Below are 57671 nucleotides of genomic sequence, written 5' to 3' on the forward strand. Positions count from 1 at the left end.
CCCAACATCTGGATCCACAGTCCAGTACTCTAACCAATTGAGCTATACCCACCATATCGGACTGGCGAGCCCAGCAGGATTTGAACCTGCGACCGACGGATTAGAAATCCGTTGCTCTATCCAGCTGAGCTATGGGCCCATGGTCGGGGCGAGTGGATTTGAACCACCGATCTCATGGTCCCAAACCATGCGCGTTACCAAGCTACGCCACACCCCGAATAGAAAGAGAATACACGCAATCAGCCAAAAATCAAGGTCTCAGCGGCAGGGCCTCTTGAAGAGAACACCACAGAGCCCTGGCGGCCTGTGCACGGTGGCTGATACGGTCTTTGAGACCGGCATCCATCTCGCCAAAGGTGAGCGAGTACCCGTCCGGGGTGAACAGTGGATCATATCCAAAACCCTGAGACCCACGCGATTCCGCAGTCACGGTCCCGGCGACAGCGCCGGAGCAGACAAGACACCGGCATGACCGAGGAAGAAACGCGACGATCCAGCACACGAACCGTGCAGGCGTTGACAATACGTGGTGCTCTGTGAGAAACGCTCCGAGCGCAGCCCTTTCCGAGAGATTCGCATACCGAAAGCGCGCAGAATGGGCTCCAGGCATATTGTCAAACAGGGGTAGCTCAAGGCCGGAGTCGTCCCCGAGGACAACACAGTCATCGAGTCCCGAGGTCAGGACACTCAGGAGGCCCGACCGAGCTTTCCTGTACGCGTTCTGGTAGTAGGTGACGCCACACTCGACGACGCTCTCCACGTCCAGTTCTTCCAAGGGAAGCCGGCAGTCCAGACCTCTGAGAATACTGCCATATTCCTCCAGTTTGTGGGCGTTGCCGGTGACAAGTCGCAGCCTCAAACGTCTGCAACCTCGACTGCGCTGACATAGTCACCAAGGAAGAGACGGGCCTTTTCGAGAAAGTCGCCAGGGTCGCCTGTCGTGAAGAACCTGTCCTGCTGTCCTGCCCCAGTGGTCAACCGACACTTCTCGAGCACCAGCCCTACCTCGTATGCAAGTTCCTTGCTTGGGTCGACAATCTTAACGCCCGGCCCAAGGATGCCTTCCATGAGGCTGTTGAGGAAGGGGAAGTGGGTGCAACCCAGAACAAGGGTATCTGCTCCGAACTCCCGCACCGGCTTCAGAACGTCCGCGGCATAGTCAGCCACATCCTGACCCTCGATGCTCCCAGCTTCCACAAGATTCACGAGCTCCTGCGACTGGAGTTCTATCATTTCTACCGTCGGATCCAGCAGGCCCATTGCCCTGAGATAGCCGTGGCTCCGTGCTGTCCCGGGGGTCGAAAGCACCGCGACTCTGCTGTTGCGGGTCGCCAGCTGTGCACTCTTGACGCCAGCAGAAATCATCCCCAGGACGGGGACGCTCACACGTTGCTGGATATCCGGAAAAACGGCGCTGGACGCCGTGTTGCAGGCCACAACGACCATTCGGGCTCCGTGAGCCTCGAGGAACTCGACGAGGGCCGTGGCCCTGCTGATCACCTGCTCCCTTGGCTTCGTTCCATACGGAAAAAAGCGGGAGTCGGCAATGTACATGATAGCCTCTCGTGGCAATCGGTTCTTCAGCTCCCGAACGACCGCCAGTCCTCCGACTCCTGAGTCGAACACGCCTACGTAGGATTCCACTCGACCTCTCTACCTGCTGAAGTACTCGACTATCGCGTCCACAATACCTTGAGCCACCTTCTGCTGGAACGAGTCCTCCCGCAGAAGTCGTTCCTCTTCTCTGTTGCTGATGAACGCGCACTCCACCAGGGCAGAAGGCATGGTATCGATGTGGGACACGAGGTACAGCGACGTCTTCTGCGTCCCTCGATCCGTTCTTCCCAGGGCCGAAACGAGATGCTTCTGGACAAGCGCAGAAAAAACTTTCGACTGGTCAAACCAGTAGTGTACTTCGGTGCCTCCAATTGATGTCTCCCCATCCGTGGCGTTCTGGTGAATTGCAAGAAACAGATCCGCCCCTGAACTGTTGGCTATCTGCACCCGCCTGGCGAGGTCAGGGTTGTCCTTTGAGGTATCATCCGACCGCGTCATGACGACGCGGACGCCATCCGCCTCGAGCAACGTCTTCACCTTTAGCGCGATTGACAGGTTGACTGACGATTCCCTCGTCCCGGAAGGACCTACGGCCCCGAAGTCGAAGGAGCCCGTCGATGACATGTAGCCGTGACCGGGGTCAAGGACGACTTTCTTCCCTTCAATCGTTCCTTCGACAGCGCCGGAAAGACTGATGACATAGATACCCGTTGCGGGGTTCTGCACCTCGGCTGTGGAAGCAGGAGCATGTATGCGCATCTCCACGATGGGAGGGATATCGTTCAGACGCTGCTTCGCCGACACGGTGGCCCAAGCCGACAGCGCCTGCTGGCCAGCGATAGACGCGGCCGAAACCCCCTCCAGCTGGAAGACGCAGTAGTTACCGTCCACCGTCTTCGTCACGTTCAGGTCACAGGCAGACGTGATCGTGATGCTCCCCGACGCACTTGCGGAAGCACCTGTAAGGGCAATTGACGAGATGATCGGGTCAAGATAGACCCTCAGAGCGTCTCCGGCCGCCTGGAGTCCAAACACGTGTGCCACTGTCGCCACCGGAACGTAGAGCAGACCACTCAGGATCTTTGGCGCGACAAGCATCTCTTCGCTCCAGTGGTTGCTGTCCTGTGCAATCTTGAGAGTCCGCAGCCCGTCCTTCAGGACGTACTGTCGATTGCCGAGTGTCAGGCTCGTTTGCTGATTGGCCGCGTCCCAGGACAGCAGCATACCATAGGCATTGGCCACGTCTACGAGCGGTACGAAGGTGGCCCCCTCTGCGAAAAATGTCTCTTCGCTGCCGGACAGAAGCTCGCCACACAGAAACACAGCCTTCGACGGCGCGGTCGATCCAGGCGCGCTCACCACCAGCTGCACCGTCGACGTGCTGGTTGATTGCTTCAAGCCAGTATCGGATCCGACAAGATAGATGACAATGCTGGATACGAAGCCGGCTGAGGTCGCCCCTACCTTCACCGCTGACACTTGTTTCGTCGGCACACCCACAATGCCGGCCTGTGCAGACTGCACCAGCCTTGGCAGTGAGACTTCGATGCGTTCAGGATTGTGTCCCGGGACAATCGACAGCCCACTCTTGTCCCCGTCGATGTGCATCGTGACGCCAGTCCAGCCGTTCGACGATACCAACTCGATACCGGTCAGACTGCAGACGGTACCGCCAGGACCAGTACCACCAACCACTGTCCCGTCAGTCATCGCTACCCAGTCCTCGGAGGAGGCATCAGACAGTTCAAGGGACACTTGCGCGCCATCTGTAGCGATGCCGACAATGACCTTGCCCGTGGCGGCAAGCGCCCCGTCGTTCCTTGCGACGAACGGCGACGCGACCAGATATGCTGACGGACCCACGGAAGTAAGGCTCTTCCCTATGGTTGCAGCAACAAGGCTGCTTGGCAACCTCTCCCACGAGCTAAGCAACGGCGCGAAGACCCAACCCGTCTTCTCGGCAGCAGTCACACGGCACCAGGTCTCCTTCTGTTCGTTCATGGAGTAGCCGGTGATGAGAAGGCTCGTCCCAGAAGGCAGCACGCCAAGGCGGTCGTACATGACTGAAGGTCCACTGCGAAGGTTCGCCGCATCCACCGTCTTCGTCGGAAGTGGAAGCTTCGGCCTCCAGAGGGCCAGAAGGGATGATGCCGTGAACGTCGTTGGCGCGGAGGGAGGAGCCTGGACTATCTGGACTCTCACGACCCACGACGCGACATAGCCGCTGGTCTGTCTGATCTTGAGGGATGAACAGTCCACCTTGTACCAGATTTTGCCGCCGGCATCTTTGGATTCTGAGAGAATGCGCAAGGAGGTACGTGACTTCATCGTCGTCAGGCGCACGAAGGCTGTCCCCGCGCCACTTCGCAGGGCCGTGCCATCTTCCACGACGACGGCGTAGCGAGTCGACGATGACACGGCAGATGCAGTCGGTTCCACCTTTGCGGGTACTGGCGTCAAGACGGCTGGACTGGCCGGCGACGTGATGGCTGGAGCATAGGTCACAAGCCAGCCCGCTACAAATCCGAACGACGTGCCCACTCGTATCTTGTACCATGTCCGTCCCGACCCGTCTTTGGAAGAGCCGACGGCCTCGTACTTCTCTCCCTTGTGTGCGACCCCAATCACACTGAACGTCGTACCCGCTCCCGACCGGATGTTGGCCTCGTCCGGGATTGTCACGGTCGCTGTCGTGTCACCCCGGACCGTCCCGACAATGGCACCAAGGAAAAGAGCGAGGACGAGGAACATGGCAATCATCCTTCTGTTCAACGCACATACCCCCTTATCTCACGGTCCACTCGTCGTCGCTCAGAGGTCTCACGAGACCCCTTGGTTGCCAGAAACTTGCCGACAGCCAGGTCGACCTTGATGAACCCTCCCTCCGAAAAGGAAAGTGAGGCCGGCACGACCGTCAGACCCTGCTGACTGATGAGAGATGCAATCCTGATAAGCTCGCGTCGGTGGAGAAGGAGCCTTCTGCGACGTTTCAACTCCTCGTCGGTTGTGTGCGCAAAAGCGTAGGGCCCCATGGACATCTGCACGACGTAGAGCTCACGACCGTAGAACCGGCAATACGAGTCTCCAAAAGCGAATGTTCGCGAACGCACGGCCTTCACTTCCCAACCGCGCAGTTCTATGCCAGCCTCAAGGCGCTCAAGCGTCTTGAAGTTGTGCTGGATCCGCTTATTGGCGACGATCACTCCGGGTTTGATGTCCATGTCTACCGCGCAAGCACTCCAAGTACAGAGATGAAGTCCTGAGGAAGTGCCGCCATGACCCGCACCTCAACTCCCGAACGCGGCGCAACAAACGAGAGCGCAAATGCATGAAGCATCTGCCGCTCTATGACCACATTGCGCTGCGCCCTGTATCCGTAAGTATAGTCTCCGAGAACCGGATGTCCAATGTAGGAGCAGTGAACGCGTATCTGATGCGTCCTCCCCGTCTCGATGCGTATCCGAAGGAGAGACGCCTGGTTGCCGAAATGCTGGATGACCTCGAAGTCTGTCGTGGAAGGTCGACCCGAACTATCGGCCTGTCGAAGAAGCAGCCCTCGGGAATGAACTGCCCCAATGGGTACGTCGATGCGGCCACTCTTCTCCGCGAACGTCCCCCAAACCAAGGCAAGATACTGTTTCTGCGCATCATGGTTGCCCAGCTGTCGCTTGAAGCAGCTCCACCCGGCTTGAGAACGGGCGAGAACCATCACGCCGCTGGTGTCCTTGTCGAGCCGATGTACGACTCCTGGCAACTCGACACCCTCTCCCTCATACAGCGTGACTCCACTTGCCAAGGCCACTTCGGTCAGCGTCCCGGCCACCTTCCCCGGCGCAGTGAAGACAGGCAATCCGGCCGGCTTGTTCACCGCAATGATATCGTCATCGACATACAGAACCGGCACCACAACCGACCCCAGCCTCAACTCATGCATGAAAACCCCACTGGTTGGGAAAGAGAAGTGCAAGACCACACAGTATTGCTCCCGTGGTCACGAGGCAGTCGGCCACGTTAAACACGGACCAGCCACGTACCCACAGAAAGTCGGTTACCTGCCCGGTCATGACGCGATCGATGAAATTGCCTGCAAATCCGGCGAAAATGAGAAGGAGACCATGAGCCAGTCCTCGGTCTCCGCGATGCAATGCGGCGATGGCCGCAACGCAGACGCCAATGCCAAGCACTGCATTCAGGGGCACGACCCACGCCTGCCCTCCAAAGAGTCCGAACGCGACCCCCTTGTTCATCGTCAGGACGAACCCCACCGGACCTGCCGTAAAGCTATGCTGGAAAAGAAACCGCCGTGCCAGCCATTTGGTGCCCTGATCTGCCAGGATCATCAGGGCAACAAGAACCGACCAGCGGAAAGGAGCACTCAGCCTGTTCATCGTGTTCCTTCAACCATCGCAGTGCCTTCCAGACCGATTTCCACGGTCTTGCTCCTCGAAGCGTGTCCATTGAGGATACGGACCGCAGAGCGAGCTACGCCAAAGTGATGACTGAGAATCTGCAGGAGCTCCTCATTTGCCTTGCCCTCTGCAGGCCTGGCGTGCACATGGACGCGCCAGGGGTCCCCTGGTTCCACGTCCGATCTGCTGCTGCCTGGAACTACGCGAACGTTGATCCGTATCATTTCTCCTCTTCAACGCAACTGGGCCGTCCATCCCAACAACCGGGGACAGGCGGCCCAGCACGTCTGCGCGTCTGTCGCCCTTACTTCTGAGTCAGTAGGTGACAAGCCACTGTATGCCCCGGAACAGCCTCAATGACCAGAGGCTCCTGCTCTTTGCAGATGGGCATCGCATAGGGACACCGCGTGCGGAAGTGGCAGCCGGACGGAGGGTTCACCGGTGACGGGACGTCACCTTGGAGAATGATGCGTTCGCGCTTCACTTCGGGGTCAGGCACCGGCACTGCCGAGAGAAGCGCCTGCGTATATGGGTGAAGCGGGTGGTCGAACAGTTCGTCGTTGTCGGCGGTCTCTACGATCTTGCCAAGATACATGACTGCCACACGGTCAGACATGTGGCGCACAACAGCAAGGTCGTGAGCAATGAAGAGGTACGTGAGGCTCAGCCTCTGCTGCAGCTCCTGGAGCAAGTTGATGATCTGCGACTGAATTGACACATCCAAGGCCGAGATCGGCTCATCCAGAACCAGCAGTTCTGGATTGATGATAAGCGCGCGGGCAACCCCAATACGCTGACGCTGACCACCGGAGAACTCATGAGGATAGCGCTTCTCGTATTCGGGGCGCAAGCCCACAGTCTCCATCATAGTGGCGACAGCTTGTTTTCGCTCCTTGCGGGTGCCGATGCCATGCACATCCAGAGGTTCCTGAATGATGTCGCCCACAGGCATGCGTGGGTTGAGTGAACCATACGGGTCCTGGAACATGATCTGCATGTTCCGACGAAGGGGCCGCATCTGGTTCGGAGTAAGGTGGGTGATGTCCTTCCCTTTGTAGATGATCTTCCCGCCGGTGGGCTGCAACAGCTTCAACATGGTGCGTCCGGCGGTCGTCTTGCCCGATCCGGATTCTCCGACCAAGCTCAGGGTCTCGCCCTGATCGATGAAGAAACTCACCTCGTCCACTGCCTTGACTGAAGCGACGGTCTTAGCGAAGACTCCTCCCTTGATGGGGAACCACTTCTTGAGTTGCTGGACTTCTACGAGTCTGGTTGCCATGGTCATTTCTCCTCTCTGCCTACGACTCGATGGGATGGAAGCAGCGCACGAGATGACCGGGAGTAAGCTCAAGAATCTCCGGCTCTTCCTCTCTGCACTTCTCCGTGGCGAATGGGCAGCGCGGGTTGAAACGGCAACCCTTGGGCATATGGTATGGGGAGGGCACCATGCCCTCGATGGCGGGCAACGGTTCGTTGGTCTTCTTCTCCGTGAATTTCGGTATGGACTGCAGCAGGCCGTACGTGTACGGATGACGCGGAGACTTGAAGATCTCTCTAGCAGACGCGCTCTCGACAATCTTGCCGGCATAGGCAATGGAGATGGTCTCTGCCATTTCCGCGACGACTGCAAGGTTGTGGGTGATGATAAGAATGGCCATACCCAGCTTCTTCTGAAGTCCGCGCATCAGGTCCAGAATCTGTGCCTGGATCGTGACATCAAGTGCCGTCGTGGCTTCGTCAGAGATCAGCAGGTCAGGGTTCGAGGACAGTGCCATGGCGATCATGACCCTCTGACGCATGCCGCCGCTCATCTCATGAGGGTACTGGCTGAAGCGCCGTTCGGGCTCGGGAATGCCGACCAGATGAAGCATCTCGATGGTACGCTTCTTCGCCTCGGCGTCATCGATCTTCTGATGCAGGGTAATAGCTTCACTGATCTGATTACCAATCGTGTAGACGGGATTGAGCGACGTCATGGGTTCCTGGAAGATCATGGAGATCTTGTCACCGCGTATCATGCGCATCTCTTCTTCATTCTTCTTGAGAAGATCTTCCCCATGGAAGAAGATCTCGCCTCCGATAATCTTGCCGGGAGGATTAGGAATGAGGCGCAAGATCGACAGAGCTGTAACGGATTTTCCGCAACCAGACTCGCCCACCAGGCCTACAACCTCTCCCCGGTGGATGGTCAGGTCAATACCATCCACGGCCGGAACAACACCATCCTCCGTGTAGAAGAACGTGCGTAGATTCTTGATGTCGACAAGTATTTCTCGGTTGTCCACGGAACCCCCCTACAGTTTCAGTTTCGGATCGATGGCATCGCGAAGTCCATCTCCGAAGAAGTTGAATCCAAGAACAGTCATGAAGATAGCCAGACCGGGGTAGATGATCAGTCGGGGCGAATTCCAGATGAATTGCTGAGCGTTCTGCAGCATGTTTCCCCAACTCGCAAAGGGCGCCTGAACACCAAATCCCAGGAAGCTGATGGAGGCTTCATAGATGATGGCCCCGCCGATTCCGATTGTCGTGGATACGATGAGGACTGCCAGTGTATTGGGAAACAGGTGCCGCCACATGATCCTGTTGGCGCTGGCGCCAATCGCATGGGCCGCCTCAATGTACTCCTGCTCCTTGAGCGAGAGAACGAGACCGCGCACGAGCCGTGCATCTACCATCCAGCCAAAGACGACGATGACCAGGATGATTTGCCCGATGCCCTTCCCCATGACACTCGCCAGTGCAATGAGCAGCGGGAACGTCGGGATCGACAGCATCGCGTCGGTGAACCTCATAAGGACGTCGTCCGCCCATCCACCATAGTAGCCCGCAACAAGCCCAACAAGGGCTCCGACGAGTGCCGCGGTGAGCGCAGAAACGAAGCCGATGAACAGCGAGATGCGCCCTCCGAAAAACATGCGAGCCAGCACATCGCGGCCATAGTCATCAGTGCCCAGCGGATGGGCACGCGATGGCACGTTGAACATGCCTTCGAGACCCTCGATCTGCTCGTTGGGATCAGCACGCCACACCAGCGGCCCCACGAACACGAACAACAGCATCACGATCAGCATGAATGCGCCGACCATGGCCAGCTTGTGGCGTGTCAGGCGGTGGAGTACCATGCCAACGTACGTGTAGTCGTCAGACGACTTGCTCTGTCCTTTCTTCTTTGCTTCTATAGCCTTCTCAGTCATAGTCGCACCCTCCCAGCTAGCTGTACTTGATGCGTGGATCTACCCACGCATACACGATATCTGCCACCAGGTTGAAGACGATGACAAGGATGCTGATGAGCATAAGGCCAATCATGGCCGTAGGATAGTCGCTCTTGATTTCTGCTGCAATGATGAGCCTTCCCATCCCTGGGATATTGAAGATGGTCTCGGTGATGGCGGCTCCACCGACAATGCCCGGAAGTGACAGGGCAACCAGTGTCACAATGGGGATCATGGCGTTGCGCAGCGCATGCTTGTTGATCACTGAATGCTCAGGCGCACCCTTGGCACGGGCGGTCCTGATGTAGTCCTGACGGATGACCTCGAGCATGGAGGACCGCATATAGCGCGCCCAGCCACCCACCGAAGAGAACGCCAGAACAAAGACGGGCATCAAGAGATACTGCGCCCGGTCCCCAAGCTTTGCCCAGAATGGAGCCTCTTCCAGTCCCGGCGTGATGATCCCGCCCGCAGGCAGCAGGGGCATCCCGTTCGGTCGTTTCAGGACGACGCTGAACAGCATCATCATCAGCAGTCCAAACCAGAACGTCGGCATGGACATGCCCAGGAAGCTGATGACTGTGACGATGTAGTCCGTCATGGAGTACTGCTTGACAGCAGACATGATGCCGATTGGAAGAGCAATGGCAAGAGACACCAGGAATGTGATCCCCATGACCCGCACGGTCACGGGTAACGCTCTGGCGATGATGTCACGTGCCAGGGAGCCAGGGTACAGGAGAGAGGGGCCCCAGTCCCCGCGGACGACGCCGCTGAACCACTTGAAGAACCTCAGGTACCACGGAAGGTCGAACCCCCAGGCTTTGATGAGACGCTGGATGTCGGACTTCTTGATTCGCGGGTTCTCGATCAGAGCCGCGAATGGGTTTGGCACGAGGGAAAAGATGCCAAACGACACGATCATCACGATCAGGATGAGCGGGATCATGCCAAGAACACGCCGGATTATGTAATCTCTCATGTTGGCGAAGACTCCTTTCGGCAGTCTCCCACGCTTCTCTGTGAAGGTGTGGGAGCCGATGAATCGAATCTACAGGTCCTCAGACTCCGTAGTCGCGGTGTCGAGCAGCTATGTGGGCAACTGCAAGAAACAAGGGCATAACTCTCTTCATCGCATACTCCTTCCTGGAATAAATGCAGAACATGCAAAACTCCATTCGCGTACTTTTCGGTAAGACGCACCTCCTCCGATATGACCGTCTATCTGCAGGCTGCAGCTCTGTATCCAGAGCCAGCATCAGACAAACCCAGGCAGGACAGCCGCCCAACTTCGCTGTCCGCCGAGCCGACCAGGTACTTACCCATCGCGACGTTATACCACGGTCGGCTGAGAGTGTCAATTGAACGACCTTCGTGATCTGCGGGCATGGGCTCCAGGAACAACGCAGCGCAGAATGCCGCCGCAGCCAATCCAGCTTCAAGAATTGGGCTCATGAACCGCGACCAAGCCGCTACGGCTTTTCTGGGACCAGGATCGTGGTCAGGCGTCAGACGCTGGACTTCCCTGGCTGTCACAAGACACATGCGTTGCTCGAATTCCTTCCCTTCGGCGACCTCCAACGGCATGACGAACGTGGCCAAATCGATGACCGCCATTGTGTCATGGGAAAGCCATCTCGCATGCACGCCCTCGAACAGGTCGCGGTCGCCCCGAATGATGTTCTCGACGACCTTGTCCAGCTGATCAGCCTGTTTCAGTTCTGTCTCATCATATGTCATCTGGCTCACCCATCTTCCTCGCAATCATCGTCTTGACCTCGGTCAGCGCCCGGAACAGCAGCACCTTCACATTGCTCTCGCTGAGATCAAGCAGGAACGAGACCTCTCTCACGGACCTGTGTTCAAGGAGTCTCATCCGAACAACCGACCTCCTGGGTTCCTCCAGACGGTCGATTGCCTCGTCTACAAGGGCCTTCGTGTCGGCCGCCTCTGCCAGCTCATATGGATCCTTGAGCAGACCCGTAGAGTGAACGTCCATGAACTCCTGGAACGGAAGCATGGAGTAGCCGGTCTGCTGTCTGTAGTAGTCTGAGAGAGCATTTCGTTCGATCTTGTATACCCAGACATCAAGCGGAATACCTTGATACGTGAAACTCTTGATAGACGAGACTACTCTGCTTATCGTGTCTTCGGCAATGTCCTCGGCAGTAGCCCTGCTCTTGACATGCCTCAGGGCATACGCCAGCATGCGAGGAACAAAGCGCTCGACAAACCGGCGCCATGTCTCTTCATCCGCCTGCTGCAATCCTCGTACGAACTCCTCTTCATCCACGTCGATTGCCGCGCTTCCTCACTCGCATAATCGTGACTGCAAGCAATTGGTTACACCTGGAAAGGTGAACGGGGTCCAAAAATGCCCGTACCAACACGTATCATGTTCGAACCATGTTCGATTGCCAGTTCGAAGTCGTCAGAAGTCCCCATGGACAGCAACCTGACACGTGATGAACCAAGGTCGCTGGCAAGATCGTGAAACAGCACACTGACAGACTCATATAGTATCGCCCGTACCTGCATTGTTGCTTGAACAGGGACGACTGCCATCAGCCCAGAGACCTCGTGCAGCCAGGGAGTGCCGGCGGCGGCAAGCTCACGGATCTGGGGCACGGTCAACCCGCCCTTTTGCGTTTCATCACCGGCATTCACCTCCAGCAGGAACGTGCACGCCCTCTGTACACCACGATCCTGGATACCGTGCAGACGCTCGAGGATGTCTGGGTTTGCCGAATCGACCGTATCGAATACGCGGAGGATGGCGTTGTACTTGTTCGACTGGAGTCGACCGATGTACCGGACAGTCACCCTGTGACTCTCGCGCAGGGCGAAGACGTCCTTGCGCATGGCTTCCTGAAGGTAGTTCTCACCGATTTCGGTCGCCCCTGCATCAATGGCTTCCAGGATCCGGGGAAGAGGCTGCGTCTTCGTCACGCAGACAATATGCGGTTCGCCGGGCTGACCAGCCGCCCGGCGATACGACAAACAGGCTCGCTCGCGGACGTCCGCGAGACAGTCAGCTATCGAGCCCACATTCGGCGCTAGAAGCCGCGAGGCGGCCCCTTGCGCAGTATGGCGGGGAGCTCGACTTCCTCGACCTTGAATTCCTTGAGAATCTTCTTCTCCTGTTCAACTTCGGCCTTCTGAGGATGCATCCCGGACGCCACCACCGTGATACGAATCTCATCGTTGGCCTCGCCAGACTCACCCAGTACTTCGTCGAAAGGATCGGCCAGACCGAAGATGATCTTGGAATCCTTTGATGCGCTCGACTGGATGGCCGTCGAGATGATATCCATCTCTTCCATGGAAATCTCGTGGCCAATGACGTTGTAGATGAGTCCGGTGGCACCCTGCATCGAATACTCGAGAAGCTCGTAGTTGGTGGCGGCTCTGATGGCCTTTGCCGCACGTTCGTCGCCCTTGCCGGTTCCCATGCCTATCCAGATGCTGCCGTCTGTTCCGCTGGGAACCTCTCCAGAAGGAGTCGATGCCAGGACGTTCTTGAGATCGGCAAAATCGAGGTTGATGATGCCGGGTGTCCGGATGAGCTCGGTAATGCCCTGGACCGCCTTCTTCAGGACCTCGTCCGCTTTGCGGAATGCATTGTTGATGGTAATCTTCCCTTCCTCCAGCTTGAACAGTCGCTGGTTTGGGATGACGACCAATCCATCAACACTGTCACGAAGCTCCTTGATGCCATCCGATGCGACCTTGGATCGCTGTGGGCCCTCAAAGTTAAACGGCTTGGTGACAATTGCAATGGTGAGGATGCCCAGTTCGCGAGCCACTTTCGCCAGGACGGGAGAACCGCCCGTACCCGTGCCTCCACCCATGCCAGCAGTTATAAACAGGAGAGAAGAGCCGGTAATTGCTTCTTTGAGCATCTCTCTGCTCTCTTCTGCTGCTTTTCTCCCGACCTCAGGGTCAGCGCCCGCACCCATCCCTCGAGCAACTTTTGCCCCAATCTGAATCTTGCTTTCTGCCCGACTGTATCGCAGAACCTGCGTGTCGGTGTTGACGCTCACGAAATCGACGCCGGAAGGAAAATCCCCCACCATCCGGTTGACGGCATTGCCACCTCCACCGCCCACGCCGATGACCCTGATGCTTACATTTGAGCTTCCCCAGGGATCCAGTCGATCATCCATAGTGGATTTCCCTCCCCGTCAGTATGTCTTAGTCGAACAGGTCAAGGCCCTTGAACAGGCCACTCAAGCCCTTGAACGCGCGCTTCTTCTTCTGGATTGCGGCACCATCGCTGTGGATGCCGAGTTCGAGCAACCCGATTGATGTCGAGAAGCTGGGATTCTTAAACGAGCTGAACACAACGTCATCAACTGTCGGCTGTCCCATGCGGGCTCGCAGTCCGCTGATCTCAGAGAACTTGTCCGTGATGTGAGACACCATGGCCGTCCCTCCAGTCAAGACGAGGCCGGCCGGAAGCATGTTGTTGTAGCCGGAGTGCACCAGTTCCAGCTTCACAGCCTCAGCTATTTCCTCAATGCGAGATGTCACGACATCACTGATATATGACTTCGTTGTTGCAAGAACACCATCACCCGATGCTGTCGAGTAGCTCACCTGGCTGTCCTGAAAGTCCTTTCCTCTGCCCGCATCCACCGAACCGTAGGCCACCTTGAGCTCTTCAGCAACGTTCAAGCTTGTCTTCAGCATCATGGCAAGATCCATCGTCACATGGCGGCCACCTATGGGCAGAACGGCAACATAGCTGAGACTGCCTCCTGTGAAGACGGCCAAATCCGTCGTGTCTCCTCCGATGTCCACACAGGCGACGCCGATTTCCTTCTCTTCTGATGAGAGGACGGCATTAGCTGACGCCAGGCCTTCGAGCACAAGTCTGTCCACTTTGAGGCCAGATTCTGTCACACAACGACGAAGATTGTCCAGAATCGTCGACTGTCCGGTGACGATGAACGCCTCGAACTCAAGACGAATCCCTGACATTCTCAACGGGTCTTTGATGCCTTCCTGACCATCCACGAGGTACTGCCGGGGGATCACGTGGATGATCTCCTGATTTGGCCCCAGCAGGACAGCTTTAGCAGACTCCCACACGCGATCCACATCGTCCTTCTGTATTTCGCGTCCCGGCCGGGATATTGCAACAAGGCCGCGGTTCACCAATCCAGTGATATGAGTACCGCCGACGTTCACGATGACCGACGAGACGGAGTAGCTGCTCATCCGTTCAGCCTCGTTGCGCGCGGTCTGGATGGCCTGGGTCACGCCTTCCATGTCGACGACCACGCCACGCTTCAGGCTGCTGCAGGGAGCCGTACCGACCCCGAGAATGGCGTCGAGGCTATCTCCTGTCGCCGAAGCTATCAACATCTTCACACGGGTGCTTCCAATATCGAGTACGCTGACGATTCTTTCCTGGCCAGCCATCATGCCTCCTTCTTCAAGAGAACGCGCCGGATGATTGCGATATTCTGGTACATTCTGCTTCCAAACACAACGACTGCGGCGAGGTAAAGATCGATGCCCAGCTGGTCACCAAGATACCCCAGGAGCGCTGCAACAAGACTGTTGATCAAGAAACCCGAAAAGAATACTGTCGCGTCGAAGGTGTCCTTCAGATAGCCTTTGATGCCGCCGAGGATGGAATCCATGCCAGCCAGAAGGGCCAACCCTACGTATTTGGAATAAACGGCGGGGATGTGCACGGGGCGAAAGATCCCGACAATGATACCGAGTACGAGTCCGCACACTGTTACGAAGCCAACCATAGATATCCGTTTTCCTCCCCTAGTCGCTGATTCTAAGCGGGTTGACTTTTTGAACTATAGCACCAATGCGCCTCAGGTTCAACAAGTCGAGTACGCCTCCGGGAATCTGCAGTCCCTTGAACATGTTCTCTGTGTCGCCGATCGCGTCGACGACCAGCGGCATCTGCGTCACCTTTCTGTCCACGCGAACGTTGAGGCCCGCCCTGTATACGGAACTCGAGTCGGTCAGGCGTATCCCATTCAGCGATATCACTTCGGCTCCCGATGCCCAGAGATCATTCAGAAGAAGGAGCAGGTCCTCATCGGCCAGCATGGATGGCGAAGCTCCTGATGATTGCTCTCGTATCGTGATCCGGATGCCAGGACCCGCGAGCGGGATGGCCCCGGTTCTCTGTTTCAACACGGTGGCCTCCTGCTGCAACTGGCGCACTTGCGCGGCCGTGTCATCAGAAGAACGAAGGTACTGCATGACTTTCTGCGACACGTCCGTCTCCTCGACGAGGAGGTCCTGTTTGCGCTGCTGGAGATCCCTGATGACACGAATTAGGTCCTTCGGGTCCTGGCTCTGATAGGTCTGCTTCATCTCACGGACGACGCGTGCCTGTCCGGGGAGGAAGAACCCGACGAAGAAACTGATAAGAGAGAAGATCAGCATGGTCGACTGCCAAGGCACCCGCCCAGTCCTCTTCATTTCGCACCCACTGCATACTTGAACGCAGCATTGTTCAGCGACGCCGGGACAGTCACAGACGTTTTCTTCTCAAGTGAGCACGTGATCTTGAACTGGTCGCGGTACATCTCCAGCACCCGGAAAAAGACGTCTTGAGAAATGCTGTCGGCGAGCATCTCGGGGTTCCCCAGTGCAGTGATAACGTAGGGCGGCGACATCCTGCTCGAATTCACGAGAATAATGGGTCCAGCACAAACGATAGGGCTGTTTCCAAGAACGCGCTGGTCGTTGACGGCAATGGCCGTGGCGCCGTATCTCCGCATAAGATTCACGATGCTGCGGAGGTAACCGTCGTGGATGACGAAGTAGTTCGGATCATCGGAGAGTGTCGGGGTACGGGAACTATCACTCAATGTCACGACGACACCGGGACCCGTCGCCTCGGCAAGTCCCGCTTTTCCTCTCAGCTCTCGCAGCTGCTGCGTTAGAACGCGCACCTCGTCGCTCGTGGCAGCACCCTTGCTCTCAAGCTCTCCCAGCTGTCCCCGAAGATCGACAATCCGCCGAGCGGCACCCTCATTCTCCTTTTCGAGTCCCTTCATGATTTCGACCAGCTCAACATTCTGGGCAGGAACGACGTAGGCCTTGTTCACGGTGGGCTCGAACTGGACAGCCAGAAGGTATCCGAATCCGGCAACCATGACAAACAGCGCGGCGAGGAAAACGCCCCCGCTTCTTCCACGCGTGATCATGGGGACCCCAAGATGACGGCCTGACCGTCGAACCGGAGGTCGATGGTTGCTTTCTCCCCCTTGAACGCAGGCATGTCAAGGACCGCAATCCCTCGTTCGATCTTTGAGGCACCGTTCGCGCTGTCACCAAGAATCAGCGTCTTCCCGTCTTTCAAGCGTACGGCAAGTCCCGTCGATGAGGACAGCGACATGCCAAGGATGGCCAGCTCGTCCCGATGCTGCATCAACTGGCAGCACAGCGGCGCATACTCGAGTGAGGTCAAAAGAAAAGCCGGAGACACAGATGGGAAACCGCTTACGTCAACCACATTCCAGGACTTCGATGCCTCCGTAACGGCGTAGGCTGTCCCGGTCTGCAGGAACACGGCAGCCAACTTGCTCCCTTGTCTGATCACCACGTCGGGGTCAGCTATGTCCACACCGATAGTGACATTCCAAGGTCGCTGCCGCTGGATCGTCACGTCAGAAACGGGGAGTCCCTTTAGCCTGTCAACGACCGAAGCCCTGTTGAGGAGCATGAGAAGACCCTGAGACCGACTATGCCAGACCTGGTCCACGACAGGAGCTTCCCAAGAGTCCGCCTGGACGCTTACACGAGCGGCTGGTACGGTGAACCAGTAGACCAGCACTACCACCAAAGCGACCAGACCCATGCGCCACAGTAGCTTCATGTACGGAGGAACTTCTCCTTGATACCCACGCACTGCCTCCTAGGAGAAGTCACCGAGCAGCCTGATCTCGGGCGACAGGCGCACGTTGAAGCGAGCGTAGACTCTCTGTACGACAATGTCCATAAGGCCCGCGACATCAAGCGCGGTCGCCCCTCCCAAATTGACGATGAAGTTTGCATGCTTGGCCGAAACCTGCGCCTGCCCTACCTGGAGACCCTTGCACCCGGCTTCCTCTATCAACTTGCCGGCATAGGTCGTCGGAGGATTCGTGAAGATACTGCCAGCATTCGGATGTTCCCACGATTGCTTGGCATGCTTCTCGGATCGGATACGTGCAGCTGTCGACCGGATTGTTGCTCCGTCACCAGCCTCGAGGTCAAATGCAGCGCCCAGGATGATGGCTCCGCTCTCCTGAAACTCGCTATAACGGTAGTCAAAATCGACCTCTTCATGCTTCTTCACGACATACTCGAGGTTGCGATCAAGAACTTCTACATAGGCCAGATGAGTGCTTATGGCCTGAGAGAACGAACCTGCATTCATGTAGACGGCCCCTCCAACAGTACCGGGTATACTCGTAAGATACTCCAGTCCGGACAGATCCTGATGCATGGCAAAATCCAGCAGGGAGGAAAGTGGCATCGGGGCACGAGCAAGCACCAGTCCTTTCTCCATCACTGGCTGAAGCGAGGTCTCCATGAGCCTTACGACCAGACCCTCAACACCACGATCGGAGACAAGAACATTCGTTCCATTGCCGAGAACCGTCGTCGGCACCTTGAGAGCTCTGGCGGCACGCAGTGCACAGATCAGGTCCTCCTCACCACATGGCGTGTAGAGGTACTCGGCCGGACCGCCGATGTGAAACGACGTGTAGAGCGAGAGAGACTCCTTCGTCAGGACCCGTTGCTCGACGCGACGTCTGAACCTGTCTATGACCGAATCCACCATCAGTCGTTCTCCTGCTTGATGCATCCCTCGAGGGACGCAACAATTTGACATTGTACCGGATTGGCGCTCGTCAGCAAGCCACAAAACCTCAGACCGAGCTTATTCACATCCCCGGGACCCATGAATAGTATCACGTCGCCCGGGGTGGCCGACACTCGCAAGACGTCGAGCATCTGGTCCACGGGCATCCGGGGCGCCAATGAGTCACCGACTGCTGACTTTACACTCTCTCGAAGCCGCACGTTCAGGTCTTCCGGACACTCTACCGTCTCTCCAGCCGGGAAGATGTCGAGCAGCACGGTCCGCGAGACTCCAGCCAGTGCCGGTCCATACTCCCCGAGGCACATGCTCACACGGGAGAAACGGTGCGGCTGGAGCACGAGGGTAAGTGGGCTTCCGGGATACCGTACCGAGAGGGCCTGCAGGGTCGCTCTGATCTCCGTGGGGTGATCGGCATGGTCTGTGAGGACGACCATTCCGTCGTGCTCTGCCAGGAGCTGCATTCGCCGCTCCATTCCGGGGAAACCTTCCAGAGCACGGAGTGTGTCTGCAAGTGTGGCCCCGACTTCCTCGCACGCCAGGCAAGCGGCAACCGCGTTGAGGTAACTCTTCTCGTCTCCTCGTTCCATTGCAAATGGTTGTTCCAGGCCTTCTCTCGCAACCGTTGCAGTGTTGGTGCGGAAATTGTAGCCGACCTGCACCTGATTTGACGCCTCCTGACCGTACAGGACACGCCGTGGCAGAGCCTGCACGATCCTGGCTACTTCTCTGTCGTCGCCACAGCCAACAATCAGCCCGCCTCGCTCAGTGCACTGCTGGGCAAACCTGGTGAATGCACCAACAAGGTTGCAGAACTTGCCTCCATAAGCCCCCAGGTGGTCGTTGTCGATGTTCGTTATGACAGCTACGTCTGGATGGAACTTCAGGAACGAACCGTCCGATTCATCAGTCTCCAGGACCATGATCGGGCGTCCCTGAATCTGCTTTCGCTCGGCACCTTCAGAGGGAAAGGCTCCATCAAATCCTGCAATATGGCCTCCCACACAAATGGTCGGAGCAAAGCCCTGTCTTGCCAATGCGTATCCAATCATTCCTGACGTCGTGGTTTTGCCGTGCGTGCCTGAAACAGCTATCAGGAAATAGCGTGATGCGACGGTGGACAAGACGTCTGTTCGATGGAGGATGCTCGTTCCGACCCCCGTTGCCGCCAGGAGCACGGCGTTGTCCGGAAGAATTGCGGACGACCGTACAACAACTTCATCATGACGAAGTGCGCCGGCTGCCTCGGCTTCGGACATCACCCGTATACCCAGCGAGACCAACCGTCCGGCCTCGGGGCCGCCAGTCAAAATGTCCGAACCCCGCACATCCATTCCGATACTGCGCAGCAACACGGCCAGTGAGCTCATCCCTGCACCACAGATGCCGACAAGAAAAAACGGTGTTCCAGGTTGCAGGATCTCAGGCATGTGAGCACTCCTCCTCGATGGTGCGCACGATGGCCTCTGCAGCGTCACTCCCAAAAACGCTGGAAGCAGGAAGCGCCGGGCCTGTTTTGTCGCCAAGCGCTTTCTCCAGGATGGACAGGTACACGTCGAACTGCAGTGATTGCTGCTCAATGCGAATGCCGAGGCCGAGGTTCTCGAGATACGTCGCGTTCTTGGACTGATGCCGGCCAACCGCGAACGGATAGGGAATGACGATGGCATAAATGCCTCCGACAGCAAGCTCCGTAAGCGCGAGTGCCCCGCCTCTCGTCACCGCTACACGAGTCTGCTCATAGAGCCGCTCCATATGCTCCTCATAGGAGACGACGACAGGATTGACGTGCCGCAGAGACAACCCCTCCACAACGTCACGAATTCTCGCATAGTCTTCAGGTCCAGTCACCACGGTGACTGGAACTTCGCGGCCCCTGGTGTCCAGTTCCTGGATTGTCCGCAGGAACAGTTCGTTGACAAAACTGGCTCCGCCACTACCCCCGACAAACAGCAGCCCGCGGCGAAGGGATCTCCTGGACCGGCTCTCCGTCAGTGCGGCGTAGACCTTGCGTCGCAGAGGGTTTCCCGTAACGGTGAACCGTGGACCGGAGACTCCTTCGACCGGAAACCCTAGGAACACGTGACGCGCACGGCGCGAGAACAGTCGATTCGCCCTCCCCATGACAGTATTCTGTTCCAGAAGGTACACGGGAATCCCGCTCAGCTGCGCGGCGACGATTCCTGGCACCGATACGTATCCGCCGGTACCGATGAAGGCATCCGCATGGGCGTCCTTCATGACACGGCGGGCAGCATTCACTCCGCCTCGCGTCGCACGTGCAAGGCGCCAAAGCGATCTGGGGGTATACAGAAGGGGGGCAGAACAGACGGTTCTGACGTCAAGTCCCTGAGAAAGGAAAACGCGTTGTTCCATACTGTCGGATCGCGCCAGCATGGTGACGGTTCCCCTGTCCGACAAACGCTCAGCAATTGCGACTGCGGGGTAGATATGCCCCCCTGTTCCTCCTCCAGCGATGATGAAGTGCATCAGACAGCCTCCGGACTTCGGGAAATGGCTCCCGCGATGCCAAGCGCGGCCATCTCGAAGACGATGTGATTACCTCCCTGGCTGAAGAAAGGCAGTGGTACTCCTGTCGTAGGAAGCAGTCCAACAACGACACCGATGTTGACGAACGCCTGCACGGCGAGGAATACTCCGAGCCCCATGACATAGACTCGGGCAAACGGCTCAGAGGACCTCGAGGCAATTTTGAACAGGTCGAAGACGATCCAGAGAAAAATGCCGAGCACAATGGTCACGCCGACAAGCCCGAACTCCTCCGAGAATATGGCGAAGACAAAATCGTTCTCCTGGGCCGGGAAGTGGACGAATTTCTGGACGCTCCGCATGAAACCCCTTCCCGTCACTCCACCCCTCGCGACCGCAAACATGGAGTTCACCAGTTGATAAGCGACGTCTTTGGCCTTGTCGGCCGACAGTGGGTTGATGAACGAGGTCATTCTGACTTTCCATGAGTCTTTCACGTTCACTGCAATCAGGGCCACCACGCCCAAGGCAGCTGTTTGGCTGATCCAGTAGCCGAACGGAGCACCAACGCCCAGCAGGATAGCGATGGAGGACCCGGCGATAACAAAGGCGGTTCCGAAATCGGGTTCCAAGGCCACCAGGACCGTGAACCCCAGCGCGAACAGCAGAAATGTGCGGTAGAATCGACGGTCATACTGGTTCAGGTACTTGCCGCTGAAGAGCTTGGCGGCGAGAAGAGGCACCACCAGAATAGCTCCCTGAGATGGCTGCAAGCCAATCGAACCCGTTCCGATCCACCGACTGGAACCGTTGACACTCCTGCCGATGGCGGGAATGAGAACAGCGATCAGCAAAGCTCCTAAGGCATACGTCAGAAATCCCGAGATGTCTGCCCAGCGCATGTACTTGAACCGCGAGCAGAACCAGTAGGCGAAGATGCCGACACCGACGATAATCGCTTGCTTGACGACACTCGGAGTAACGGCCACCAATTGACCTCGCGCAGCGCTGAGACTGACGGTGATACTGTAGTTCTGCAGTACCCCCAGGCAGAGCAGTATGGCGACGAGAACCAGTATGCGCCTCACTGCGTGACAGCACCCAGGCGACCGCGCACTATCTCCTTGAATCGGTCGCCACGCTGCTCAAAATCCCTGAACATGTCGAAACTGGCACAAGCGGGAGACAGAAGGAGCGTACCGCCTGCAGAAAGAAGTCGCACTCCACTGCTGACAGCGTCCTCAAGCGATTCGACGCGGACAACCGTCTTCATGCCGGCCTTGCACAGCGCATCCTCGATAGCCGGGCCGGTCGCGCCCATCACGATTGCCGACACCAGGTTCTTGTCTTGAACCAGATGTCGTGCCATCTTGTCGAATGAGACGCCCTTTGAACTGCCGCCCAGAATGACTGCATATGGTCCAGTCATGGCATCAGCAGCCGTCATGACCGATTCCGGAGTCGTCGCCTTGGAATCGTTGACGAACGTCACGCCGCCCGCTGTTCCGATGTACTCCAGTCGGTGAGGCAGCCCGTTGAAGCCCGTCACAGCCCTGCGGATGGCATCTGGGGAGATACCATACAGAAAAGCCGCCAGAGCTGCGCTCATGGCATTCACCACATTGTGCCGCCCCTGGATGTGCAGATCCGTCTCCCTGAACAACTCCACTGTGCGTGTCGCGTCTTTGAAAACGATAACGCCATCGATAACATGCGCGCCGGAGAACGCACCGTCGCCCAGTCCGAAATAGAATATGGAAGCGCTCAGCATTGGGCCAAGCGCTCTCAGCGCGGGATCATCCCAGTTGAGCACGACAGCGTCCTCTGCCGTCATGTTCTCGAACAAGCGCTTCTTCGTGGCGAAATAGCGTTCCATGGTACCGTAGCGATCAAGATGGTTCGGCACCAGGTTCGAGAAAACGGCCACTCTGGGATGGAACGTATGAACTGTCTCGAGCTGGAAGCAGCTGACCTCAAGAACCGCCGGCCCTGCCATCGGATGTTCTACCAGGAGCTGTGACACTGGAGTGCCCAGGTTGCCCCCCGTCACGGCATTGGGATACTCCTGAGCTACGATTTCTCCAAGAAGAGCCGTAGTCGTGCTCTTGCCATTGCTGCCAGTCACCGCAAGCACTGACAGACCGGCATACGCAGCAATCTCCGTCTCACCGACGATGAGTTTGCCCATCTGCACGGCGGCGAGGATAATGGGGGCCTCGAGTGGAACACCAGGCGAGACGACAACAATGTCGTAGGCGGCCATGATGTTCGCAGTGTTTTCTCCAAATTCAAAGGGAACTCCCGCCAGTTGCAGCAGCCGTACGGCATGCTCGAACTCCTCGTCGGCGCTTCGCTGCTTGAATTCCGATACGAAAACGTCCACTCCGTGATCATGCAGGTACAGGGCCGCGTACAATCCACTTGGCAATGCTCCGACGACGAAGGCAGAATTGAACGGGATCACTGGTTATCTCCACGTCATCGTCAGTGCCCCGGCAATGACGAACAGGATGCTCACGACAAAGAACCGGTCGGCAATTGTTGGCTCGGCCCACCCGAGCTTCTCGAAATGATGGTGTATCGGAGCCATAAGGAATACTCTCTTTCTGCGACCAGAGGCCTTGAAGACAGCTACCTGGATCATCACGCTTGTCGCCTCTCCCAGGAACAGTCCTCCCAGCAGGATCGACGAAACCTGGTTCCCGGAGGCAAACGCCCAGGCGACGAAGATGGAACCAAGCGCAAGCGATCCCGTATCCCCCATGAACACTGATGCCTTTGTGCCGTTGAACCACAGAAACGAGATGACGAATGCAACAGCTGCCAAGGGGAGTATGCCGGCCAGTCCTGACGGATGCAGCAGCGATGCTGCTCCAGCCACAGCAAATGCGGGAAGACTCGTCTTGGCGAGCAGTCCATCAAGGCCGTCCGTCAAGTTGAACGCATTCACCATGCCGACCGCGTATAGCATGGCAACGACGTAGAACGCCCAGCCGGCAAGCAGGACTCCCCCACTCGCCAGGCGAAGCGTCGGAACAATCGATGGATACGCCAGATAGAAAAAGAGTCCAGCCGCCACGGTCTGGATCAGAAGTTTCTGGTAGCCAAGCAGTCCGTCATTTCTGTGCTTGAGCTCCTTGGTCCAGTCGTCCAGAAAACCCAACAGGAGATTGACGGCCACAAAGACGAGTGTAGCGACGTCAAGCCCTGTCAAGTCTCTTCGCCCCGTCATGAAGAGATGGGCGGCCACGGCTCCGACAATGTTGAGAACCAGCATCAGGCCGCCTCCGGTAGGCGTACCCGCCTTGGACTTGTGAGAAGCAGGTCCCTCGTCCCGTATCAACTGGGTAAACCGTGTCCTGCGAAGCCACACAATAAGGAGCGGGAAAAGAGCCAGATCAACAAGGGCAAGGAGGAGAACCAGCAACATAGCAGACCTTGCGGTCATCGCTGTCTCTCCTGCGGCCACAGACCATCAGTACCACCGACATAGCCGTGATCGCGCAACGCGACGCGCACCTCTTCCCGATCATCGAAGACAACATCCTCGTGCGCATAGTACATGACCGTCTCATGCCCACGACCGAGAACCAGGACCATGTCGCCCGGCCTGGCCGCAGCAACGGCACTACGAATTGCCTGCCTTCTGTCTTCGATGACTGTGAAATGGTCGGTCCTGAACCCGTTCTCAATGTCGTGAACGGCAATCGACGCGTCCTCATGACGAGGGTCCTCGACGGTCACGAACGACCAGCGGCAGGCCTCCTCTGCGAGGCGGGCCATGATCGGCCGTTTCTCGCGATCGTCCGCGCCGACAGAGCCAAACACGGCCAGCAGGTCTCCCTGCACCGTCGACCTCACAGCGCCGAACAGTGCCGAGAACTCCTCTGGGGTATGGGCGTAGTCCACGACAACCTCGAACGGCTGTCCACAGTCAATGCGCTCATAGCGCCCAGGGATATACAGCCGGTCAGCAAGAGATTGCACGGCCTTGCTCAGGTCGCGGGTCGGTTCAAGGGCATGGACTGAGCTGATCGCCGCCAGACAGTTGGACGCCTGGAACGCCGGGCCGATCGAAAGCTCCACGTCGAACGTAGCCCCATCGCGGGCAAAGACCTGAAACGTAGTTCTTCCCATGGTAGACACGACGTGGTCACCACGCAGGTCAGCCTCTCGCTCCAGGGAAAACGTCGTGACCCGTGAGCACCCGGCTGCGTCCCTGAACGCAGCGAACGAAGGGTCGTCAGCGTTGAGAACGGCCACAGAGCCTTCATCGAGCGACGTGAACAGGCGCAGCTTGGCTGCCAGATACGCTTCCATGGTGCCATGATATCCCATGTGATCCTGTGAAAAATTCGTGAAAACCCCACAATCAAAGCGCATGCCATGGACTCTGCCAAACGCGAGCGCGAACGAGGAAACCTCGAGCACCGCAACCTGTGCCCCCTGGCGGACCGCATGGTCCAGATACCAGTTGAGCGCAAAAGCTTCGGGCGTTGTGGCGGGAAGAGCGTCCGGAGGAAAGAACTCGCCGTCGGGCATGACATATCCTGTGGTCCCAATCATGACGGACGCAATGTCAAGTCCCTGCAGAAGACGGCGAATCAGGTATGCTGTGCTCGTCTTTCCACTCGTTCCAGTAATGCCGATCATCTTCATGCGACGAGCAGGGAAGTCGAAAATGGCCTGCGAGATGAGACTGAGGAACTCACGGCAACTTGCGACGACGACGACCGGCACGTCCTGGACCTCGGGATGCTCAGTCTCAGCGACGACACAGACCGCCCCAGCGCACAGAGCGCTGGCGATGTAGGATGCTCCGTTCAGCCTGGTTCCTGAGACGGCAACGAACATGGCTCCCGGCCCGCACTCGCGCGAATCAGGCGTGACCAGACTGATCAATGCCCCCTGTCCCAGCGAGGAACGCGTGGGATCCCAGGAAGCTGGGGGAAGCATATGAAGGAGCTCAGCAAGCTCCCGTTCTTCGACGACGAATTTCATGGTTTCAACCTCAGATACTGTATCAGCTGCAGCGCAATCTTCTTGAAGGTCGGCCCCGCCACACGAAATGATGTGTGTTCTCCTTGCCGGGTCTCATGGACGCTGAGGAACACGACGACCCTGGGGTCATTCGCCGTCAGGATTCCAGCAAAGCTGTAGACGTACGACCCATCCTTCAGATAGCCTCCCCCAGGGGCGGCGATCTGGGCAGTGCCGGTCTTTCCGGCAACTTCGTAGCCGGGAATGTAGGCACTGAAAACGCCGACATCTTTCTGCACGACTCCGTGGAGGCCCTCAAGAACGGCCTTGGCCGTCTCCGGCTTGAACAACTGGCCGACGACTCCAGGGACGTCTGTCCGCTGACTCGCCCCTGAAGCGTCGACGATGTGATCGACCACGTAGGGTCGCTGCATGAGCCCTCCATTGGCTATCGCGGCATAGAAGTTCGCCATCTGGATTGCCGTCACCGCCACTCCTTGGCCAAATCCCATCGTAGGAAGCGTCGTGTTTGACCACAGAGACATCGGAAGCAGGATACCAGACTCCTCTCCAGGCAGATCGATGCCCGTCGGTTTGCCAAAACCGTACCGGCTTACGCAGTCGTAGAAGAGCTTGGCGCCTATCTTCATACTCAACTGGCAAAACGCCACGTTAGAGGAATGCTGCAGCATTGCATAGAGGTTCATGGTCCCATATGGATAGAGATCGTGAACGACCGTGTCGAAGACTTTGAGACTACCGCCGCTGTAGAACGTGCTTTGCAGTGTAATTGTGCCCGTCTCGAGACCGGCAACCGATGTCACCGCCTTGAATACGGAACCGGGCTCATAGTTGGCACTGATTGCCTTCTCCGCAAGAGAGCTCATCGAGGCGTCCTGCCAGTGTTCGGGGTCTACGCCTGGCACATCGACCATCGCAAGGACCGCATCAGTCTGTGGATCCAAAATCGTGCAAGTAGCCCGCTTGCCATCGTACGTCTTGAGAGTGTCCATGAGAGCCTGCTGCGCGAAATACTGGATGTTCGAGTCGATCGTCAGCACGACGTTCTTACCTGGTACAGCCTCGAGAACCTCCTCTGTGACGGCGGGCTCCCCGGGGTTCGACCCAGAGACCCTGTAGGTATGCCATCCGTCCGTACCTCCAAGTTCCTTGTCGTATTGAAACTCGATCCCCGACAGACCCTGGTTGTCCGAGCCCGTGATCCCGACTACGGAAGACATCAGCGCTCCCAGCGGATAGACCCGGCGATAGCCCTTGTCCAGCACGATTCCTGGTACATCGAGTCGGCGCAGAGCCTCGTACTCCACAACGCCTACCTGTTTCTTCACGTAAATGAAGCTTGATGACGCGCTGGCTATCTTCTTCTCCAGCTGCGCCACCGATTCCTTGAGGACGGGGGCGATGCTGGCCGCGGTCAGGTGAGGGTTGTTGACTTCCTTCATGTACAGGCCCAGGGACCACGTCGCCACATCCTGCGCCAGTACGCGCCCTGTCGAATCCTGGATCATTCCCCGCTTTGCCTTGATAGGAATGGAGTCGGTCTCAAGCTGCTGGTTAGCCTTGTTTACGAGCATGGTGCGGGCCACTACTTGCAGATAGACGAACCGTGACTCAATTCCTAGCACTACAATCAGAAAAACCGTGAAAATGAGGACGAGACGTCGTCTGAACATGTCATTGAAAGACGCGACGCCTCTCTTCATCAATTCTTTATGGTCCTGACGCAGGTATTCCCGCTAATGGAGACTGTCCAGAGTGCCAATCACCGCCGTGTTGTTGGCTGCCATACCCATAGCGCCTGCGGCAGCTCGCACCCGATCGGGTGACATGAGCTTTGTGTCGCGCTCAAGCAGCGATTCCTGCTGCTGAAGCTGTGCCTGAATGGCCGTCCTGTTCAACTCCACCTGACGCTCCAAGAACAGAGTCGTACTGTACACATAGCCATACGCGCACAGCAGACCGATGATCGTCACGCCCAGGACAATATATCGACGGGCAGCAATTCTTGCCGCGACCGAAACGCGCACTGTTGCCGCAGGGCGGCGGACTGTCGTGTAGTTCCCTCGGACTGCAATACTCATGGCTGTACCCTTTCCAGCACGCGCAGCTTGGCACTGCGAGAGCGTCTGTTCGTCGCGACTTCCGAGTCCGTAGGCCGAATGACCTTCTTGTTGACCAGGCGAAATCCTGGCTCCCCCGAGACCGGATTCTCGCAGAGAGCCAGGTAGCTTCTCTTCACAATTCTATCTTCGAGCGAATGGTAACTGATGACCAAGAGTCTTCCGTTTAGATTCAAGAGCGATGCTGCGGACTTGAGACCATTCTCGAGAGCATTGAGCTCATCGTTGACATATATGCGCAGAGCTTGAAAGGACTTGGTAGCAGGATGCAAGCGGGCGTGTCTGGCAGGGAAGACAGCGGCTACTGTCTCCGCCAATTCACTCGTCGTCTCGATCGGCGCTCGTTGCCGACGGCGCACGATCGCGCGAGCGACCTGACGCGACCTCCCCTCCTCGCCGTACTTCCACAAGATGTCGGCGATGTCCTCTTCTGGAAACGAGTTCACGATATTCCTGGCAGTGACCTTGAGATCGTCGTCCAATCGCATGTCCAGTGGTTGGTCGTGGCTGAACGAAAACCCCCTGCCTGTGCCCGTGAGTTGCTCTGAAGAAAAACCCAGATCCATCAGGATTCCGTCGAATCGCGTGTCTGGATAATCCTTCAACAACCGCGTCATGTCCCGAAAGTTTCCGCGGGTGATAACCTTGCGGGCGGCAGTATCATTCAGCCGCTCGCGGGCAATGGCAAGAACCGCTGCATCGACATCCATCATGAAAAGCGACCCTTCGCTAGAAAGTTGGCGCCCAACCTCATATGCGTGTCCGCCTTCCCCTGTCGTGCAATCCAGATAGGTTCCGTCTGGTCGAATCTGCAGGTATGTCGTGACCTCGTTCAGGAGGACTGGGGTATGGACAAACTCACTCATCTGGCTTGCAAAGCTCCGATATTTTGTTCGAAAACCTTCTCCGCTTTAGACCGATAGGTATCCCAGATATGAACGTCCCAAATCTCCAGGTGCGTCAAGGCACCGGCGAATACGACCTCTTTGTCAAGTGAAGCATACTCACGCAAATGTTGAGGTATCGAAATGCGACCAATCTTGTCGAGTTCAACCGTTGCAGCTCCGCTGAAAAGAATGCGGACGAAGGCCCGATTGTCGGATGAGACAGGGATGAGGTCACCATAGAACCGCTCGATGATAGAGGTCCACACTCTGTCATCAAACAGGTAAAGGCATCGATCCATGCCCTTGGTGAGAACGTAGGGAGAGCCGGCGTCACATCGGTAGTGGGCGGGGAACATCGTTCGCCCCTTGTCGTCCACGGAGTAGCGGTACTCACCGATGAAACAGTTCTCCTTGTTCATGGCGTAAGTATACCACAATTTCCCACTTTTTACCACAATTCGTGGAAAGACGCCAAGAACACGTTCTAGACTATCGTTCCGCCTCCAAGTATGCATCGGTCGTCGTAGAAGACAACCGCTTGTCCCGGAGTGACAGCAAATAGCGAATCAGCCAGATGAATGGAGACTCTATCCTCAGAAACTCGGTCGATACTGCCTTTGACGGGCTTTGACCTGTATCGTGTCACGACATCTGCGCTGAAGTGCCGCGATTTGCCGGTGGGAAGGTGGTGCCATTTCAGATCGATAGCTTCAAACACATCTCTCATGCACGCACTCCGCAGCCCGACGACCAGCTGGTTCGTGACGTGCCGCTTCTCCACGACATAGAGCCGTGATGCAGCACTGATACCAAGGCCTGATCGCTGGCCGACCGTATAGGACGCCAACCCCTGGTGCTTCCCGATAACGGTTCCATTCGTCAGGACAACGTCTCCGGGCACACACGGCAAGCGACGGCGGGCCTCTACGCCAACTGGCCCTTCTACAAAGCACAAGTCCTGACTCTCGCGACTTGCCAGAAGATCCGGGTTGAACCATCGCGAGGCCAGCGCTACCACCTCCCTCTTGACGCGACCTGCGAGAGGGAACATGACTCTGCGACGCTGCTCTGCCGAAAGCCGGTACAGGAAGTACGACTGGTCCTTCGCCCGGTCCATGCCGCGGCAGATCTGATCCCCATCACCGCTGTGGATGATTCCCGCATAGTGACCGCTCGCGATAAGGTCGGCATGCAGCTCGTCGGCTACATCAAGCAGTCCTTGCCACTTGACGCGCTCGTTGCAGAACACACAAGGATTTGGGGTTGCCCCTCCGGCTATGGCCTGCCAGAACGGTTGTACGACCTGGCAGTCGAAGGCATCTCTTACGTCCACATTGTGCCATGCAATGCCAAGATGCTCGCACTGGGCCTTCGCCCGTCGCGTGGAACTGATGTCGCAGCAGGCACTGTGCTGAGAGAAGTGCAGAGTGACCCCGATGACATCTTCACCAAGCTCTTTCAGGAGCAGTGCAGAGACGGCAGAGTCCACCCCTCCGCTCATTCCGACCACAACGCTCATGGGCTGAATCCAGCCACTAGGCAGGCTCCTGGCGTCGTAACGGCAACAGCCGTCCTGATTGCCCCGTGCAATCCTCCGACATTCGAGCCACGTGCACTACTGCGTGGCTCCTTCCTTGGGCTTCTTCTTGACGTCAAGCCCTGACGCATCGGCGTACTCGTAGGTCTCGTATCTGAGGCAGCACATCAGTTTGCCACAGACGCCCGTTATCTTGTTGGGGTTCAAGCTCAGGTTCTGCACCCGGGCACACTTGAGGCTGACCGGCTTGATCTCCTTGAGGAAACAGTTGCAGCATAGCTCGCGCCCACACATGCCTACCGTCGCAAAGAAACGGGTTTCATCGCGAGAACCGATCTGCCACATCTGCACCTTGGCCTTCAGCGACCGGGACAGAGTGGACACGAGGGTGCGGAAGTCGACGCGGGCCTCGGCCGTGAAATAGAACACATACTGTTTTCCCGAAAATGAGAGTTCACAGTTTACGAGGTGGATAGGGAGTCTGATCGCCCGCACCTGCTCCTTGCACAGAATCACTGCTGCGTCCTGTTTTCGCTGGTTCTCCTCAAGACGCTCGACGTCGGTCGGGGCAAGCTTGCGAACGTACTTGAGGTCGCCCGCCACACGCTTTTTTCCTGATGCGTCGTGCCTTGGATAGCCAATGATGACGTGCGTCAGCTCCTTGTCACTGCCAATTGCAAGGACCCCTTCGCCAGGGAGCAGCACAACACTATCGCTGACTTCGACCATGTATGTCTGGTACGACTTGGCTGAGCGAGCGCTCAGATAGCGTACCGAGGAGCAACTCGCCGACAACATATTGGTGGGATCATTCATGAGTGGTCATTCTCCTCAGCTCCAGTAGGGCGTTTGTCAGAACAAGTTCAGGGTTCACGTTCTGTTCTATGTGCTTCAGGCGCTCCCCCAGATGGTCCAGAAAGAGCCCAACCCTGGATTCGTCCAGCACGAAGTTCACACGGGCCAGTTCAGGTTCAGTAGAGAGAGAGATGCCTGCCGGAGGAGGAACCTTTCCCCTCGCCCGCAGAACGCTGTTCATGAACAGTGCAAGCGTCTGCAAACCGACCGTCGCGTTGTCCCGGAGACTATTCAATGTGTCCATCCTGAGGAGGCGGCCGACGGTCTCCGAGAGGCTCACGTTTGCCTTGGCAAATTCCAGCAGGACTTCAAGGCAGGCTTCCCCGCCAGTTGCAGATGCCGCATCCTGAAGATCCGCGATCGCCTGATTACTCCGCTCGACCTTCATGATCTGGACCCGCGATCGAATCGTGGGCAAGACGCGCCTGCTGTTCTGAGAGAGCAGCAGGAAGACGTTGCCCGGGACCGGTTCTTCGATGGTCTTGAGAACCCGGTCTGCTGCAACATCGGTGAAGAAGTCTACTCCACGGAAAACGCTCACCTTGAGGCAGCCCGACGCGGTCTTGATCGACGCATACGAGATAAACTGGTCGACGGTATCTATCCTGAGGATGCCTGAGTCTCCAAAAATCCTGGTGTTTGCCGAACCCCCTGCGTCCACCTGTCGGCACGACGGGCACGCGTCACAGAATTCCCCCGGACCATGGTCACCCCGGCAGTTGCCCGCCTTGGCAAGAGCTGCCGCCAACGCAAGCTTGGCGTCCTCATCTCTGCCCACGAGAAGGTATGCATGTGCCAGCCTGTGAGAAACAAGAGCAGCCTCGAGGCATCGAGTAGCCGGACAGTCACCGACTGCATCCCTCATCCGTTTCGCTGACACCGCCTATGTCTCCCACATCGTTGTTTCTGGATCTCTCACGCTCGTCTCCACCAGCCTGTCCACGCCTGCTCAGCACTGCCCATGACAAGTATACACGCCACTCCCCGCCTGTGCAATGAGCGAATTCCGGGCCGGCAACGAACAAACGGGCCGGCAGAGTCCTGGCCCATTTTGCATACGTTTCAACGTGACTACTTCTCGATATCGGCTAGCTGCTTGTAGAGCTTCCGTTGCTCAGCCGTGAGTGTCTTGGGCACACCTATCTCGATACGAACGATGTAGTCCCCCCGACGCCGTTCTCCGACCGCCTGAGCTCCTTTGCCACGAATCCGTACCTCGGCACCATGCTGACTTCCAGCCGCTATCGTCACGGTCTCCGTTCCACCTTCCACGAGAGGAACCGTGATAGTTGTCCCGAGCACTGCCTTGGCAGGCGACACGCGGACTGTGTGATACAGGGAACTCCCTTGTCGTTCAAACCGGGAATCATGCTGGACGGTAATGAAGAGGTACAGGTCGCCGGTCTGGCCGCCATGCTTGCCAGCATCTCCTTGTCCTGCGATACGTACTTTCATGCCGCTGTCGACACCTGCAGGAATCGTCACCTCTATGGTCTTGTCGGCCTTCGTAACGCCAGAACCCTTGCAAGCCGGGCATGGCGACTCGATGACCTTGCCTTCGCCTCGGCATGTGGGGCAGACCCCCGCAGTGACGACGCGCCCGAAGATGGTGTCTTGAACCTGACGGACCTCGCCCCTGCCATTACAGGTGGAACACGCCTTGGGGGACGTACCTGAGGCCGCTCCGGTACCGTGGCAGGTCGCACACGTATCGTACCGCCTGACCTGGATTTCTTGCTTGACGCCGAAAACAGCCTGTTCCAACGTGAGAGTCATGCTGACGCTGAGGTCCCGTCCGTGCGGCGTCTCCTCGCTCTGCTGACGACCAAACCCCCCCATGAAACTGCCAAAGAGGTCTCCAATGTCAAAGCCCCCGAACGTCTGGCCACTACCACCGCCTTGGGGAGCCCAGGCCTGGCCCGCACCCGGGAAAGCGGTGGGGCCGGCTTTGCCATAGGCATCATACTGCTGTCGCTTTGCAGGATCACTCAGCGTATCGTACGCCTCGTTGACGTCCGACATGTGCCTGGGTGCTTGGGGATCATCCTTGTGGAGGTCGGGATGATGTTTCTTGACCAGTTCACGATAGGCCTTCTTGATATCATCCTGGGAGGCCCCCCTGGGTACTCCCATAACGTCATAGTAGTCTCGATCAGTCGCCACGTCGACCTCCACTCAGAAATTAGCGCTTGACTTGAATCGCCGTCCCTATTGCTTTGGAGTCCCCTGACCCTCGACGGTTTCTCCGTCCTGCGGCGGCTGCTGAGCCTCAGCTTGATTCTGCTGAGCAGCCGCCGGTCCCTGCTGGCCAGCCTGACGCTGCAAGTCCTCGGTAACCTTAGAGAACGCGGTGTTCACTTCGTCGATTTTTGCTTCAATGTCCGAGGTCTTGTTGTCACGTACCAGTTCCTCTAGTTCAGTGAGCTTCTTCTCTGCCTCTGCCTTGACATCGGGAGATATCTTGGCCGCGTTCTCTGTCAGCGTCTTGCGTCCACTGAACACAACCTGATCCGCGCGGTTCTTGAGCTCGACTTCTTCCTTGACTTTCTTGTCCTGATCAGCGAACTGTTCCGCCTCGCGCTTCATCCGCTCAATCTCTTCGTCCTTCAGTTTTGTCGCATTCTCAATGGTAATGTGCTGTTCCTTGCCAGTCGCCTTGTCCTTGGCAGTAACGTGCACGATACCATTTGCGTCGATATCATAGCTGACCTCAATCTGTGGTTCGCCACGGCGGGCGGGGGCAATTCCATCGAGGATGAAGCGTCCCAGCGACATGTTGTCTTTTGCCATCGGACGTTCGCCCTGCAGAACATGGATCTCGACTTGCGTCTGACTGTCGCTCGCTGTCGTAAACGTCTGGGTCTTGGAGATAGGCACGGCAGTATTGCGCTTGATCATCTCGGTGAAAACGCCACCGAGCGTCTCGATGCCGAGCGTGAGGGGGGTCACATCAACAAGGACCATCCCGGTCTTGACTTCGCCGCCCAAGATTCCACCCTGGATCGCAGCACCCATGGCAACGCACTCCATGGGGTCGACGCCGCGCTCGGGAGTCTTGCCAAAGTAGCTCTCGACGAACTTCTGAACAATTGGCATCCTGGTCGGACCACCGACAAGGATGATCTTGTCGATCTGCTGCGGGGTGAGACCGGCGTCAGCGAGAGCACGGTTAACCGGCTCGCGGCACCTGTCGATGATGGGCTGGACCAGAGACTCGAGCTTGGCACGCGTAATGGGCATGACCAAGTGCTTCGGACCGCTCGCGTCTGCCGTGATGAAGGGCAAGTTGATCGTCGTCTCGAAGGTCGTCGAGAGTTCGACCTTGGCCCTTTCCACGCCTTCACGAAGGCGCTGCATGGCCATCTTGTCGACACGCAAATCGATACCATTCTGACTGTGAAAGTCTTCGGCAACGTAGTTCAGAAGAGCATTATCCATGTCAGTTCCGCCGAGCTGCGTGTCGCCCGACGTCGAAGCTACCGTAAAGACGTTTCCTCCGAAGTCCATAATAGTCACGTCCAGCGTGCCGCCACCAAAGTCGAAGACCAGGATCTTGTGCTCGCCCTCCGTCTTGTCAAGTCCATAGGCAAATGCGGCGGCCGTCGGCTCATTGATCAGACGGACAACCTCGAGCCCCGCGATTTCGCCTGCATCTTTGGTCGCTTGTCGCTGAGCGTCATTGAAGTATGCGGGTACGGTAATGACGGCCTTGGATACTTTCTGCCCAAGGAAAGCTTCTGCATCATTCTTGATCTTGCGAAGGATGAACCCGCTGATCTGCTGCGGCGTGTAGGTCTTGCCGAACATGCTGACCGTGTAGTCGGTTCCCATCTTTCGCTTGATGGCCTGAACCGTCGTCTCGGGGTTCAGAGCTGCCTGACGGCGCGCCGGCTCTCCAACGAGCACTTGCCCGTCTTTGGTAAACGCAACGTAGGACGGGACAGCCTTGCCTCCAATGCTGACACCTTCCGCCGCCGGCACGATCGTCGGTTTGCCGCCGACCATAACAGCTGCTGCAGAATTCGAAGTTCCAAGATCTATACCGATAATCTTCTCTTCCATATTCAACAAACCTCCTTAGTTAGAATCGTGTTTCCAAAGAATCATCTGGTCAGTCTTCACCAGTATCATCACTTTCAACGCTTGCCTGTGGTGCTGAAGCAACATCCACCATCGCCGGCCGCAACAGCATTTCCCCTAGCTTGTAGCCATCACGCAGAACTCGCACAACGGTATTGACTGGAGCATCAGGGTCGGCAACGACGTGAGCAATCTCAGAGGTAGCAGAATCATACGGATTGCCCTCCAACCCCTCCAACCTGTGGACTCCATTCCTCGCGAGGAACTGGTTCAGCTGCCCGAGAACAGCCTGAGAACCTACGAGGAGGCTCGAATCGTCCTGAGTCCCTTCACCATGCTTCACGAGCTGGTCGAAACTATCGACGACTGCAAGGAGATCAAGAAACAGCCCCAACTTGGTTCTGGCTTCGAAGGAACTCTTGTCACGCTGAAGCGTCGCCTGTTCGCGGATGCGCAGCATCTGCTCCTCATGAACGGCGCTGTTGAGACGCTCCACTTCGTGCTGCAACTCCCGTATTCTGGACCCAAGCGTTCTCAATGCCTCCCCTCCGTCTCCATCCTCATGGTCGGGAGCTGAATCCAAGGGCACCTCGAGGACCGACGGAACACGTTCCGAGTCATCCTTTCCTGTGCCTCGCTCCTCACCAGCCACATACCACCTGCTTCGGTTCATCATATGTAGGCTCTCCGGTCAATTCTCACCATATAGGCTGCATTCAGCCTTAAACTCTCTGGATGTTAGCACTCTCAGTACAAGACTGCTAATCGTCCAATAATTGTAGTGCAAAGCATATTGGTGTCAAGCGCTCGGTCACCGCAAACCGTTGATTTCTGGCGCAGTAACGTGATAATGTGGAGGATTCGAATACTCGGAGGCAATCAATGTATACCAATCAGATTACAAGGAAGGAGCTTGCAAGCTTCATGGATCACACTCTCCTCAGGCCCGAGGCAACGTGCGCCGACATCGAGCGACTGTGTGCCGAAGCAGTACAGCTCGGAACGTTTGCAGTATGTGTCAACTCGTCAATGGTTGAAACCGCCTCTTCCGCCTTGAATGGGTCTGACGTGCGCGTGGCGTCTGTCGTGGGTTTTCCGCTTGGCGCAACTCTGTCGGCTGCCAAGGCCCGGGAGACTGAGTTGGCCATCCGGCACGGAGCGTCGGAGATCGACACGGTCATCCAGATCGGGTGGCTCAGAGAGAAAAACTACCGCGGAGTTGCACAAGACATCGCAGCGGTTGTCGAATCGGCCGGAGACGCTCTCGTCAAGGTTATTATCGAGGCATGCCTGCTTACCGACGAGGAGAAACGGGTGGGATGTGCCATCGCCATCTCGGCCGGAGCAGGGTTTGTCAAGACGAGCACCGGCTTCAGCAAGGCAGGCGCTACAGAAGACGATGTCAGGCTGATGCGCGAGGTCGTGGGACCTCTCTTCGGCGTAAAAGCCGCGGGAGGTATCCGCGATCTTCACACTGCCATCGCTATGCTTAACGCGGGCGCGACCCGCCTCGGCGTTTCTGCGTCTGACGCCATTCTTGCAGAGGCACAGCAGTAGCACTCAATGGTCTATCACTGGACGCTCGCCTCCATTCTCAATGCTTCAAGGGTAGGAGAGAAGGACAAACGCCTGGTGCTCTTCTCCAGAGAACTGGGCAAAGTGACTGCTGTTGCACGAGGGACTGCGATCCCGGGCGCAAAGTGGTCAACTTCGTTCGAGCCGTTCTCACTTCTCTACCTCCGTCTGTACGATCGCTCTCGTTTCCTGACTGTCGTCAGCTCGGAGGAACGAGTGGTCTACACCGGTGTCTTATCGTCGTTGTCGAGGTCGCTGAAAGGCATGGCAATGAACCAGCTGGCAGAATGCGTTCTTGAGCCATCCTCGGAGGAACCGGGCTTGTTTGCCGCGTACGTCACGGCTCTGTCGAGGCTCAACATTGCGGCGAATGCAGCCGAGGAGGACGCGGCCTTTCTACAGTTCACCCTTGATGTCCTCACTGAACTCGGTTTCGGGGTAAGTTCTCTGCATTGTGAACGATGCGGAGCCGCGCTGGACGAGAATGTGCATTTCTCCATGAGAGACAATGCCTTCCATTGTTCCCCCTGCGCGACAACCGAAACAGATGTCGTCCTCTCTCCCGAGCTCGTCAGCTTTCTTCGGACCGGAGAGGGCAGCATCGACGGCCGCCGTACGCTCATGGGCATTGCACTGACGCTGCGACTGCTGAGGTCTGCTGCCAGCAGACTGGCCATCACACAAGCCTTCGAGCGATTCGCGCAGAACGCTGCTACACTGTTTCACATCGACGCAAGAGAAGAACCCAAGGAGTCATGCCATGAACTTTGAAGAAATGGTTTCCAAACTAGAGCGCTTCTGGGAAGACGAAGGCTGCACGCGTCTGTTCCCGTACGATCAGGAAGTAGGGGCGGGGACACTGAGCCCGTACACATTCCTGCGAGTCCTGGGGCGCAAACCCTGGAAAGCTGTCTACGTACAACCATCACGACGTCCGGCAGACGGTCGGTACGGCGAGAACCCCAACCGTCTCTACATGCATCACCAGTTGCAGGTCATCGTCAAGCCTTCCACCACCGACATCCAGGACACATACCTGCGAAGCCTTTACCTGCTTGGTCTCAAGCCGGCCGAGCACGACATCCGGTTCGTCGAGGACAACTGGGAGACGCCAGTTCTCGGGGCCGCGGGCGTCGGCTGGGAAGTCTGGCTCGACGGCATGGAGGTAACGCAGTTCACGTACTTCCAGCAGGCAGGCGGCCAGGAAGTGCCCGTCGTTGCCGTCGAGATAACGTATGGTCTCGAACGGCTCGCTATGTTCGTTCAGGAGAAAGCGAACGTCTACGAACTGGAATGGCATGAAGGCGTCACCTATGGAGATCTGCGACAACAGGTCGAGCGGGAGAACAGTATCTACTCCTTTGAGCAAGCCGACATCGAGGCGCTTGTCACGATGTTCGACCTCTGCGAAAAGGAGTCCCAGCGCATGATCGACAAGAGACTCATTACTCCTGCCTACGAGTATCTCCTCAAATGCTCACATACGTTCAACATCCTCGACGCACGTGGCACCGTCGGGGTTTCTCAGCGTATGGCCTACCTTGCCCGCGTACGCCGTCTCGCGTATGGTTGCGCGAACCTCTACCTGGAGAACGAAAACCATGAGTGACCTGCTGATCGAGATCTTGACTGAGGAACTTCCGGCACGTTTCGTGGACAGCGCTCAGGCGCAACTGGTCGAACATGTCACAACACACCTCGACGAGTCCTTCATTGGACATGGAGATGTCCGTGGTTTTTCCACCCCACGGCGCCTTGTCGTCCTGGTTCAGAACGTCAAGGAGCAGACGGACGCCCGAACCATGGAAGTAAAGGGACCGGCGAAGGCGTCGAGCTATGACGCTCAGGGAAATCCCACGCCGGCTCTGGTCGGCTTCTGCAGGGGACAGGGCGTGGATCCCGCCGACACCTACACCGTGGACGTCGCCGGCAAGTCCTACGTCTACGCCCGGAAGACGGTTGCTGGGCAGAAATCCTCAGAGCTCGTCGAGGCCTTTCTCCTTCGCCTGCCTCACGAAGTCACGTTTCCCAAGATGATGCACTGGGAGGAGTCCGGGTTCCAGTTTGCGCGCCCTATTCGCGGATTGCTTGCGCTGCTTGGCGCCGAAGTCCTTCACTGGGAAGTAGCCGGAGTGCAGAGTTCGAACACGACGTTCGGCCTCCGCGTCGGCAAGCCGAAACCAGTAACAGTGACGTCGCCGGAAGACTATATGCGACGGCTGCGCGAAGCATTCGTCATCGTGGACCCCGCCGAACGCCGCCGCCTGATCGAAAAACAGGCAGACAAGCTGTTGAAGCCTCTGGGCCTCAAGCTCGGAGACAATATGGGCGATCTGCTGGACGAGGTCGTGAACCTCGTCGAATACCCGTCCGTTTTCCTGGGAGACCTCCCAAGCATAGCTACCGAACTCCCCGAAAGTGTTGTCCGTTCTGTGCTTCAGCAACAGATGCATTCTTTCCTGGTGTACGGTCAGAATGGGAATGTCATTCCACACTTCCTGAGTGTGCGCAACGGCCTGACCGATTTCATCGACATCGTGCGACGAGGCAATGAAAGCGTCGCCAATGCCCGTCTTCTGGATGCAGCCTTCTTCATCCAGGAAGACATGCGTGAGCCTCTGGAAGCACATCTGGGCCGGCTGGATACCTTGATTTTCATGGACAACCTCGGCACCATGGCCGCCAAGACTCTTCGGCTCGAGCGACTGGCGGCCTGCGCGACCGTGTACGCTTCGGTGACGCCGGAAGAGAGAGCAACGCTCATCGCTGCAGCCCACCTCTCCAAAGCCGATCTCGCTACCAGCATGGTGAAGGAGTATACGTCGCTCCAGGGGGAAATCGGCAGCGTCTATCTTTCGCGTGCCGGCGGTTCACCAGATATTGTGTCCGCCATTCGTGAACAGTACGTGCCTCGCTCTCCTTCCGAGGACATTGCATCAACCAGAGCCGGCCGACTGCTCGGCGTCATCGACAAGGTCGACACACTTACAGGCATCCTTGGCACGGGCTTCAACCCTTCCGGGTCAGAAGACCCCTACGGCCTCCGGCGTGCCGGCAACGGCATCGTCCGCACAATCGTCGAGTCCGGTGAGACTGTGGACTTGGAGACTCTGGCAAACAACGCAGTGGAGGGGTATCAGGCAACTGGATCCCTGCCGCATCCTGAAGACCTGGGGCAGAAAGTCTTGGACTATCTGAAAGGGCGCATTGCTCAGTATTTCAAGGAGAAACAGCTGACCAGGGAATACGCCCCACTCGAATATCTCCCGCTCGTCGAACTGGGTTCCATTCCCGAACGCATGCAGGCACTGCATGAAGCGGCCGGCGACACCGTACTCGTGACCCTTGCGGACAGCCATCGCAGGATACAGAACATCACCAAGGGGCTTCCTGCTGCGACGAGCCTGCCTGCAGACTTGCTTCTGACGGATCCCGAGGAGCTTGTGCTCAGACAGTCAGCCGAGTCTGCCGCACCGCGAATTCTTGAGTTCCTAGCAGTGCGGAAGTATGCAGAGGCCATCCGGACGTGCGAGGAACTCGCCATTCCTGTCACGACTTTCTTCGACCGCATCCTCGTCATGGCCACCGACGAACGCGTGCGAAGCGCACGCTTATTGCTTTTGTGCTACCTGAAGTATATACTTGGACTTGTTTGCGACTATTCCAAGCTAACCTAGGCCTGATAGGAGGAACCATGGACCAGCGGAAGTTTGTCTACGATTTCGAAGAAGGCGGCAAAGAGATGAAGACCATCCTCGGAGGAAAGGGAGCAGGCCTCGCAGAGATGACGAAGATCGGGCTTCCCGTACCTCCCGGTTTCACGATCTCGACGGAGATGTGCCCCGAGTACCTCAAGGTCGGCGAGATCCCTGAGACTCTGAAGAATGAGATCAGAGAACACCTTGCCAGACTCGAAGGCAAGCTTGGCAAGAAGTTCGGCTCAGAGCAGAACCCGCTGCTCGTGTCCGTTCGCTCCGGTGCGGCGGTCTCGATGCCCGGCATGATGGACACCATCCTCAACCTCGGACTCAACATCGAGACCGTGGAAGGTCTTGCGATGCTGACTGAGAATCCGCGTTTTGCGTGGGACTCCTACCGTAGATTCACTCAGATGTATGGCAACGTCGTGCTTGGTATCGAGCACAACGGCTTCGAGGCCATACTGGCAGAACAGAAGCAGCTTCAGGGTATCACGCTGGATACCGACCTCTCCGTCGACGGCCTGAAGGCCCTCGTCCAGAAGTACTTTGCCCTTGTTCAGGAAAAGACCGGCAAGCCCTTCCCGCAGGATCCAATGGACCAGTTGCTCGGGGCAGTGGGCGCCGTTTTCCGCTCATGGAATACCGAGCGAGCCATCACCTACCGCAAAATCGAGAAGATTTCGGGTCTCATCGGCACAGCCGTGACAATCCAGTCCATGGTCTTCGGCAACATGGGCAACGACTCGGCAACGGGCGTGTGTTTCACCCGTGACAATTCCACCGGAGCCAAGCGCTTTTCGGGCGAATATCTTGTCAACGCTCAGGGTGAAGACGTCGTTGCCGGCATTCGCACGCCCAAGAATATCGACCAGATGGAAACAGAGATACCCGAAACATACAAGCGTCTCGTCGAGGTATCACTGCTGCTGGAGAAACACTATCGTGACATGCAGGATATGGAGTTCACCGTAGAACGAGGCACACTGTTCATGCTGCAGACCCGCAATGCCAAACGGAGCCCGGTCGCAGCCGTCAAGGTCGCAGTCGACATGGTCGTCGAGGGTCTCCTCACAAAGGAAGAAGCCGTGATGCGGGTGACTCCCACCCAGCTCGACACCCTGTTGCATCCACAGGTAGACCCACAGGCCAAGGTTCAGGTCATTGCCAGGGCAATTCCTGCTTCACCAGGTGCCGGGTATGGAAAGGTCATTTTCGAGTCAAAGAAGGCCGCCGAGCTTGGAGAAGCAGGAGAGAAGGTTATTCTTGTTCGTCAGGACACGTCTCCCGAGGACATCGACGGTATCTCCAAGGCTCAGGCGACATTGACGACGCGTGGTGGTGCCTCGGCGCATGCAGCACTTGTGGCGCGTGGTCTCGGCAAGCCGTGTGTGGTTGGCGCCGATCAGATAAAGCTCAACAGCGCCGAGAAAACCTTCGTGGCTAATGGCGTGACCGTCCACGAAGGCGACGTCATCACGGTGAACGGCACCACTGGCGAAGTCATCCTTGGTCAGGCCCCCATGGTGGATGCCGAGCAGACAGCCGAACTTGCGACCCTCCTTGGCTATGCAGACGGCATCCGCCGTCTCGGCGTGCGTGCCAATGCAGACACGCCCGCAAATGCCCACAAGGCACGCGCTTTTGGTGCAGAGGGCATTGGCTTGTGTCGCACGGAGCGTATGTTCAACGATCCTGAGCGTCTGCCCCTCATGCAAGAGATGGTCATCGCGGGTTCGCTCGAAGAGCGCACCCCCGCCCTCGAGAAACTGCTTCCGATGCAGCGCGACGACTTCGAGAAGATCCTTGAGGCCATGGACGGTTTCCCTGTCATCATCCGCCTGCTGGACCCGCCTCTCCACGAGTTCCTTCCCCAGATAGACCGACTCACGGAGGAAATGGCCGAGGCAGAGACGGCTCACGACGAAGCTCGCATCGCCTATCTGAAGAAGGTCATGAAGCGGTACAACGAGCTGAAGGAGTTCAACCCGATGATTGGGTTCCGCGGCTGCCGTGTTGGAATCGTGTATCCCGACATCTACCAGCTGCAGGTCCGTGCAATCGCCGAGGCCACCGCCACACTGGTCAAGCGAGGATTGCACCCGATGCCCGAGATCATGCTTCCCCTGGTGGGTCACGTCAACGAGATCAAGGTACTCAAGCCGCTGGTTCAGGAAGAGCTCGACAAGGTGTTCGAGCGCGAGGGCATCACGGTTGCCGTGAAGATCGGCACCATGGTTGAAGTGCCACGCGCATGCCTGACCGCAGACGAGATCGCCGAGTACGCCGAGTTCTTCAGCTTCGGCACCAACGACCTCACCCAGACGACGTATGCCTATAGCCGTGACGATGCCGCAGGCACGTTCCTGCCAACCTACCTCGAGTCGAAGGTCCTGGACGTCGACCCATTCCAGACCATCGACCGGAAAGGCGTGGGCAAGCTCATCCGCATCGCGGTGGTCCTTGGCCGCCAGACGAACCCCCGCATTGAAATCGGTATCTGCGGGGAACAGGGAGGTGAGCCTGATTCGATCGACTTCTGCCACACCTCCGGGCTCGACTACGTTTCCTGCTCGGCACCGCGAGTACCCGTTGCGCGCCTTGCAGCTGCACAGGCCGTCATCAAGAACAGGCCGGCCACCAGCTAGCACAGAATCCTCATACATGCTACCTATCACGAACTACAGGGATAGGGAAGGAAGGCTGCTCTCTCAGGGAGCAGCCTTTGGCATTGCCAGCAAGGGACGAGTCTTGCCCGAGGGCGACGACGGCATCCGATCCCCGTTCCAGAAAGACCGCGACCGCATCATTCACTCGAGGGCGTTCCGCAGGCTCCAGTACAAGACACAGGTGTTCATGGCGCCAAAGGATGATGAGATACGCACGCGGCTCACGCATACCCTCGAGGTCGCGCAGCTGTCGCGTTCAGTGTCTGATGCTCTCGGTCTCAACGAGGACCTCGTCGAAGCGATTGCACTGGGACACGACCTTGGTCATGCACCATTCGGACACACCGGAGAAGAAGTCCTGGACATGAAGCTGAAGAGTATTGACCCCGGATTGGGATTCGAGCACGCATTGCAGAGCCTCCGGGTGGTCGACACGCTGGAGCGTCGTGAGCGTGGGCACGGTGACGTGCTCTTTGGGCTCAATCTCACCTATGAGACCCGCAATGGCATTGCCTCTCACAGCAAGGGGCTTGAAGAAATGAGCAAGCTCGAGGACATGCAGAGTCCACAGACTCTGGAGGGACAGATCGTGCGACTCTGTGACAGAGTCGCCTATGTCAACCATGACCTTGATGACGCCATACACGCTGGGATCATCGATGTGACGGACGTACCGGCAATGACGGAGGAGGCACTGGGCAGCTTCTATTCGCAACGCCTCGATACGATGGTGCTGGACATCATCCGGTCCAGTTCCACCGCAGGCGAGATCGTCATGAGCCGACCCATACAGGAGGCCATGGATGGCCTCATGCTTTTCCTGAAAGACAGGGTGTATATGCATTCGGAACCAAAACGCGAAGAAGGGAAAGCACGTGACCTGCTGTCCCGCATTTTCGACTTCTGCATGCAGGACGTCAGGCACATGGAACCCTATTTGCGAGAACACCCCACGACCTGCGAGTCAGATGATCCGGTTTTCATGCTCCGTGGAGACCTTCAGGGCACAGCACGGATCGTGACGGACTATGTCGCCTCGATGACGGACCGAATGGCGCTCAAGGTGGCAACGGACCTGGTGATGCCACACATCTACGTCTAGCAAGCCTGAAAGAGCTGATTGTGCTCCATCTGTGAGGAGGCCGGGAACGATTCCGGCCTCCTCTCTCGTATACCTAGGTGGTAGCCACCCACACATGGAATACAAAGAGTACATCGCAGAGATAAGCACCAAGATCGGCATCCTTGATGTCATAGGCCACTACGTCAAACTGCGCAAACAGGGTCGCAACTATGTGGCCCTCTGCCCTTTTCACCATGAGAAGACGCCGTCATTCACGGTCAGTCCCGACAAGAACATGTTCTACTGCTTTGGCTGCAAGGCATCCGGAGACATGCTGACGTTTGTGCGCAAGGTGCACAACGTGTCACTTCCAGAAGCAATCGAGATCGTGTCCAAAGAGTTCCATGTCGAGCTGCCGCCATGGCATATGTCCACAGCAGCGTCGCGGGAGCGTCAGGAACTCCTGCAAACGCTGAAGCTCGTCGCGACCGCGTTCGCTGCTGCGTTACAGAGCCCTCAGGCAGGAGAGTGCCAGGAGTATGTCAGAAGTCGCGGCCTTAGTTCTGAGACGGTGAAGCATTTCTCTCTGGGCTACTGTCCCCGCAACACAGACAGCCTCGTCAAGTGGTGTTCAGAACACGGGATTGACGAGGATAGCCTCGCACGTACCGGCATCGTACAACGGCATGAAGGACATTCGTTCTCGCCATTTGCCCACCGACTGATGTTCCCAATCTGGGACAGCATTGGCAATATCATCGCATTTGGCGGACGGGCCATCGACGGGTCGATGCCCAAGTACACAAACAGCCCCGAGACTCCGCTGTTCGCCAAGAGAAAGACGCTTTACGCGCTCCCTCTGGCTGAGCCGTCCATACGTGAAACCGGGACGGCTGTCGTCGTAGAGGGATACATGGACGCTATCGCTCTCCACGCCGCAGGCTTCACCAATACCGTTGCCTCGCTTGGCACGGCATTCACCGAGGAACAGGGCACCCTTCTGAAACGGAGCGCCTCTCGCGTTCTGCTCAATTTCGACAGTGACGAAGCCGGCCAGCGTGCCGCTCGACTTGCACTCTCCATCGCTGACCGAACCGGGCTGGACGTAGCCGTGGTCAGGGTCGAGGGGGCAAAGGACCCAGATGAGCTGCTGCGCGAACCTGGGGGAAAGGGTCAGTACCAGGTCGCCCTTGACCAGGCGATATCCGTGGGCGATTTTCTGCTCGATGCTGCCGTCGTGGGAAAGAACATGAGCTCGCCAAGCGGTCGAAGGGCATTTGTGCAGGAAATGATGGAGTCCGTGGACGGCATGCAGGACTCACTGCTCAGAACTCAGCTTCTTACCCAGATTGCGCGTCGGGTCGATGTTCGTGAGGAAGAGGTTCTTGCAATCTACCACAAGGGCCGGGGGGGCGTCGAACAGCCTGCGGTCACTGATCCGTGGAGACTACCGCGCACAAGCCTGGGACACTCGAGAATTCCCACAGGAGGGTCTCTCCAAAGCACGCGCTCCGTGCTTGAGCAGGAAGTTGTCCATGGCCTGATCCACAATCTCGACAGGCTTTCCGAGCTCTCGCCACTCCTCGACGGACTGTCGTTGCAGGATGAAGCTTGCCAGGAGATTCTCAGCGTACTGCGCCGCGAAACCACTGGTGAAAAGGCTCTGGTGCCCTCGCTGGTTGCACAGCTCGGGCCAGAGGCTGCGGCTCTGGTTGGTCGATGGAGTCTCGAAGAACACACATTGAGTTATCAGGGAGTGAAAGATGCAGCCAGCAGGCTGCGATCGAGGTCGTCTGCCGTGACACCGGGAGACGGCTCGGTAGCCCATGAAAGGGGTGGATGATGGCAGAGAAGAATACCACACGCAAGACCGAGGTACAGGAAGAGGCTCATCCGGCCAAGGCCTTGCGAATCCCACACAAGAAACTGACAGAGACAGTAGCCCTGCCCGAGGCAGCCCCCAAAACCAAGCGCGTCAAGCCGTCCCAGAAGAGCCCGGTGACGGCTGCCGTGGACGAGACTTCTGAGACCGCTCCTCACGTCAGGCGTGTTCCCAAAGCCAGGGCCCCGAAGAAGGAGAACAAGCCGATCGATGATGAAGGGCATGAAGCCAACGTGGATCTAGAAGAAGAACAGGAAAGCTCACACGAAGAAGGTCCTGCTACAGAACCGCTGCTCCCCAAGAAGCGTGAGCTGGTCAAGCTGCTGGACAGTGCCCGTAGGGAGGGCGCCCTGGACTACGAGGCCGTCATGAATGCGCTGGAGAAACACGACCTCTCCGTCGAAGAGCTCGACGTCTTCTATGAGCGGATGGACTTCGAGGGAATCGTGTTCGGTACTCCCCGTTTCGTCAAGTCCACAGCCAAGAAGACCATTGCAGCACCTTCTATCCCCTCGATCATCCGTGTTACGACTCAGGAGGAGCAGAACCCGATCCAATCCTATCTGAGCGATATCGGCCGCGTGCCGCTGCTGACACCGGATCAGGAGAAGTCACTGGGCAAGAGCGTCATGGCTGGCGACATGGAGGCAAGGCGCCAGCTCATCGAGGCCAACCTCCGTCTGGTGGTCAGTATCGCAAAGAAGTACACGGGGCGGGGCCTATCCTTCCTTGACCTGGTCGAAGAGGGCAATCTCGGCCTGATCAGAGCCGTCGAGAAGTTCGACTACAAGCGTGGATTCCGGTTCTCCACGTACGCCACGTGGTGGATTCGGCAGTCGATGACGCGTGCGCTGGCTGACCAGTCACGCCTGATCCGGGTTCCGGTACACATGGTCGAGAACCTCAACAAGATCGATAAGCTCAAGAAGGGCTTCCTTCAGGAACACGGGCGAGAGCCGACCAAAGAAGAGCTCGCCACCGCCATGGGCATCCCCGTCAAGAAGATCATACGGTATCTGCGTCTCGGACAACAGCCACTGTCTCTCGAAAACACCGTCGGAGATGAGGAAGAGAGTCGTCTGGAGAACTTCATCGAGGACGAGAAGAGTCCCTCTCCTGAGAAGGAAACCTTCAACAAGTACTACAAAGAACAGCTGGAACGCATACTCGAGACGCTCCCGGAACGGGAGAAGAAGATCCTCATCTACAGAGAGGGCCTTCAGGGTGAATACGAGCACACACTGGAAGAAGTCGGCACGATGTTCCAGGTCACACGCGAACGTATCCGCCAGATTGAAGCAAAAGCCAAGCGCAAGCTGAAGGAAATGATTGCCAAGGAGAATGGGATGAGCGAGGAGGACATGCACAACGATGGCAATGTCATCCGGCATCGCACGTCGTCGAATCGAAGACGGTCGCCTTCTCAGACCTGATTGACAGTCGACATCTTGACATACGAGCTGTCAACACTACAATGACTATTGTGTTCCCCGATAGCTCAACGGTGGTAGCACTGGACTGTTAATCCGGGGGTTGTAGGTTCGAGTCCTACTCGGGGAGCCATATATGGTATTCTGAGACCCGGGACACCCGGGTCTTTTCCATTTCCATGAGCCTGTGTCTCAATTGTCTGTCCCTGCCCACGAATTCCCGGCACCTTGAAATTCTGCGCTCCGGCTTCATAATGCTGAAAGTATCCGCAGATATTGTTCGGCGATACGCTCGTCGCACACAAGCACTGGCTGTGTTTCGATTGGATAGGAGGTGATACGCCTTGTACTCCGAGTACGAGATGGCCATGTCGGGCGCCGTTGACGTCCTCCATCGGGAGGATCAGAGGGGCATTATGCCTCCTCTCGACGGAGACCTGTACTCCACAGCCGTGAGGGTCTCTCTGAAAGACACGGACCTTCTGGAGCGAAGACGCGTCCCCCAGCACCCCATGCATGCCGACATCCTGCAGCGCCTCTCAGGGAGAGGCCTTATGCCCAGTTGAAGCGCCTTCTCGTTTCCGCGAGGCTTGAAGCCGCCAGCGTCAGAGACGCTGCTCACGGAACCAGGAGCATGAGGCCTGTCGCAGCGATAGGGCCGGGCCATCGAGGGCAACATGACAAAGCACACCTGCCGCTGGAATGTGCGGCCTTGGTTCTTCAGAAGGCTCGCGAAGACCGGGATGGGTCAGCTCGTGAACTGGAAGGCGGCAGACACATCGACCCCTCAAGCGTCCTGAACTGGGGAAGGCACATGACAGGCCAATTCGATGATCTGTATCTCCAGGCCACTACCTCGAAGCTTCTGCGCCAGGCGGTCAGGCCGCGTGCCCTCTTCCTCGAAAAGGCGCTGCCACCCCTTGTTGGGGATTGGTGGAGGCAAATGGCCCCCAAGAGCCTATCGTCCCGCGACGGCGCCGTATGGAACAACGTGACATCAGCTCTCTTGCTGCATTGGAGGGGTTTCCCCAGAGAGGAGGCCCGGACATCATGAGATCTTTCGACAAGATGCGCCAACCGTCCACGCTAAGAAAGCTCCTTCCCTATGTAGCCGTGGTATTTCTCCTTTCCATAACCATCCTGGTCTGGTGGAATTGGCGCAGAATCAACACGAGGAACGAACGACTCAGATACCAGAGCCTTGCCGATAGAATTGTCACGGTCACCGCCGAACATCTTCATGACGCCGAGATGATCCTCCGTGGATCTGCCGGGCTCTTTGCCGGTAGCGAAGATGTGACTAGGAATGCGTGGCATGCGTGGGTCGAATACCGGCAACTCCCCAAGTACTTCCCCGGCGTCGTGGGGCTCGGGTTTGCCAAGGTCATCGAGCCATCGGAACTGGAGCAGCACATCCAGGGGGTCAGGGCGGAGGGATTCCCCAACTACACGGTCTGGCCCGAAGGCGAGCGCGACGTGTACACGGCCATCGTCTTCCTGGAGCCGCTTGACGCTCGCAACCGGCGCGCCATTGGATACGACATGTTCTCCGAGCCTGTGCGGCGGGCCGCCATGGAGCGGGCGCGGGATACCGGCAATACCTGCATTTCGGGCAGGATCAAGCTGGTCCAGGATACCGGAGCCGAAGCGCAGGCGGCATTCCTGATGTATGTCCCCATCTATGCGCACGGCATGTCACTCAACAGCGTCGAGGAGCGGAGGGCGGCGCTCGAAGGGTATGTGTACTTCCCAATCCTGTTCAACGAATTCATGTCGCAGGTCCTTCCGCGACTTGCTCTACCCGACGAAATCACGTTTCAACTATTCGACAGCACCACGCTCACTTCGGAAGACCTACTGTACTCCTGTGCTAACCACCCCTGGGGCGTAGGTATGGACGACAAGCCCACGTTTTCCAGCATTGAAGTCCTTGATGTGTACGGTCGCGAATGGACACTCGAACTTCAGTCCACGCCATCTTTTGATGCCACCATTGATCTATGGACGCCGAGAGGCATCTTCGCCGCCGGGTTTGTCGTAAGCCTGCTTGCCTTCTACATCACCCGTCTACAGGTAGACGCCTATAAGCACGCGGTCACACTGGTGCACGACATGACCGCGGTGCTACGCGCGAGCGAGGCGCGTTTGCGCACCATCATCGAGGCAGAACCGGAGTGCGTGAAGATCGTGGACGCGGAAGGACGGGTCATGCAGATGAATGCTGCGGGGCTCGCCATGATCGAGGCGGACAGCCTGGGTCAGGTTGTGGGGGGCAAACTCGCCGAGTTTGTGGTTCCCGCGCAGCGTGAAGCCTATCGCGCCTTCGCAGCCGGTGTGCTGGACGGAAAGAGCGCGGTCTTCGAGTTTGAGATTGTCGGGTTGAAGGGCACACACCGCTGGCTGGACAGCCACGCCGTGCAGCTTCCCGAGCTGCAGGACGGCCGCCCGCAAATGCTGGCGATAACCCGCGATGTCACCGAGCGCAAGCGTGCGGAGGAGGCGCTGCATGATTCTCGCGAGAATTTATATCGCCTGCTCAATTCGATGGCTGAAGGTGCATATGGGGTGGACCTCAATGGCAACTGCACCTTCGTAAACCAAGCATTTTTACAAATACTCGGTTACCAGAACGACCATGAAGTGCTTGGCAAACACATACACGAACTCATTCATCATTCCCATGCCGATGGCAGTCCATATCCATCAAGTGAATGCAGAATGTATTGTGCTTATCAGACCAATCAACCAATCAATGTTTCTGATGAGGTGTTTTGGCGTAAGGATGGTGTTGCGATCCCAGTTGAATACTGGTCGCATCCAATAGTAAAGGACGGTGTAACAATAGGTTCAATAGCTACATTTATCGGCATCACCGAGCGCAAGCGGGCGGAAGAGGCTCTGCGGGCAAGCGAGGTGCGCTACCGCACCTTCATCGACGCCACCTCCGACCTGGTGTTTCTGAAGGATGAGTCCCTCCGCTACCTCATGAGCAACCGGGCGAACGACTCCTACCTAGGCAAATCCGGAGAGAACGTCATTGGCCGCACGGACTTCGACCTCATGCCCTACGAGGCCGCCGAACACTGCCGGGCAAGCGATCAAGAGGCCTTGGAGAAGGGGAAAAGCGTGACCGCCGAGGAGACTGTGGGCGCGAGACTCTACCAGACCATCAAGTTCCCGGTGCCCCTCCTGAGTGGGCGCGTGGGGCTGGGCTGCTACATCCGCGACATCACCGAGCGCAAGCAGGCAGAGCAAGAGCATGTCGCCCGCGAAGCGGCCGAACAAGCCAACCAGGCCAAGAGCGCATTTGTGGCCAACATGAGTCACGAAATCCGCACGCCCCTGAACGCCATCCTGGGGTTTGCCCAGCTCCTGGAGCGCGACCCTTCGCTTGCGCCCCGGCACACAGAGTACGCCCGGACCATCACCCGCAGCGGCGAGCACCTGCTGCAGCTGATCAACGACATCCTGGACATGTCCAAGGTCGAGGCCGGGCAGACCACCCTCAACGAGAGCGCTTTCTGCCTGCACGACCTCCTGGACGACCTGGAGAACATGTTCCGCTCCCGCGCGACCGCCAAGGGATTGCAGCTTCTTGTGGAGAAGAGCGAAAGCGTTCCGCGTTACGTGATTGCCGACGAGGGCAAGCTGCTGCAGGTCCTCATCAACCTGCTGGGAAACGCAGTCAAGTTCACGCAAGCGGGTGGAATCGCCCTGCGGGCGGGCGCCGAGGTGGTCGAGGAACAGTGGGAAGGCGGCAAGTCCCTGCGCCTGGTGGTCGAGGTGGAAGACAGCGGGCCGGGAATCTCTGATGAGGAAATAGGCATGCTTTTCACCGTGTTTTGGCAGGGGAAGGCGGGTGCGAAGGCCGGCGGCACCGGGCTGGGACTGGCCATCAGTCGGAAGTTCGCCGAGCTCATGGGCGGCACGCTCACGGTCACGAGCCAAGTGGGCAAGGGCAGCTGCTTCCGTGTCGAGATCCCGGTGGCGCCGACCGAGGCTGTTGCCGCGATGGAGAAACCGGCGTTACGGCGCGTCGTCGGTCTGGCCCCCGGCACAGTGCCACCTAGAATCCTTGTGGTGGACGACGTCGCAACCAACCGTGCCCTGTTGCGCGAACTACTCCGGCCCGTGGGATTCGAGGTTGCAGAGGCGAGCAACGGCGTCGAAGCCCTGGAGGCTGTTGCGCAGTGGTCACCCCATGCGGTGCTCATGGATATGCGCATGCCGGTCATGGACGGCTACGAGGCCACCCGACGGCTCAGGTCAACGGCCGCAGGCCACGCCACACGCATCATCGCCGTCACCGCCAGCGCCTTTGAGGATGCCAGACAACAGGTAATGGCGGCCAGCGTGGATGCCTACCTGCGCAAGCCCTTCAAGGCTGAAGAACTCTTTGAGGTGCTGGGGACGTCCCTCGGCCTGCACTACATCGTTGCCGATGAGACAACTGGGACACCGGAGCAACCGAACCTGGACCCCCTCACCCAGGAAGCTCTGGCTGCGCTGCCGAGAGAGCTGATCCAGGCGATGCTGCAGGCCGTGGCGGAAGGCGACGTGGCCCGTCTGGCGGAGCTGATCGCACAGGTGGAGAAGATTGACGGCGTCACGGCCCGTGAACTGCAGGCGCTGGCTGACCGGTACGACTACGGGGAACTTCTCCGATGGCTCGAGAAAGGAGGGGCCGGCGATGAATGAGACGCAGGAAAGCACAACCATCATGGTGGTGGACGACACCCCGGCCAATCTGAGGCTTCTACAGGACGCGCTTCAAGCTAAAGGCTACCAGGTGCTGGCTCTTCCCAGCGGCACGATGGCGTTGAGCGCTGCGGCCAAGAGACAGCCCGATCTGATTCTCCTGGACATCAACATGCCGGAGATGAACGGTTTCGAGGTATGCGAGCGCCTGAAGGCCGACGAAGCGCTCAAGGAGATCCCCGTGCTCTTCATCAGCGCCCTGAGCGAGGTTACGGACAAGGTTAAGGCCTTTTCCGTGGGTGGCGTGGACTACGTGTCCAAACCGTTCCAGTTCGAGGAAGTCTACGCCCGCGTTGAGACACACCTGCGCCTCCGACGTCTGCAGCTCGAACTAGAGAAGCACAATCTCCATTTGGAAGAACTGGTGAAGGAAAAAGTCCGGGAGATCTCCGACTCCCAACTGGCCACCATCGTCGCATTGGCAAAGCTGGCAGAAGCTCGGGATGACGAAACGGGTCAGCATATCGAGCGAACGCAGACCTTCTGCAGGGTCCTGGCCAAGAGACTGCGCGACAATCCCAGCTATGCGGGCAGCATCGACGACACCTGGATCGAGACCATCTACCACGCTTCACCCCTGCACGACATCGGCAAGGTCGGCATCCCGGACAACATCCTCCTGAAGCCTGGCAAGCTCACATCAGAGGAGTTCGAGATCATGAAGACCCACACCCTGATCGGGGCAAAGACCCTGCAAACCGCGCGCACTAACTATCCAAGGAACGTCTTTCTCAACATGGGGGTCGCCATTGCGCGCTCTCACCATGAGAAGTGGAATGGCAGCGGCTACCCCGATGGTCTGTCGGGCGAGAACATCCCCCTGTCCGCCCGAATCATGGCCGTGGCGGATGTCTATGACGCCTTGCGGTCCAAACGCCCCTACAAAGACGCCTTCACGCACGAGGAGAGCTGCTCGATTATCCGCGGCGGCTCCGGGCAGCACTTTGACCCTGCAATGATCGATGCTTTCATCGCTGTCGAGGCCGAGTTCGCCGAGATCCGCGTCCGAATGGACGGTGGTGCGACATAAAAGCCCATGGGATTCCCGCAGGTATCAGTCGCAAGTTGGATCAGGCGCCAGTTCCGGTGCAGGCGATTGTACGACTTTTCGCCAGGTTATCTCCTTCCGCCCCTTATGGCCCGCACCACGGCGATCAGTAATATCGCGCCCACCACTGCCGTAATCAGGGCTCCCCACAATCCGCTGCTTGGAATTCTCAGCAACCCGAACACGTATCCGCCGATGTAGCCGCCGATCGCACCGATGACCAAATCACCGAGCAAGCCATAACCGCTGCCTTTCATGACTTGACCCGCAATCCAACCTGCCGCAATACCGATAACAATCCACCAGAGCCAACTTGGCATATCCTAGCCTCCGTGTTTCGAAATCCCAGTCAGGGATTGACTCTAAAACCTCAGATAGACCGCAGCTTCGACGCCTGCCAGCCACTTCTTGTCAATTGATTCTGGTTCAGGGCCAGCTTGTCCGGACATCGACGAATGTTGAGCAATATACCAATATGATACTATCAAACTGGGAGAGCCACGTCAATCCCTCAGTTTCCCTCTTTCGGACCGCGTTTCCTGATTTCCGCTCCAACACTCTCGGACAGTCTCCGGCCGGTATCGCAGTGGCAGGGCTTATCAGTCTGGTTTCCGGGTTCGTCCCAGCGCGAACCAACGCGCGCGGCTGCTCTTGTCAGCAAGTGGCATCTCGTCCGGTCATGACTATACTCAGATTATGAGCACCCAAGGAACATTGACCATCGAGAAAACGCAATGCGTCTGACAATTCAGACACGAACCAAGATCAACGCCTGGCTGCGCGTGCTGCCGAAGGAGAAGGGTGCGGCACGGCACGGACTCGAATCTCTGTTTCTTCCGATCGCGCTGGGTGATCGCCTGATTGTCGACGCGTCGCTTTCCGAGACGCCAGGGTTTCTCCTTTCGTCCAACAGGCCGGACCTTGTCCCTGCCAACACAGTTCAGCAGGCATGGAACGCATTCGTCGATTCGTGCCCCCCTGTTCGTGGCCGACCATCCTTCCAGATAGCGGTACACCTCGACAAGCGTATCCCCGAACAGACTGGTCTGGGCGCAGGAAGCGGCGATGCGGGCACGATGCTTCTCCTCCTCAACCAGTTGCACGGGTTCCCCTTCAACAGGGGCCAGCTTCATGCTATCGCCTGTCGGATCGGCTCAGATGTTGCATTCTTTGTCGAGTCAGGTCCCTGCATCGTACGCGGTACGGGAGACCAAGTAGAACCGCTGCCACCATTTCCCCATCTCACGTGCTGCATAGCTCTCCCAGGGTTTCGCGTGGATACCAGAAACGCTTATGGACTGCTGGATAGTGCTATGGCCGACAACGGGGTTTCAACCGTGGACCCTTCTGTTTCGCTTGAATTCGTTCTCGAAGCCATCCAGAAGCTTGAACCGTTGCCCGGCTCTGGGGCCTCCCGGCTGAACTCCTTTGAGGCAACTCTTGGCGACAACACAGCCAGTTTCCTGAGCATTCGCAGTAGGCTCCTTGCAAGTGGCGCCGTTCTCGCCGGTCTCAGCGGCTCAGGGAGTGCTGTTTTCGGCATATATGCAGAAAGGGCAGCTGCCGAAGCAGCTGCCCTTGAGGTCCAGCGACGCGCCAGCGCCGTGCGGACATTCGTTGCCGAGATTCTATAGAGACTACTTAACCTCGACAGTAGCGCCTGCAGCCTCGAGCTTGGCCTTGATTTCGTTGGCTTCCTTCTCGGGAATGTGCTCCTTGACGGGCTTCGGAGCACCATCGACGACATCCTTGGACTCCTTGAGGCCGAGGCCGGTGATCTCGCGGACAACCTTGATGACCTCGATCTTCTTCTCGCCAACGGTCTTGAGGATAACGTCAAACTCAGTCTTGACTTCGGCAACGGCGGCTGGGGCAGCAACAGCAACAGCAACTGGGGCAGCAGCCGAAACACCGAACTTCTCTTCGATCATCTTAACGAGATCAGCAAGGTCAAGAACGGTCATACTCTCGATAGCTGAAAGGATTTCTTCTTTGGTCATGTCATTCCTCCTATTGGATGATGTTATGCTTGCGGTGCGATCTGAGCCTTCTGCTCACGGACTTTGTCAAGTGCATAGGCAATACTGCTTACAGTTTGCTTCAGTGCCATGGCCAGCCCTGTAACGGGCCCGTTCATGCCGCGGCACACCTGCGCGATGAGCTCGTCCCTGGTCGGCAACAGTGCGAGACGCTCGACCATCGGCTCGTCGAAGAAGTTCCCGTCAACGATTGCGCCCTTGATGACGAAGCGCTGTTCACCAGGCTTGTTGGTCGGCTTCTTATACAAAGCCTTTGCCAGAATGGATGGATCGGTCTTGCCGAGTCCGATGGCTGTCATCTGCGTGAACAGAGACTCCGGCAATGTCAGACCGACCTCCTTCATGGCACGCTCGAGGAGAGTATTCTTGACAACGACATACTCAATACCCTGCTTCGTCAGCTTCTTGCGCTCGTTCGCAACGAACGACGCCTTCAGGCCCTCGTAACCCACGAACACGATGGACTCTGACTGCTTTACCTGTTTGACAAGGTCGTCCACAAGTTGTTTCTTCTGATCCTTAGTTAGCATGTTTCACCTCCTCCTTGCGTAGAAAAGAAAAGCTCTCTGCCAAAGACAGAGAGCCATATTGCACATGGTCAATAAGCGCAAACGCCTCGGCGGGCAAGATTGAGGGGATGATCCCCGCTCGCTGTCTTGGGCTACTAGTCGTAGTAGAAGTCTACTCTAAAGTTTGCTCGTGTCCAATCGGATTGCGGGGCTCATGGTGAGCGCCATATAGGTCTTGCCTAAATAAGTTCCCTTGACCGATGAAGGGCGAGCTCTCTGGATCGCTTCAAAAAGAGACATGAAGTTCTCCTTGATGGCTGCAGGAGTGAAGCTCGACTTGCCAACAGGACAGTGAATCGTACCGACCTTGTCGACGCGGAACTCGATCTTACCAGCCTTGAACTCGCGAACAGCTTTCCCTACTTCCAGCGTCACTGTGCCAGCCTTGGGGTTGGGCATCAATCCACGTGGCCCCAGAACGCGGGCTACCTTTCCAAGCGTCGCCATCATGTCCGGGGTTGCGATTGCAACATCGAAGTCCAGCCAGCCGCCCTTGATCTTCTCGACGAGTTCCTCGCCACCTACGAAGTCGGCACCGGCCTCCTGAGCCTCAGCGGTCTTGTCGCCCTTGGTGAACACGGCAACCCTGACAGTCTTGCCCGTGCCAGCCGGAAGTGTCACGACGCCACGAACGTTCTGGTCAGCCTGCTTCGGATCGACGTTGAGCTTGATGCAGACCTCGACCGTTTCATCGAACTTGGCAGTCCTCAATTTGGGGAGCAGTTCGACGGCTTCATCCAATGTGTAGATCTTGGCATGGTCGACAAGCTTTGCTACTTCCTGATACTTCTTTCCCTTCTTGCTCATGCGTTACCTCCGTGGTTACGTGGAGAAGACTCCTCCCACGTGCGCTATGAAACCGTTACTCGACGACCGTGACCCCCATGCTCTTAGCAGAGCCTGCGATGATCTTGATGGCTTCCTCGATGTCAGCCGTGTTGAGATCTTCCATCTTGATCTTGGCGATCTCGGCCAACTGAGCCTTTGTGATGCGACCAACCTTTTTCTTGTTCGGCTCACCCGATCCCGACTCGATCTTGATGGCCCTCTTGATAAGAGACGATGCCGGTGGAGTCTTGGTGATGAAGGTGAACGACTTGTCTTCGAACACCGTTATAACAGCAGGGATGACCAGACCAGCCTTGTCCTTGGTCCTCTCGTTGAACTGCTTGCAGAACTCCATGATATTGACGCCCTTCTGACCAAGAGCTGGACCAACGGGCGGTGCTGGTGTCGCCTTCCCTCCTTCAATCTGTACGCGCGCGTACCCTACGATCTTCTTCGCCATAGTGGATAGTACCCCCTAAACTCAGATCTGTCAGATCTTCTTGATAAAGCCGAAATCGATCTCGACTGGCATTTCGCGCCCGAACATCATGAGCCTGATGCGAGTCTTTTCCTTCTCAGGTGAGATACTCTCGACCTTACCCTGCATTCCATCAAACGGGCCACCGATGATCTGTACAGTGTCGCCAACCTCGAAGTGAAGCTTTGCCACCGCTTCTTCCTCCGAAACCCTGTTCTTGATAATCCGCTCAACCTCTTCGTCCGAAAGAGGGATGGGCTTTCCATAGTTGCCAACAAATCCCAGAATGCCGGGAGTGTGCGTAACCACATTCCAAGTCTCGTCATCCATGATCATCTCGACAACGAGATATCCCGGGTAGACTTTCTCCTGTTTGACCTTCCGCTCCCCGTTCTTGATGATCACCTTGTTGTCTACGGGAAGAACCACAGAAAAGACGCGGTCTGTGAGAGCCAGCGTCTTGACCTTCTGTTCCAGATTGTTCCTGGCCTTTTCCTCCGCACCAGAGTACGTGTGCAGGAGGTACCAGTTACGTTCTGCCATCCAGACCTACTCGATGAGCCACTTCAGGGCGGCTGCAAACAAGTAGTCCCAAGCACCTATATAGATGGCCCAGAATGCGACGAACG

The 57671-nt window shown here is 57.4% G+C and carries 56 protein-coding genes and 4 tRNA genes (2 of these 60 cut by a window edge); 13 read left to right on the forward strand and 47 right to left on the reverse strand.

Annotation, left to right across the window (positions count from 1 at the left end):
• From C0398_06570 to grpE, 40 genes are all read right to left on the reverse strand, one after another.
• Positions 1–52 (reverse strand) — tRNA-His (locus C0398_06570) (it extends 25 nt beyond the left edge of the window).
• A 10-nt stretch (positions 53–62) separates the two neighbouring features.
• Positions 63–139 (reverse strand) — tRNA-Arg (locus C0398_06575).
• Position 140: 1 nt separating this feature from the next.
• Positions 141–217, reverse strand: a tRNA-Pro gene (locus C0398_06580).
• A 33-nt stretch (positions 218–250) separates the two neighbouring features.
• Positions 251–859 carry a hypothetical protein gene (locus C0398_06585; GenBank protein MBA4365646.1) on the reverse strand — a complete coding sequence of 203 codons (609 nt, stop codon included), beginning with the start codon at positions 857–859 and terminating at the stop codon, positions 251–253.
• A complete protein-coding gene (gene murI / locus C0398_06590; GenBank protein ID MBA4365647.1) occupies positions 856–1644 on the reverse strand; it encodes a glutamate racemase in 789 nt (262 codons plus the stop codon). Before murI ends, C0398_06585 begins: the two co-directional genes overlap by 4 nt.
• A gap of 9 nt (positions 1645–1653) precedes the next feature.
• Positions 1654–4317, reverse strand: coding sequence for a hypothetical protein (locus C0398_06595; protein MBA4365648.1), 2664 nt, complete (start codon positions 4315–4317; stop codon positions 1654–1656).
• Positions 4318–4325: 8 nt separating this feature from the next.
• Positions 4326–4778 (reverse strand): SsrA-binding protein, encoded by a 453-nt coding sequence (gene smpB / locus C0398_06600; protein MBA4365649.1) that lies wholly within the window; start codon positions 4776–4778, stop codon positions 4326–4328.
• Between the two features lie 2 nt (positions 4779–4780).
• Positions 4781–5491: an RNA pseudouridine synthase gene (locus C0398_06605; GenBank protein MBA4365650.1), complete on the reverse strand. Its 711-nt coding sequence runs from the start codon at positions 5489–5491 to the stop codon at positions 4781–4783.
• Positions 5484–5945, reverse strand: a complete 462-nt coding sequence (locus C0398_06610) for a hypothetical protein (GenBank protein MBA4365651.1) — start codon at positions 5943–5945, stop codon at positions 5484–5486. The genes C0398_06605 and C0398_06610 overlap by 8 nt, the downstream gene beginning before the upstream one ends.
• Positions 5942–6187, reverse strand: a complete 246-nt coding sequence (locus tag C0398_06615) for a hypothetical protein (GenBank protein ID MBA4365652.1) — start codon at positions 6185–6187, stop codon at positions 5942–5944. Before C0398_06615 ends, C0398_06610 begins: the two co-directional genes overlap by 4 nt.
• Before the next feature lie 83 nt (positions 6188–6270).
• On the reverse strand, positions 6271–7245 hold the full coding sequence (locus tag C0398_06620; protein MBA4365653.1) for a peptide ABC transporter substrate-binding protein: 975 nt from the start codon (positions 7243–7245) through the stop codon (positions 6271–6273).
• A gap of 19 nt (positions 7246–7264) precedes the next feature.
• Positions 7265–8251 carry a peptide ABC transporter ATP-binding protein gene (locus tag C0398_06625; protein ID MBA4365654.1) on the reverse strand — a complete coding sequence of 329 codons (987 nt, stop codon included), beginning with the start codon at positions 8249–8251 and terminating at the stop codon, positions 7265–7267.
• 9 nt (positions 8252–8260) lie between these two features.
• Positions 8261–9163, reverse strand: a complete 903-nt coding sequence (locus C0398_06630) for a peptide ABC transporter permease (protein MBA4365655.1) — start codon at positions 9161–9163, stop codon at positions 8261–8263.
• A gap of 16 nt (positions 9164–9179) precedes the next feature.
• Positions 9180–10166, reverse strand: coding sequence for a diguanylate cyclase (locus C0398_06635; GenBank protein ID MBA4365656.1), 987 nt, complete (start codon positions 10164–10166; stop codon positions 9180–9182).
• A 239-nt stretch (positions 10167–10405) separates the two neighbouring features.
• A complete protein-coding gene (locus C0398_06640; GenBank protein ID MBA4365657.1) occupies positions 10406–10924 on the reverse strand; it encodes a hypothetical protein in 519 nt (172 codons plus the stop codon).
• Positions 10914–11477: a hypothetical protein gene (locus C0398_06645; GenBank protein MBA4365658.1), complete on the reverse strand. Its 564-nt coding sequence runs from the start codon at positions 11475–11477 to the stop codon at positions 10914–10916. The genes C0398_06640 and C0398_06645 overlap by 11 nt, the downstream gene beginning before the upstream one ends.
• Before the next feature lie 50 nt (positions 11478–11527).
• On the reverse strand, positions 11528–12304 hold the full coding sequence (locus tag C0398_06650; GenBank protein MBA4365659.1) for a YggS family pyridoxal phosphate-dependent enzyme: 777 nt from the start codon (positions 12302–12304) through the stop codon (positions 11528–11530).
• Entirely contained in the window at positions 12241–13350 is a 1110-nt protein-coding gene (locus C0398_06655; GenBank protein MBA4365660.1) for a cell division protein FtsZ, read from the reverse strand. Before C0398_06655 ends, C0398_06650 begins: the two co-directional genes overlap by 64 nt.
• A gap of 28 nt (positions 13351–13378) precedes the next feature.
• A complete protein-coding gene (gene ftsA / locus C0398_06660) occupies positions 13379–14614 on the reverse strand; it encodes a cell division protein FtsA (GenBank protein ID MBA4365661.1) in 1236 nt (411 codons plus the stop codon).
• Entirely contained in the window at positions 14611–14952 is a 342-nt protein-coding gene (locus C0398_06665) for a DUF1290 domain-containing protein (protein ID MBA4365662.1), read from the reverse strand. The genes ftsA and C0398_06665 overlap by 4 nt, the downstream gene beginning before the upstream one ends.
• Before the next feature lie 19 nt (positions 14953–14971).
• Entirely contained in the window at positions 14972–15643 is a 672-nt protein-coding gene (locus C0398_06670; protein ID MBA4365663.1) for a hypothetical protein, read from the reverse strand.
• The gene (locus tag C0398_06675) at positions 15640–16374 is read right to left on the reverse strand and encodes a hypothetical protein (protein MBA4365664.1); all 735 of its coding nucleotides are present in this window, start codon (positions 16372–16374) and stop codon (positions 15640–15642) included. Before C0398_06675 ends, C0398_06670 begins: the two co-directional genes overlap by 4 nt.
• Positions 16371–17045, reverse strand: a complete 675-nt coding sequence (locus tag C0398_06680) for a hypothetical protein (protein MBA4365665.1) — start codon at positions 17043–17045, stop codon at positions 16371–16373. The genes C0398_06675 and C0398_06680 overlap by 4 nt, the downstream gene beginning before the upstream one ends.
• Before the next feature lie 39 nt (positions 17046–17084).
• The gene (locus tag C0398_06685; protein ID MBA4365666.1) at positions 17085–18047 is read right to left on the reverse strand and encodes a UDP-N-acetylenolpyruvoylglucosamine reductase; all 963 of its coding nucleotides are present in this window, start codon (positions 18045–18047) and stop codon (positions 17085–17087) included.
• Complete coding sequence (locus C0398_06690) at positions 17996–19465, reverse strand: hypothetical protein (protein MBA4365667.1); 1470 nt, start codon at positions 19463–19465, stop codon at positions 17996–17998. The genes C0398_06685 and C0398_06690 overlap by 52 nt, the downstream gene beginning before the upstream one ends.
• Entirely contained in the window at positions 19458–20525 is a 1068-nt protein-coding gene (locus tag C0398_06695) for a hypothetical protein (protein ID MBA4365668.1), read from the reverse strand. Before C0398_06695 ends, C0398_06690 begins: the two co-directional genes overlap by 8 nt.
• Positions 20525–21655, reverse strand: coding sequence for a hypothetical protein (locus tag C0398_06700; protein ID MBA4365669.1), 1131 nt, complete (start codon positions 21653–21655; stop codon positions 20525–20527). The genes C0398_06695 and C0398_06700 overlap by 1 nt, the downstream gene beginning before the upstream one ends.
• Positions 21610–22989, reverse strand: a complete 1380-nt coding sequence (murD, locus tag C0398_06705; protein ID MBA4365670.1) for a UDP-N-acetylmuramoyl-L-alanine--D-glutamate ligase — start codon at positions 22987–22989, stop codon at positions 21610–21612. Before murD ends, C0398_06700 begins: the two co-directional genes overlap by 46 nt.
• A 3-nt stretch (positions 22990–22992) precedes the next feature.
• On the reverse strand, positions 22993–23973 hold the full coding sequence (gene mraY / locus C0398_06710; GenBank protein MBA4365671.1) for a phospho-N-acetylmuramoyl-pentapeptide-transferase: 981 nt from the start codon (positions 23971–23973) through the stop codon (positions 22993–22995).
• A complete protein-coding gene (locus tag C0398_06715; protein MBA4365672.1) occupies positions 23970–25526 on the reverse strand; it encodes a UDP-N-acetylmuramoyl-L-alanyl-D-glutamate--2,6-diaminopimelate ligase in 1557 nt (518 codons plus the stop codon). Before C0398_06715 ends, mraY begins: the two co-directional genes overlap by 4 nt.
• A complete protein-coding gene (locus C0398_06720) occupies positions 25523–27229 on the reverse strand; it encodes a hypothetical protein (protein ID MBA4365673.1) in 1707 nt (568 codons plus the stop codon). Before C0398_06720 ends, C0398_06715 begins: the two co-directional genes overlap by 4 nt.
• Before the next feature lie 33 nt (positions 27230–27262).
• Positions 27263–27607 (reverse strand): hypothetical protein, encoded by a 345-nt coding sequence (locus C0398_06725; protein ID MBA4365674.1) that lies wholly within the window; start codon positions 27605–27607, stop codon positions 27263–27265.
• Positions 27604–28512, reverse strand: a complete 909-nt coding sequence (locus C0398_06730; GenBank protein ID MBA4365675.1) for a 16S rRNA (cytosine(1402)-N(4))-methyltransferase — start codon at positions 28510–28512, stop codon at positions 27604–27606. The genes C0398_06725 and C0398_06730 overlap by 4 nt, the downstream gene beginning before the upstream one ends.
• Positions 28509–29048, reverse strand: coding sequence for a division/cell wall cluster transcriptional repressor MraZ (gene mraZ, locus C0398_06735; GenBank protein ID MBA4365676.1), 540 nt, complete (start codon positions 29046–29048; stop codon positions 28509–28511). The genes C0398_06730 and mraZ overlap by 4 nt, the downstream gene beginning before the upstream one ends.
• The gene (locus C0398_06740; protein ID MBA4365677.1) at positions 29018–30052 is read right to left on the reverse strand and encodes a tRNA 2-thiouridine(34) synthase MnmA; all 1035 of its coding nucleotides are present in this window, start codon (positions 30050–30052) and stop codon (positions 29018–29020) included. The genes mraZ and C0398_06740 overlap by 31 nt, the downstream gene beginning before the upstream one ends.
• Positions 30053–30148: 96 nt before the next feature.
• The gene (locus C0398_06745) at positions 30149–30886 is read right to left on the reverse strand and encodes a stage 0 sporulation protein (GenBank protein ID MBA4365678.1); all 738 of its coding nucleotides are present in this window, start codon (positions 30884–30886) and stop codon (positions 30149–30151) included.
• The gene (locus C0398_06750) at positions 30879–31790 is read right to left on the reverse strand and encodes a hypothetical protein (GenBank protein ID MBA4365679.1); all 912 of its coding nucleotides are present in this window, start codon (positions 31788–31790) and stop codon (positions 30879–30881) included. Before C0398_06750 ends, C0398_06745 begins: the two co-directional genes overlap by 8 nt.
• 206 nt (positions 31791–31996) lie before the next feature.
• Positions 31997–33088 carry a molecular chaperone DnaJ gene (gene dnaJ, locus C0398_06755; protein MBA4365680.1) on the reverse strand — a complete coding sequence of 364 codons (1092 nt, stop codon included), beginning with the start codon at positions 33086–33088 and terminating at the stop codon, positions 31997–31999.
• A gap of 45 nt (positions 33089–33133) precedes the next feature.
• A complete protein-coding gene (locus tag C0398_06760) occupies positions 33134–34987 on the reverse strand; it encodes a molecular chaperone DnaK (GenBank protein MBA4365681.1) in 1854 nt (617 codons plus the stop codon).
• 49 nt (positions 34988–35036) lie between these two features.
• A complete protein-coding gene (gene grpE / locus C0398_06765) occupies positions 35037–35681 on the reverse strand; it encodes a nucleotide exchange factor GrpE (GenBank protein MBA4365682.1) in 645 nt (214 codons plus the stop codon).
• 206 nt (positions 35682–35887) lie between these two features.
• On the opposite strand from grpE, the gene deoC reads away from it, so the two are divergent.
• From deoC to C0398_06825, 12 genes are all read left to right on the forward strand, one after another.
• Entirely contained in the window at positions 35888–36562 is a 675-nt protein-coding gene (deoC, locus tag C0398_06770; GenBank protein ID MBA4365683.1) for a deoxyribose-phosphate aldolase, read from the forward strand.
• Positions 36563–36568: 6 nt separating this feature from the next.
• Positions 36569–37351: a DNA repair protein RecO gene (gene recO, locus C0398_06775; GenBank protein MBA4365684.1), complete on the forward strand. Its 783-nt coding sequence runs from the start codon at positions 36569–36571 to the stop codon at positions 37349–37351.
• Complete coding sequence (locus tag C0398_06780; protein MBA4365685.1) at positions 37341–38189, forward strand: glycine--tRNA ligase subunit alpha; 849 nt, start codon at positions 37341–37343, stop codon at positions 38187–38189. The genes recO and C0398_06780 overlap by 11 nt, the downstream gene beginning before the upstream one ends.
• Positions 38146–40257 (forward strand): glycine--tRNA ligase subunit beta, encoded by a 2112-nt coding sequence (locus C0398_06785; protein ID MBA4365686.1) that lies wholly within the window; start codon positions 38146–38148, stop codon positions 40255–40257. The genes C0398_06780 and C0398_06785 overlap by 44 nt, the downstream gene beginning before the upstream one ends.
• A 17-nt stretch (positions 40258–40274) precedes the next feature.
• Positions 40275–42926 carry a pyruvate, phosphate dikinase gene (locus C0398_06790; GenBank protein ID MBA4365687.1) on the forward strand — a complete coding sequence of 884 codons (2652 nt, stop codon included), beginning with the start codon at positions 40275–40277 and terminating at the stop codon, positions 42924–42926.
• Between the two features lie 16 nt (positions 42927–42942).
• Entirely contained in the window at positions 42943–44049 is a 1107-nt protein-coding gene (locus tag C0398_06795; GenBank protein ID MBA4365688.1) for a deoxyguanosinetriphosphate triphosphohydrolase, read from the forward strand.
• A gap of 94 nt (positions 44050–44143) precedes the next feature.
• Positions 44144–45853 (forward strand): DNA primase, encoded by a 1710-nt coding sequence (gene dnaG / locus C0398_06800; protein MBA4365689.1) that lies wholly within the window; start codon positions 44144–44146, stop codon positions 45851–45853.
• 407 nt (positions 45854–46260) lie between these two features.
• The gene (locus C0398_06805) at positions 46261–47325 is read left to right on the forward strand and encodes an RNA polymerase sigma factor RpoD (GenBank protein MBA4365690.1); all 1065 of its coding nucleotides are present in this window, start codon (positions 46261–46263) and stop codon (positions 47323–47325) included.
• A 54-nt stretch (positions 47326–47379) separates the two neighbouring features.
• Positions 47380–47455: transfer RNA gene (locus C0398_06810), tRNA-Asn, on the forward strand.
• A 211-nt stretch (positions 47456–47666) separates the two neighbouring features.
• A complete protein-coding gene (locus tag C0398_06815; GenBank protein ID MBA4365691.1) occupies positions 47667–47888 on the forward strand; it encodes a hypothetical protein in 222 nt (73 codons plus the stop codon).
• 415 nt (positions 47889–48303) lie between these two features.
• Positions 48304–52020 carry a hypothetical protein gene (locus C0398_06820; GenBank protein ID MBA4365692.1) on the forward strand — a complete coding sequence of 1239 codons (3717 nt, stop codon included), beginning with the start codon at positions 48304–48306 and terminating at the stop codon, positions 52018–52020.
• On the forward strand, positions 52013–53110 hold the full coding sequence (locus tag C0398_06825; protein MBA4365693.1) for a two-component system response regulator: 1098 nt from the start codon (positions 52013–52015) through the stop codon (positions 53108–53110). Before C0398_06820 ends, C0398_06825 begins: the two co-directional genes overlap by 8 nt.
• An 86-nt stretch (positions 53111–53196) precedes the next feature.
• Here the strand turns inward: C0398_06825 and C0398_06830 are convergent, their stop codons facing one another.
• Positions 53197–53448, reverse strand: coding sequence for a GlsB/YeaQ/YmgE family stress response membrane protein (locus tag C0398_06830; GenBank protein MBA4365694.1), 252 nt, complete (start codon positions 53446–53448; stop codon positions 53197–53199).
• 414 nt (positions 53449–53862) lie between these two features.
• Here C0398_06830 and C0398_06835 point away from each other — a divergent pair, with 414 nt between their 5' ends.
• A complete protein-coding gene (locus C0398_06835) occupies positions 53863–54762 on the forward strand; it encodes a hypothetical protein (protein MBA4365695.1) in 900 nt (299 codons plus the stop codon).
• A gap of 3 nt (positions 54763–54765) precedes the next feature.
• Here C0398_06835 and C0398_06840 read toward each other — a convergent pair whose 3' ends face one another.
• The 6 genes from C0398_06840 to secE form a co-directional block, all read right to left on the reverse strand.
• The gene (locus C0398_06840; protein MBA4365696.1) at positions 54766–55128 is read right to left on the reverse strand and encodes a 50S ribosomal protein L7/L12; all 363 of its coding nucleotides are present in this window, start codon (positions 55126–55128) and stop codon (positions 54766–54768) included.
• A gap of 23 nt (positions 55129–55151) precedes the next feature.
• The gene (gene rplJ / locus C0398_06845) at positions 55152–55697 is read right to left on the reverse strand and encodes a 50S ribosomal protein L10 (GenBank protein MBA4365697.1); all 546 of its coding nucleotides are present in this window, start codon (positions 55695–55697) and stop codon (positions 55152–55154) included.
• A 156-nt stretch (positions 55698–55853) separates the two neighbouring features.
• Entirely contained in the window at positions 55854–56543 is a 690-nt protein-coding gene (locus tag C0398_06850; GenBank protein ID MBA4365698.1) for a 50S ribosomal protein L1, read from the reverse strand.
• A gap of 55 nt (positions 56544–56598) precedes the next feature.
• A complete protein-coding gene (rplK, locus tag C0398_06855; protein MBA4365699.1) occupies positions 56599–57024 on the reverse strand; it encodes a 50S ribosomal protein L11 in 426 nt (141 codons plus the stop codon).
• 30 nt (positions 57025–57054) lie between these two features.
• Positions 57055–57585, reverse strand: a complete 531-nt coding sequence (gene nusG, locus C0398_06860; GenBank protein ID MBA4365700.1) for a transcription termination/antitermination factor NusG — start codon at positions 57583–57585, stop codon at positions 57055–57057.
• A 6-nt stretch (positions 57586–57591) separates the two neighbouring features.
• A protein-coding gene (gene secE / locus C0398_06865; GenBank protein ID MBA4365701.1) for a preprotein translocase subunit SecE crosses the window boundary here: on the reverse strand, positions 57592–57671 show its end. Its footprint extends 190 nt past the window's final position; the window shows 80 of its 270 coding nt (coding positions 191–270); its start codon lies off the right edge, out of view; the stop codon is at positions 57592–57594.

It is taken from the genome of Coprothermobacter sp. (assembly GCA_013824685.1).
Taxonomy (GTDB): domain Bacteria; phylum Caldisericota; class Caldisericia; order Cryosericales; family Cryosericaceae; genus Cryosericum.

Bases quoted from the DNA above. Each gene is read 5' to 3' on its own strand.
- grpE (MBA4365682.1), bottom strand. From the start codon at position 35,681: ATGATGAACCGAAGCAGGTGGTATGTGGCTGGTGAGGAGCGAGGCACA.
- C0398_06745 (MBA4365678.1), bottom strand. From the start codon at position 30,886: ATGAATGATCCCACCAATATGTTGTCGGCGAGTTGCTCCTCGGTACGC.
- C0398_06825 (MBA4365693.1), top strand. From the start codon at position 52,013: ATGAATGAGACGCAGGAAAGCACAACCATCATGGTGGTGGACGACACC.
- C0398_06715 (MBA4365672.1), bottom strand. From the start codon at position 25,526: ATGAAATTCGTCGTCGAAGAACGGGAGCTTGCTGAGCTCCTTCATATG.
- C0398_06780 (MBA4365685.1), top strand. From the start codon at position 37,341: ATGAACTTTGAAGAAATGGTTTCCAAACTAGAGCGCTTCTGGGAAGAC.
- ftsA (MBA4365661.1), bottom strand. From the start codon at position 14,614: ATGATGGCTGGCCAGGAAAGAATCGTCAGCGTACTCGATATTGGAAGC.
- nusG (MBA4365700.1), bottom strand. From the start codon at position 57,585: ATGGCAGAACGTAACTGGTACCTCCTGCACACGTACTCTGGTGCGGAG.
- recO (MBA4365684.1), top strand. From the start codon at position 36,569: ATGGTCTATCACTGGACGCTCGCCTCCATTCTCAATGCTTCAAGGGTA.
- C0398_06690 (MBA4365667.1), bottom strand. From the start codon at position 19,465: ATGCCTGAGATCCTGCAACCTGGAACACCGTTTTTTCTTGTCGGCATC.
- C0398_06605 (MBA4365650.1), bottom strand. From the start codon at position 5,491: ATGCATGAGTTGAGGCTGGGGTCGGTTGTGGTGCCGGTTCTGTATGTC.
- C0398_06805 (MBA4365690.1), top strand. From the start codon at position 46,261: ATGAATGCGCTGGAGAAACACGACCTCTCCGTCGAAGAGCTCGACGTC.
- C0398_06830 (MBA4365694.1), bottom strand. From the start codon at position 53,448: ATGCCAAGTTGGCTCTGGTGGATTGTTATCGGTATTGCGGCAGGTTGG.
- C0398_06655 (MBA4365660.1), bottom strand. From the start codon at position 13,350: ATGGATGATCGACTGGATCCCTGGGGAAGCTCAAATGTAAGCATCAGG.
- C0398_06850 (MBA4365698.1), bottom strand. From the start codon at position 56,543: ATGAGCAAGAAGGGAAAGAAGTATCAGGAAGTAGCAAAGCTTGTCGAC.
- C0398_06640 (MBA4365657.1), bottom strand. From the start codon at position 10,924: ATGACATATGATGAGACAGAACTGAAACAGGCTGATCAGCTGGACAAG.
- C0398_06630 (MBA4365655.1), bottom strand. From the start codon at position 9,163: ATGACTGAGAAGGCTATAGAAGCAAAGAAGAAAGGACAGAGCAAGTCG.
- dnaG (MBA4365689.1), top strand. From the start codon at position 44,144: ATGGAATACAAAGAGTACATCGCAGAGATAAGCACCAAGATCGGCATC.
- C0398_06785 (MBA4365686.1), top strand. From the start codon at position 38,146: ATGGTTGCGCGAACCTCTACCTGGAGAACGAAAACCATGAGTGACCTG.
- C0398_06725 (MBA4365674.1), bottom strand. From the start codon at position 27,607: ATGAGTATTGCAGTCCGAGGGAACTACACGACAGTCCGCCGCCCTGCG.
- C0398_06680 (MBA4365665.1), bottom strand. From the start codon at position 17,045: ATGAAGCTACTGTGGCGCATGGGTCTGGTCGCTTTGGTGGTAGTGCTG.
- C0398_06740 (MBA4365677.1), bottom strand. From the start codon at position 30,052: ATGAGCGTTGTGGTCGGAATGAGCGGAGGGGTGGACTCTGCCGTCTCT.
- C0398_06720 (MBA4365673.1), bottom strand. From the start codon at position 27,229: ATGAAGAGAGGCGTCGCGTCTTTCAATGACATGTTCAGACGACGTCTC.
- C0398_06635 (MBA4365656.1), bottom strand. From the start codon at position 10,166: ATGAGAGATTACATAATCCGGCGTGTTCTTGGCATGATCCCGCTCATC.
- C0398_06595 (MBA4365648.1), bottom strand. From the start codon at position 4,317: ATGATTGCCATGTTCCTCGTCCTCGCTCTTTTCCTTGGTGCCATTGTC.
- mraZ (MBA4365676.1), bottom strand. From the start codon at position 29,048: ATGCATACTTGGAGGCGGAACGATAGTCTAGAACGTGTTCTTGGCGTC.
- C0398_06835 (MBA4365695.1), top strand. From the start codon at position 53,863: ATGCGTCTGACAATTCAGACACGAACCAAGATCAACGCCTGGCTGCGC.
- C0398_06820 (MBA4365692.1), top strand. From the start codon at position 48,304: ATGGAACAACGTGACATCAGCTCTCTTGCTGCATTGGAGGGGTTTCCC.
- C0398_06675 (MBA4365664.1), bottom strand. From the start codon at position 16,374: ATGATCACGCGTGGAAGAAGCGGGGGCGTTTTCCTCGCCGCGCTGTTT.
- C0398_06750 (MBA4365679.1), bottom strand. From the start codon at position 31,790: ATGAGGGATGCAGTCGGTGACTGTCCGGCTACTCGATGCCTCGAGGCT.
- smpB (MBA4365649.1), bottom strand. From the start codon at position 4,778: ATGGACATCAAACCCGGAGTGATCGTCGCCAATAAGCGGATCCAGCAC.
- deoC (MBA4365683.1), top strand. From the start codon at position 35,888: ATGTATACCAATCAGATTACAAGGAAGGAGCTTGCAAGCTTCATGGAT.
- C0398_06840 (MBA4365696.1), bottom strand. From the start codon at position 55,128: ATGACCAAAGAAGAAATCCTTTCAGCTATCGAGAGTATGACCGTTCTT.
- C0398_06685 (MBA4365666.1), bottom strand. From the start codon at position 18,047: ATGTCAAATTGTTGCGTCCCTCGAGGGATGCATCAAGCAGGAGAACGA.
- C0398_06665 (MBA4365662.1), bottom strand. From the start codon at position 14,952: ATGGTTGGCTTCGTAACAGTGTGCGGACTCGTACTCGGTATCATTGTC.
- C0398_06620 (MBA4365653.1), bottom strand. From the start codon at position 7,245: ATGGCAACCAGACTCGTAGAAGTCCAGCAACTCAAGAAGTGGTTCCCC.
- C0398_06790 (MBA4365687.1), top strand. From the start codon at position 40,275: ATGGACCAGCGGAAGTTTGTCTACGATTTCGAAGAAGGCGGCAAAGAG.
- C0398_06730 (MBA4365675.1), bottom strand. From the start codon at position 28,512: ATGAGTGAGTTTGTCCATACCCCAGTCCTCCTGAACGAGGTCACGACA.
- mraY (MBA4365671.1), bottom strand. From the start codon at position 23,973: ATGACCGCAAGGTCTGCTATGTTGCTGGTTCTCCTCCTTGCCCTTGTT.
- C0398_06795 (MBA4365688.1), top strand. From the start codon at position 42,943: ATGCTACCTATCACGAACTACAGGGATAGGGAAGGAAGGCTGCTCTCT.
- rplK (MBA4365699.1), bottom strand. From the start codon at position 57,024: ATGGCGAAGAAGATCGTAGGGTACGCGCGCGTACAGATTGAAGGAGGG.
- C0398_06760 (MBA4365681.1), bottom strand. From the start codon at position 34,987: ATGGAAGAGAAGATTATCGGTATAGATCTTGGAACTTCGAATTCTGCA.
- rplJ (MBA4365697.1), bottom strand. From the start codon at position 55,697: ATGCTAACTAAGGATCAGAAGAAACAACTTGTGGACGACCTTGTCAAA.
- C0398_06670 (MBA4365663.1), bottom strand. From the start codon at position 15,643: ATGAAGAGGACTGGGCGGGTGCCTTGGCAGTCGACCATGCTGATCTTC.
- C0398_06695 (MBA4365668.1), bottom strand. From the start codon at position 20,525: ATGCACTTCATCATCGCTGGAGGAGGAACAGGGGGGCATATCTACCCC.
- C0398_06610 (MBA4365651.1), bottom strand. From the start codon at position 5,945: ATGAACAGGCTGAGTGCTCCTTTCCGCTGGTCGGTTCTTGTTGCCCTG.